This window comes from Kitasatospora sp. NPDC034035 (assembly GCF_055575755.1).
Window position 1 is genome coordinate 1 of sequence record NZ_JBVISA010000037.1, and the last position, 56486, is coordinate 56486.

The following is a 56486-nucleotide window of genomic DNA, read 5'->3' on the forward strand; positions in this document are numbered from 1 at the left end:
GTCCACACGTCGTGGGGGCCGAAGCCGAAGTGGTGGTCGGTGTTGGCGAAGAGGGTGAGGACGTTGTGGTGGGGGATGAGGGTGCCCTTGGGGCGTCCGGTGGAGCCGGAGGTGTAGATGACGTAGGCGGGGTGGGCGGGCAGCACGGCCGTGGCGGGGTTGGTGCGGGGCCGGGCGGAGACGTCCGTCTGGTCGAGGAGGAGGGTGGGGATGGCGGTGTCGGTGCTGCCGGTGGTGAGTAGAAGCGTCGGTTGGGCGTCGTCGAGCATGTAGGCGACGCGGTCGGCGGGGTAGTCGGGGTCGATTGGCAGGTAGGCGCCGCCGGCCTTGAGCACCGCGAGCAGGGCGACGACCAGTTCGGCCGAGCGGTCGAGGCGGACGGCGACCAGGGTTTCGGGGCGGACGCCGTGCTCGGTGAGGAGGTGGGCGAGGCGGTTGGCGCGCTCGTTCAACTGGCGGTAGGTGATCTGCTGGTCGCCGTCGGTGAGGGCGATGGCGTCGGGGGTGCGGGCGGTCTGGGCCTCGAAGTGCTCGCTGAGCGTGCCCTGCGCGGTGGGGGCGAGGGCTGGGCGGGTGGCCCAGGTGTCCAGCAGCAGGTGCCGCTCCTCGGCGTCGAGCAGCTGCACGGCGTGGACGGGCTGTGACGGATCGGTGGCGAGGGCCTCCAGGACCCGCAGCCAGCGTCGTCCCAGGACCTCCACCGACGCCCGGTCGAACAACTCCGCCGCGAACGTGATTCGGACCGCCAGACCGTCCGGTGCGTCCGTGGCCGTGTAACGCTCGCGGACCTCGAAGGCGAGGTCGAAGTTCGCCTTCGGCTCCCCGGCAGTCGACAACTCGACGTCCACGCCCGGGAGTTCGAGGCGCGCTTCAACGGTGTTCTGAACTGCGAGGATGACCTGGAAGAGCGGGTGCCGGGCCATCGAGCGCACGGGTGCCAGCTCTTCGACGAGGCGCTCGAACGGCACGTCCTGGTGGGCGAAGGCACCGAGACCGGTCTCGCGGACCCGGCCCAGCAGCTCGGCGAACGTCGGGGCGCCGCTCAGGTCGGTGCGCAGGACCAGGGTGTTGACGAAGAAGCCGACCAGCTCGTCCAGTGCCTCGTCGGTACGGCCGGCGATCGGCGTGCCGATCGGGACGTCCTCGCCGGCGCCGAGCCGGGAGAGCAGCACCGCCAGCGCGGTCTGCAGCACCATGAAGGACGTGACGCCCTCCGTTCGGGCCAGCTTCAGCAGCCCCGCCTGCAGTTCGGCGGGGACGGTCAGCTCGACCGTCTCCCCCCGGTTCGAGGCGACGGCCGGGCGCGGCCGGTCGAACGGCAGCGCCAGCTCCTCCGGCAGGTCGGCCAGCGTCTCCCGCCAGTACCCCAACTGCCGTGCCAGCAGGCCTTCGGTGTCCTCGTCCGACCCCAGCAGTTCCCGCTGCCAGAGCGTGTAGTCCGCGTACTGCACCGGCAGCGGCGCCCATCCGGGCGCCTGGCCGCCCACCCGCGCCGCGTACGCGGCCGACAGATCCCGCCCCAGCGGACCGAATGACCAGCCGTCACCCGCGATGTGATGGAGCGTCAGCACCAGGACGTGCCGCTCGGGCGCCAGCGCGAAGAGTGCGGCCCGCAGCGGCGGTTCCGTCGCCAGGTCGAAGGGCTGCTCGGCCGAGCGGTGGACCGCGGCGGCCAACTCCTCCTCGTCGCCGACCTGTTCGACGGTCAGCGCGAACGTGACCTCCTCGATCGGCAGTACCCGCTGCACGGGTTCGCCGTCGACCGCGGCGTAGACGGTCCGGAGCACCTCGTGCCGCTCGATCACGTCACGCAGTGCCGCCGCCAGGGACTCCTGCTCCAGCGGGCCGGAAAGCCGCAGGGCCGCAGGGATGTTGTAGTCGGCGGTCGATCCCGCCAGCTGTCCGAGGAACCAGAGCCGTTGCTGGGCGTAGGACAGCGGCACCCGCTCGGGCCGATCGCCGGTGGCCACCACGGGCGTTCGCAGCACCGTGCCGGTGTCCAGCTGCCGCGCCAGCGCGGCGGGGGTCGGCGCCTCGAAGAGGGTGCGGAGCGGGAGTTCGGCCCCCAGGGCGGACCGCACCCGGCTGCCGAGGCGGGTGGCGAGCAGCGAGTGGCCGCCGAGGTCGAAGAAGCTGTCCTCGACCCCGACCGAGGGCAGGCCCAGGACCTCGGCGAAGAGCGCGCAGAGGATCTCCTCCGGCAGGTTCTCCGCCGCGCGCCCGGCGCCGCCGCCCGCGGCCGCGTAGTCCGGGGCGGGCAGGGCCTTGCGGTCGAGCTTGCCGTTGGCCGTCAGCGGGAGTGCCTCCAGCAGCACCACGGCCGACGGCACCATGTACTCCGGCAGCCGCTCGGCGGCCGTCGCCCGGGCCAGGGCGGGCAGCGCGGCCGCGTCCGCGCCGTGCTCCGCCACCAGGTAGCCGACCAGCCGGTGGTCGCCGGGGGCCTCCTCGCGCACGACCACGGCGGCCTGCGCGACACCGGGGCAGGACGCCACGGCGGCCTGCACCTCGCCGAGTTCGATCCGGAAGCCGCGGATCTTCACCTGGTCGTCGGCACGGCCGAGGAACTCCAGCTCCCCGTCGGCGCTCCAGCGGACCACGTCGCCGGTGCGGTACATCCGCTCGCCGGGGGCGCCGTACGGGCAGGCGACGAAGCGTTCGGCGGTCAGGCCGGGGCGGCCGAGGTAGCCGCGCGCCAGGCCGGTGCCCGCGAGGTACAGCTCGCCGGTCACACCGGCCGGAACCGGGCGCAGGGCCTCGTCGAGCACGTAGGCCCGGGTGTTGTCGATGGGCTGCCCGATCGGCAGTACCTCGCCGTGCTTGCCGCCGACCTCGTGGGCGGTGGACCAGATGGTGGTCTCGGTGGGGCCGTAGAGGTTGGTCACGCCCGCGGTGCGGGCCGCCAGGGTCCGGGCCAGTCCGCTGTCCAGCGCCTCACCGCCGACCAGCGCCCGAACACCGGCCAGCTCGCCGCCGACCAGCGCCCGAACACCGGCCGGCTCGCCGCCGGCCGGCTCGACAGCCTCGACGCCCGCGGCCTCGGCGGTCAGCGCGTGCCAGAGGCTCGGCGTGGCCTGCATCGCCGTCACCCCGGCGGCCGTCACCAGCTCCCGCAGCGCGCGCGGGTCCCGTACGGTCGCGCGCGGGGCCAGCACCACCCGGGCGCCGTGGACCAGGGGCAGGTAGAGCTCGAGCGCGGCGATGTCGAAGGCGACCGTGGTCACCGCGAGCAGCCGGTCCGCGGGGTCGAGGGCGAACCGGCGCTGCATCGCGGCCAGGAAGTTGACCAGTGCCCCGCCCGGCACCACCACGCCCTTGGGGCGTCCGGTGGAGCCGGAGGTGTAGATCACGTACGCCGGATGGGCCGGCAGCACGGCCACGGCCGGGTCGGCGTCGTCCGGGGCGGCACCGACCGGGTCGGCGCCCGCAGCGTCCGGCTCGGTGTCGTCCCCGGTGGCCGGCTCGATCCGGTCCAGTGGCACGACGGGGATCCCGCCGGCCGGCACGGTCGCTGCGGTGTTCTCGGAGGCGAGCACGACGACCGGCCGGGCGTCCGCCAGGGTGTAGGCGATGCGGTCGGCGGGGTAGTCGGGGTCGACGGGCAGGTAGGCGCCGCCGGCCTTGAGCACGGCGAGCAGCGCGACGACCAGCTCGGGCGAGCGCTCCAGGCAGACCGCGACCAGCGACTCCGGGCCGACGCCGCGCCGGATCAGCAGGTGTGCCAGCCGGTTGGCCCGGGTGTTGAGCTCCCGGTACGAGAGCTCCCGCTCGCCGCAGACCAGCGCGACCGCTTCCGGGGTGCGGGCGGCCTGGGCCTCGAACAGTGCGGGCAGGGTGGCCGACGGCGGCTCGACGGCCGTGTCGTTCCACTCGGTCAGGACCTGCTGCCGCTCCGTCGCGTCGAGCAGTTCGACCTCGCGCAGCGGCAGGGTGCCGTCGGCGGCCGCCAGGGCGGCGAGGTAGTGCTGGAACCGGCGGCAGTGGGCGGCGATCTCCGCCGGCTGGTAGAGCGCCGGGTTGGCGTCGACGACGAGCCCGGCGCCGTCGCCGGTCTGCCGGTCGTAGATCAGGATGTTGAGGTCCTCGACCGGGCCGCTGCTGAGGTTGTGGGTGGTGCTCGGGTGGCCGCCGAAGTCCAGGTTGTAGTCGAAGGACTGGATGTTGACCGTGGGGCCGAACAGTTGCCCGCTGGAGGCGACCAGCCCGAGGTCGCGACGGATCTCCTCGTAGCGGTAGCGCTGGTGGCGCAGGGCTTCCCGGGCGGCGCGGCTGGTCTGCTTGATCAGGGCGGAGAGCGGTTCCCGCGGGTCGACGGTCAGGCGCAGGGGCACCACGTTGTTGACCACGCCCGGGGTGGTCCGGGCGACCTCCCCGGACCGCGCGCCGACCGGGAAGCCGAGGACCACGTCGCCGCTGCCGGTCACCCGGGCGGTGTAGGCGGCCGCGGCGGCGAGCACCAGGACGGTCCAGCTGACTCCGAGCCGGCGCGCCGAGGTGCGCAGCGTGGCCATGTACTCGGAGTCCAGTCGGCGCGCGTGGCGCAGGTGGGTGTGCGAGGTGGGGGCGAACCGGCCGGCGAAGTTGACGGCGGTCGGCCGGTCGGCGAGCCGGTCCTGCCAGTACTGGCGGTCCGCCGCGAACTGGGCGGAGGCGCGGTACTCGGCCTCGACCTCCACCAGTCGTGCGAACGGCGGGATCCCGCTCTCCTCGGGCAGGGTCCGGCCCTCCGCCCAGGTGCTGTAGACCTCCGCGACCCGGGCGGCGAAGAGCGGGCCGCTGTGGCCGTCGCCCATCGCGTGGTGGGCCCGCAGCGACCAGATGTAGTGGTCGGGCGCCAGCCGGATCAGGGCGAAGGCGCAGGCGGGGCCGGTCTCCAGGTCGTACGGCCGGAGGTACTCGGTGCGCATCCAGCTCAGCGCCGCCTCCCACGGGTCGGCCTCACTGCTGACGTCGACCGGGACGAACCGCCAGGCCGGGTCGGGCTCGACGAACTGGCGCAGCTCCTGACCGCTCGTCACCAGTCGCAGACGCAGCGTCTGGCAGTCGAGGACGGCCCGGTGGAGGGCGCGCTCGAACAGCTGCGGGTCGACCGGCCCGTGGATCTCCACGTACTCGTGGACCTGGTAGGCAGGGCTGGCCGGGTCCAGCTGCTGCGCGAACCACATTCCGGCCTGGCCGGAAAGCAGGGGCAGGTACTCGGGCTGGGAAGGCGACATGTGCTGGAACTCCGGTTCGTCTGGGATCGCCCCGGGCCGTCGGCCCGAAGGTTCCAACGCTGCCCGGCCGGGCGGTCGGGCGGCGCACGTGTGTGACCGCCCTCGCGGCGCCGGGGCGGCGCCTGGGGCGGTGTGAGGCTTGGATGGGGGGTCAGCGCCCGGTCGGGCTCGCCGTCACCGGGCCAGCGAGTCGAGCAGCATGGCTGCCGTGACCGCCGGGTCGTCCTCGGCCCCGACGAGCGAGGCGTTCGGGAGCTGGGCGCTGCCTTCGCGTTCCGCGCGGGCGCGGCGGCGGCCGCCACCGGTGATGTTGAGCAGGATCCGCGCGTCACGCGGGATCCGCCGCTCGGCCACCGCGCGTCGCAGGCAGGCCACCGCCACGGCGGCGGCCGGCTCGATGTCGATGCCCTCGGTCTCCTCGAACAGCGCGGCCGCGGCGAGCGCGGCCGGGGTGTCGGCCAGCAGGACCTCGCCCGAGGTGTCGGCCAGCAGGTCTCGGACGCCGCCGCGGACCCCGAACGGCGGTGTCGCGTTGACGAGTTCGGGGGCGTGGACGTCGACGGTCGACGGCGCGACCGGACGCGAGAGCGGAGTCGGCGCCGAGACCGGCGTGGGAGCCGGATTCGCAGCAACGGGAGGAACCGGAGTGGGAGACGGCAGCGACTCGGCCGCGCCGGCGCGCTCCTGGAGCCAGAGCCGGTGCAGCGGGGCGAAGCCGGTGTTCTGGCAGAGCAGGGTGCGCGGCGGGGTGCCGCCCGTGGTGGCGGCGATCCGCCGGGCCGCCTCGTGCGCGGCGATCGCGCCGGTGCCGCTGCCGACGGCCTGGACGTAGTAGTCGGGCAGTCGGCCCAGTCGCTCGTACGCGGCCAGCATGACCACGCCGAGGCCGTCGCGCCGGGCGACGTTGCGGACTCCACCCTCGGGGAAGAAGGGTGCGCCGGTGGCCAGGATGCCCTGGCTGTAGGTGATGGCGTCGTTGTAGCCGCCGCCCTTGACGGCGACGATCCGCACCTGCGGGCCGGTTCCGGCGAGCGCCAGGCCGGGCAGGGCGCGCTCGGGGACCACCAGCACACAGGGGAAGTCGAACTGTTCGGTGGCCCGGACGAACGCGGCCGCGGTGTTCCCGGCGGACGCCACGACCATGATGCCCGCGTCCTGCGGGACCCGGCCCAGGACGGAGAAGGCCTCCAGTTCCTTGAAGGTTCCGGAGTCCATGCGGCAGTCGCGTTCCGGCCAGTAGCCGCTGAAGGCCATCCAGAGGTCGCTGAGTCCCAGGGCGGCGCCGAGACCGCGACATCGGTGCACCGCCGGCAGGCTCGCCCCGGGCACCTCACGGATCACCGGGAGCCAGTCGCGGTAGCGGAAGAGGCCGGAGGCCGCCGGGGCGGCCGCGACCGCGTCGGCCAGTGAGCCGGCGGTGTACTCGGTCCGCAGCAGTGAATTGTCACGGCACCCGGGGCAGGCCGAGATCAGCCCGTCGTCCCCGAGTCGTAAACCGCATCGAGTGCAGACAACCGTGTAGTGCCCGCCGTGCTCCATGGCTTTCTCCCCGTTGCTACCGGCCGTGGCCGGTACTGCAAGCTGAATTTCGTCGGGCCGGGCTGGAAACTACTGCTCCATGGCCGAGATGAGGCTCTTCGGACGCATATCGGTCCAGGAGTTCTCGATGTAGTCCAGGCACTCCTGGCGTCCGGCCTCGCCGAACACCTGCTGCCACCCGGCCGGAATTTCCGTGAAGACCGGCCAGAGCGAATGCTGGCCCTCGTCGTTCACCAGAACCAGGTAGTTGGCCTCGGGGTCCTCGAAGGGGTTCGTCACCGCGTCACCTTTTCTCGCATAACCGGCAAGCCGGATGGACAATGCGGACATGGCGGAGGTGGATCCCTGATCCGGACGGACCTGCCCCCGCCCGGCCCGTACTCCAGTCTTACTCATCCGGGCCCGAAAGGGGAAGTGCGGATTGCTGTCGGGAGGCGTGAACGGAGCGTGGAGACCCTTCCCGTCGTCAAGTCGTGCGCGAGCCGGTCGCGATGGCCGTGACCTGGTGTGAAATGCTGTGCAATACGGCGGAAATGAGGTCCGCGGGCGGAGCGGACGGGGGATCGGTGCGACCGGCTCGGCGGTGAAGTCCCGTACCACTGCGGGCGTACGGCCGGTGACGAAAACCTGCCGAGTGGATGATCGGACGGTCACGGATCGTCTGGCAGACTTCTTCCCCATGAGGTTACCGACCGACAGCCACGCATCCGGTGCCGAGCACAACTCGCCTTACCCCAGCGGTAGTTCACCACAATTCAAGGGGCAGTCACCCGGCGGGGCGGCGAACGGGACGGACGGGACGGACGGGACGGGCGGCCTCGCCGCCGGCGGTGCCGCGCCGGACGGTCCGCGCACGCTGCGCGGCCGGATCGCCGCCCGCCGGCTCCGTCCGGTCCGGCCGCGCCTCTGGTTCGAGTTGGCGCTCATCGGGATCAGCTACTGGGTCTACAACCTCGTGCGCAACGCGGTGCCGCAGCACGCCGAGACCGCCAAGGCGCACGCGAACCTGGTGTGGGACCTGGAGCGGAGCCTCGGCCTGGCCTTCGAGCGCTCGGTGAACCACGGCATCGACTCGGTGACCTGGGCGATCGTCGGGATGAACTACTACTACGCCACACTGCACTTCATCATCACCATCGCCGTCCTGGTCTGGCTCTACCGCAGCCACCCCGGCCGGTACCCGGCGGTCCGCACCGCGCTGGCCGGAGGCACCGGAATCGCCCTCGTCGGCTACTACGTCTTCCCGATGGCCCCGCCGCGGATGCTGCCCGACTTCATCGACACGGTGACCGCGCACCACACCTGGGGCTCGCTGGCCTCGGGCGCGGGAGCGAGCATCTCCAACCAGTACGCCGCAATGCCGTCGATGCACTTCGGCTGGGCGCTCTGGTGCGGGCTGACGGTGTTCTACCTGGCCAGGCGGGCCTGGCTGCGGGCGTTGGGACTGCTGTACCCGCTGTTCACGCTGACTGTGATCATCGCCACCGCGAACCACCTCTGGTTGGACGCGGTCGGCGGTGGGGTCTGCCTGGGCGTGGGCTTCGTCGCCGCCCGGTTCGTCTTCCACCGCTGGGCCTACCAGTTCCCGCGGATCCCGGACTCCTGGCAGCCCGCCGCCGGCCCGCGCGCGAGCGAGCGGCGGCCCGTGCCGGGCGAGGCCGGCTCTCGCCGGTAGCCCAACTCCCTGACCACAGCCGGCCGGTGGGCCTGGATCGCCGGCCCGCCGGCCCGCCGGCCCGCCAGCCGACCAGCCGACCAGCCGACCAGCTGGCCAGCCGACCGGCCGACCGGCCCGATGGCAGGGTCCGCCGATCCCGTCCGGCCGTTCACGGCCGACGGTACGTCGCGCGGCCGGACCGGCGGAAGATCACGGGCACCAACGGCGTACGCTGGCCCCATGCGTCACGTGATCCTCCCCCCGCCGGCCCGCTAGCGGGCGGCCCACTCCACCCACCCCGGCTCGGCGGGATTCCGCCCGCAGTCGGGGCGATGACTGCCGCCCGCGCACCCAGCGGACCTGAACCGGCCATTCATCGTGGAGTACCGACGCATGACCTCGTACACCGCCGTGCCCTTCCGGCACGGCCTGTTGTCCATTTCCGCCGCCGCCGTCGCCTGGGGCGTGGGCGGGGCCGTGGCCGCGCTGCTGATGCGCACCAGCGGCCTCGGCCCGGTGGCCGTCTCCTGCTGGCGCTTCGGCGTCGCGGCGCTCTGCCTGGCCCTGCTGCCGACCGGCGAACGCCAAGCCGAGCGGGGAGCCGCCCGGCCCGGAGCCGCCCGGCGGGGTGCCGCCCGGCCTGGAGCCGCCGTGCTGACCGGGCTCGGCCTGGCGGTCAGCCAGTGCGCCTACTTCGGTTCCGTGCGCTACGCGGGCCTGGGGCTGGGCACCCTGATCACCATCGGCGCCGGCCCGGTGCTCACCAGCCTCGGCGCACACCTGCTGCTCGGCGAGCGCCTCACCCGCCGTGCGCTCGCCGTCGTCGTCCTGGCCCTCGCCGGGCTCGCCCTGCTGGTCGCCGCCCCGGCCGCCGGGCCGCGCCCGGCGCTGGGCGTCGCGCTGGCCGTCCTGGCGGGCGCCGGGCAGAGCGGCCTCACCCTCTGGGCGCGTGGCGGCGGCTCGGCCCGGGCCAGTACCGGTGCCTTCACCACCGGGTTGCTCTGCCTGCTCCCGCTCGCGGCCACCCGGAGCCTCCTGCCGACGGCCGGGGACCCGGCGGTGACCGGGATCGCGCTGCTCTTCCTCGGCACGGTGCCCACGCTGCTCGCCTACCGCTGGTACTTCACCGGGCTGACCGCCGTCCCCGGGACGACGGCGGCGGTGCTGGTGCTGCTGGAGCCGGCGACGGCGGCGGTGATCGGCGTGCTGTTCCTGGGAGAGCCGGTCACGGCGGGACTGCTGCTGGGCTCGGCGCTGCTGCTCGCGGCGATCGGGGCGCTGGCCCGCGGGTAGCCCGGCGGGGTGGCCGTACCCGGCGGCCACCCCGGCGGCCACGCGGCCGGCCACCCGGGCGGGCTCCTGTGGTCGCCGGGGGCGTGTGGCCGTGCTGTGGTGGTCCGCATGAACCGCTCACGCCTGGCCCGGGTGGCCGTCACGACCGCGTCCGCCGTCCTGCCCACCACCGTCCTGCCCACCACCGTCCTGCTCACCACCGTCCTGCTCACCACCGCCGCCGGTGCCACGGTCGCCGCCGCCGCTGTTCCGGCGTCGGCGACCGGGCTCCGGGACGTCACCGCCGAGCAGTGCCGGGGTGCGGGCGGGCACGTCGAGGGCAGCGGCTACTGCGTCGACGCGCTCGGCGACGACGCCTGGGGCCAGCCCGTCGACGGCCAGGCGATCAACCCGGACCCGCGCCCCGGCGAGGAGTGAGCACGCTGCTCACGGCACCGGCCGCAGGGTCACCGGCGTCGGGGTGAGGGCGCGCAGGACCAGGTCGATGCGGACCCTGGCGGCGCCCGCGCGGTGCAGGGCGGCGGCGATCGTCCGTAACTCCTCCGGGCCGGTGCAGGCGAGCCGGAGCTCCAGGTCGGCTTCGCCGGCGAGGGCGAGGCCGCTCTGGACGGCCGGGAACTCGGCCGCGAGCCGGTCGAAGTCCAGCGGGACCGGGCCGTGGCTGACCCGGGCGATCGCGTGCAGGGACCGGGCCGGCCGCAGGTGGCTGTCGGGGGCCAGGCCGCCCGGGACGAGCTGGAGCGGGGCCGTCACCGGTGCTGGAGCTGAGCGGTCGGGGCCGGGGCGGGCGGTGCGGCGGGGGTGGAGACGGGCGGGGCGACCAGCCTCGGGTCCAGGACCAGGGTGGTCACCCCGAGCGGGGCGGTGAGGTCGCGCAGGGCGGGTTCGCCGAGTTCGGTGTGGGCCTGGTCCGGTCCGAGGAGGGCGGCGAGGGCTTCGGGGCTGGAGAATCCGACCGCGCAGCGGCGGCCGTCGCGCAGGCGGAAGAGGCGGAGTGCGGTGGTGCTGCCGGTGCCGGAGGTGGTGACCGGTACGTGCCAGACGACGCGGGCCATGCGGATGCTCCCGGGTGGGGTGGTGGTTCCTGCCGGAACTGCTTCCTCGACGCTAGGGCGGTTCGCCCCGGGCGTCGCCGGTCCTGACGCAGCGTTGACCGAATGGGGTGGTGCGTTGACGCACTCCTGACGTTCGGCTCACCCGGATGGACGACACCGCCGGCCGAGGGTGCTCCGTTTGCCGTGCGTCCCGGCTCGGACGACCGTGGATTCTGCCCCTGGTCACGGCCGCGGGAGCGCCCTCGGGGAGACCGGCGTGCGCTCCGGGGCGGGGGGCGGTGGAGCGAGGGGCCCGTGACGAGATATCTTGACGTCAAGACGTTGGAGACGTGAAGCGGAGTACCGATGACTGACTCGACCATCATCTATACGCACACCGACGAGGCTCCGGCCCTGGCGACCTACTCGTTCCTGCCGGTGGTCCAGGCGTATGCCTCGACCGCGGGTGTACGGGTGGAGACCCGCGACATTTCCCTGGCCGGGCGGATCATCGCGAGCTTCCCGGAGCGTCTGACCGAGGCGCAGCGGATCGGCGACGCCCTGGCCGAGCTGGGTGAGCTGGCCAAGACCCCGAGCGCCAACATCATCAAGCTGCCGAACATCTCGGCCTCCGTGCCGCAGCTGAAGGCCGCCGTCGCCGAGCTGCAGGCCCAGGGCTACGCCCTGCCGGACTACCCGGACGACCCGCAGACCGACGAGGACAAGGACGTCCGCGCCCGTTACGACAAGATCAAGGGCAGCGCCGTCAACCCGGTCCTGCGCGAGGGCAACTCGGACCGCCGCGCGCCGCTGTCGGTCAAGAACTACGCCAAGACCCACCCGCACCGCATGGGTGCCTGGACGGGCGACTCCAAGACCAACGTCGCCACCATGGGCGAGAACGACTTCCGGTCCACCGAGAAGTCCGCCGTGGTCGCGGCCGACGGTGCCCTGCGCATCGAGCTGGTCGGCGAGGACGGCACCACCACCGTGCTGCGCGAGAAGGTGCCGGTGCTGGCCGGCGAGGTCGTCGACGCCTCCGTGATGCGCGCCGCCGCCCTCAACGAGTTCCTGGCCGCCCAGGTGGCCCGTGCCAAGGCCGAGGGCGTGCTGTTCTCGGTGCACCTCAAGGCCACCATGATGAAGGTCTCCGACCCGATCATCTTCGGCCACGTCGTGCGCGTCTTCTTCCCGAAGACCTTCGCCGCCCACGGCGCTGCGCTGGCCGCCGCCGGCCTGAACCCGAACAACGGCCTCGGCGGCATCCTGGCAGGCCTGGACGCGCTGCCGAACGGCGCGGAGATCAAGGCCTCCTTCGAGACCGAGCTGGCCGAGGGCCCGGCCCTGGCCATGGTCGACTCCGACAAGGGCATCACCAACCTGCACGTGCCGAGCGACGTCATCGTCGACGCCTCGATGCCGGCCATGATCCGCACCTCCGGCCACATGTGGGGCCCGGACGGCCAGGAGGCCGACACCCTCGCCGTGCTGCCGGACAGCAGCTACTCCGGCGTGTACCAGGCCGTCATCGACGACTGCCGCGCCAACGGCGCCCTCGACCCGGCCACCATCGGCTCGGTGCCGAACGTCGGCCTGATGGCGCAGAAGGCCGAGGAGTACGGCTCGCACGACAAGACCTTCGAGATCGAGGCCGCCGGCACTGCCCGCCTGGTCGACGCCGACGGCAACGTGGTGCTGGAGCAGGCCGTCCAGCCGGGCGACATCTTCCGCGCCTGCCAGACCAAGGACCTGCCGATCCAGGACTGGGTCAAGCTGGCCGTCTCCCGCGCCCGCGCCACCGGCGACCCGGCGGTGTTCTGGCTGGACGAGACTCGCGCCCACGACGCGGTGCTGATCGAGAAGGTCAAGACCTACCTGCCGGAGCACGACACCACCGGCCTGCAGATCGAGATCAAGTCCCCGGTCGAGGCCACCAAGTTCTCGCTGGAGCGCATCCGCCGCGGCGAGAACACCATCTCGGTGACCGGCAACGTGCTGCGTGACTACCTGACCGACCTGTTCCCGATCCTGGAGCTGGGCACCAGCGCCAAGATGCTGTCGGTCGTCCCGCTGATGGCGGGCGGTGGCCTGTTCGAGACCGGCGCCGGCGGCTCCGCCCCGAAGCACGTCCAGCAGCTGGTCAAGGAGAACTACCTGCGCTGGGACAGCCTCGGCGAGTTCTTCGCGCTGGCCGCCAGCTTCGAGCACCTGGCCACCACCACCGGCAACGCCCGCGCCCAGGTGCTGGCCGACACCCTGGACCGCGCCACCGGCACCTTCCTCAACGAGGACAAGTCGCCGAGCCGCCGCCTCGGTGGCATCGACAACCGCGGCAGCCACTTCTACCTGGCCACCTACTGGGCTCAGGAGCTGGCCAAGCAGACCGCCGACGCCGAGCTCGCCCAGGCCTTCGAGGGCCTGGCCAAGACGCTGACCGAGCAGGAGCAGACCATCGTGGACGAGCTGATCGCCGTCCAGGGCTCGGCGGTCGACCTCGGCGGCTACTACCAGCCGGACCCGGCCAAGGCCGCGGCCGTGATGCGCCCGTCGAAGACCCTCAACGAGGCGCTCGCCAGCCTCGGCTGAACCCGGTCGGGCTCTGCACTGAGCCGAGCCGAGCCGAGCTGAACCACCGGGAGGCCCCCGGGTCCGTGCGAGCGGACCCGGGGGCCTCCCCGCGTTCCCCCGGCCCCGCGTTCCCCCGGCCCCGCGTTCCACCGGCCTCCGGCCCTCGCCCGGAGGCCGGTGTCCGGCTCAGATGCGGCCGAGCAGGGTCAGCGCGGTACCGACGGCCTCCCGCAGCAGCAGGTACGGGCCGTGCGCCAGCGGTCCGTCCGCGCCGAGCACCTCGGCGGTCGCGCCGGCCCGGCGGGCGGCAAGCGCGGAGCGGACGGCGTGGAAGCCGCTGGTGACCACCGTGCACCGGTAGCCGGGGCGCTCGGCGGCCATCAGGGCCGCGCTGAACCGGAGGTTCTCGGTGGTGTTCACGGCCCGCTCCTCGCGCCGGATCCGCTCGGCCGGGACGCCCCGGGCGATCAGGTAGCGGGCCATCGCGGCGGCCTCGGTGCACTGCTCGTGCGGGCCCTTGCCGCCGGTCACCAGGACCAGCGGGGCGTACCCGGCGGCCTCCTCGGCGGCGAATCGCTCCAGCGTGGCGTCCAGCCGGGCCGCCAGCGTGGGCCCGGGCTCACAGCCGTCCAGTGCCGCGCCCAGGACGACCAGGAAGTCGGAGCCGACCGGCACGGGCCGGCGGCGCCGGTGCAGCAGTGCGAAGCCGAGGAAACCGAGCAGCCAGAGCAGGACGTACCCGCAGAGCAGGACGGCGCCGATCAGCAGGACGTGCATATCCGTTCGAACGCGTACCGCGGAACCACCGTTCCGGCGCCCGGCCCGGGAACGGCGGAACCCCCGTTCCGGAGGTGGAACGGGGGTTCCCGGGAACGGGGGTTCCGGAGCGTGGGTTCCGGAGCGGCGCGGGTGCTCAGCCCGCCTCGGCCGCCGGAGTTGCCGAAGCGGCCGGAGGCGCCGTAGTCGAGGGAGCCGTCGAGGCGCCCGGCGCCCCCGGGGCCGCGCCCGCCCCCGGTCGCCGGTCGCGCTTGTGCAGTGAGGCCAGGTAGGCGTTGTACGCCTCCAGCTCGGCGTCGCCGGACCGGTCCTCGGCGCGGTCGCGGCGGCGGGCCTGCCGCTGCTCGGAGCCCATCCACTGGTAGACCAGGGCGATCAGCACGATCGCGGTCGGGATCTCGCCGAACGCCCAGGTGATGCCGCCCGCCAGCTTCTGGTCCTCCAGCAGCTTCGTCCCGGGCGGCGACCCCTCCGTGGTGAAGGTGGTGACCAGCGGGTGGCTGGCCATCATCACCGCCACGCCGAAGAAGGCGTGGAACGGCATCCCCATGAACAGCTCGATGATCCGCATCACGTGGCCGGGCCGGTGCGGGCCCGGGTCCACGCCCATGATCGGCCAGAAGAAGGCCAGACCGGCGAACAGGAAGTGCACCATCATGAAGATGTGCCCGAGGCGGTACTGCATCAGGAAGTCGAACAGCGGGGTGAAGTAGACCCCGTACAGGCTCGCGATGAACAGCGGGATGGTGAACGCCGGGTGCGAGATGATCCGGACGTACCGGCTGTGCAGCAGCGCCACCAGCAGCTCGCGCGGCCCGCGCGGGCGGCCCTTGCCGGCCGGGCGCAGCGCGCGCAACGCCAGGGTGATCGGGGCGCCCAGCAGCAGCAGGATCGGCGTCAGCATGGAGAGCACCATGTGCTGGATCATGTGCGCGCTGAACAGCACCATGCCGTAGTCGTTCAGCCCGCTGCAGGTGACCAGCAGCAGGGTGCCGACGCCGACCGCCCAGCCGACCATCCGGCTGATCGGCCAGCGGTCGCCGCGCCGGTACAGCCGGACCACGCCCGCCGCGTAGAGCCCCAGGGCGACCAGGCCGCCGAGCAGGAACACCCAGTCCGGGGACCAGGTCCAGACGTTGGAGAAGGTGAACGGTCCTAGCTGGGTCATCCCGCCGTGGTGGTGCATGCCTGACATTCCGTCGCCCATCGGCGGGTCCTGCTTTCCGTCCTCGTGGCCCCCGGTGCGGGTCCGGTTCGCCCCTTTTGCTTGGCCTACAGCCTAGGTGGGCCTTACCTCGGGCCGTGCCCCCACCCCCTCCGTACGGGGTGTCTGCCCACCGGACGGCCCGCTGGCTAGACTGACCGGCCGGTCGGCAGGGAGGCCCAGACATGGCGACGGAGCCACGTACGGCGACGGAAGCAGACACGGCGGCGACGGAACGGGGAGCCGCGGCGGGGACCACCGTCGCGCTGACCGGGGCGACCGGTTTCATCGGCTCCGGGGTCCTGGCGGCCCTCGCGGCGCGCGGCGTGCGGGTGCGCGCGCTGGCCCGCCGGGTGCCGGAGGCCCCCGCCCCCGGCACCACCTGGGTGCCGGGCGACCTCACCGACGGGGCGGCCCTGGCGGAGCTCTGCGAGGGCGCCGGAGTGCTGGTCCACCTGGCCTCCCGGGTCGACGGCTGCGCCGAGGAGTGCGAGGCGGCGAACGTCCGGGGCACGGCCGCGCTGATGGCGGCCGCCACCCGCGCCGGGGTGCGCCGGATCGTCCACCTCTCGACGGCCGCGGTGTACGGCGAGGGCCCGCACGCGGGCATCGCGGTGGACGAGGTGTCGCCCGCCCCGGTGTCCGAGGCCAGCCGTACCCGGCTGCTCGGCGAGCGCCACGCCCTGGACGCCGGCGCGTACGTGCTGCGCCCCGGGCTGGTGACCGGGGCGGGGGACCGCTGGGTGGTGCCGGCCCTGGCCGAGCTGGTCCGCCGGGTGCCGGTGCGCTGGGCGGGCGGCGCGGCCCGGCTCTCGGTGGTGGACCGCACCGACCTGGCCCGGCTGGTCACCGCGCTCGCCCTGGACGACCACGCCGTCCCGCCCGGTGTCCACCACGCCTCCCACCCCGACCCGGTCCGCTCCGGTGACCTGCTCGCGGCCCTGGCCGCCCTCGGCCTGCTGCCCGCCCTGGACGGCCCGGACGTGCCGGACGTCCCGTGGGACGAGTGCCGCCGACTGCTGGCCGCCGTGCCCGGTCGGGTCTCCGAGCGCCAGTTCGGCATGATCGTCCGCGACCACTGGTACCGCAGCGAGGACATCTGGCGCCTGGCCGCCTGCCCGCCCGGCCCCGGCCCGCTCGCCCGCCTCCCGCAGGCCGCCGCGTGGTACCGCGAGGCACTCGGCCAGGACGGCTAGGTCAGTCCCGTACGGCCGGGAGGAGGGTGTCCTCACTGCGCCGCCCGGCGGCGAAGTCGGCGACGTTGCGGGCGGTAGGCCTGGCGGCTGGTGACCAGGTTGTGCTGGGGATCGAGCAACGTCGTGGCCTACCGGTCGGAGGAATCGGCCGGGAACACACCAGCGGCAATCCCGGAAAGCCGTGCGGAGTCTGCATGCTGGCTTCTATGAGGATCGACCGACTGACATTCCGGTCCTGGGGCTCACGGGAACCGGCATGAGGCGACCGTCCGGGCCGGAGGATATGTCCAAGCGCAAGCGCCGCGTTCTCCTCCTGTGGGTACTCATGCGGTCGGTGCTGACCGCGGCCATCCTGGTGGCGGCGTACTTTCTGCTGCCGCTGGACGAGCCCTTCGGGGCGGCCACGGCGGTGGGTCTCATCGCCGGGCTGCTCATGGTGTCCGCGCTCGTCGCCTGGCAGACACGGTCGATCATCCGGTCCCCTTACCCTCGGCTCAAAGCCATCGAGGCGCTGGCCACGAGCGTCCCGCTGTTCATCCTCCTGTTCGCGACGACCTACTACCTCGCGGCGCGGAGCCAATCCGGGTCCTTCACGGACCCCCTGACGCGGATGGACTCCGTGTACTTCACCGTCACCGTGCTCTCCACCGTGGGCTTCGGCGACATCGTCCCCAAGAGCGAGGCGGCCAGAGCGCTGGTCGTCCTGCAGATGCTCGGGGACCTGGTCTTCGTCGGCATCGCCGCGCGCGTCATCCTGGGCGCCGTCAACGTGGGACTCAACCGGGGTAATCGGCCGGTCTTCCCCGACTTCGCCCCGCCTCCCGGCGGCGCGGACACCGACGACGGCACCGGCCGGCCACGGCCGTCGGGATGACGAGGGGTAAGCAGCCCGGGACCGCTTTGTGGGCGTCGTCGTCAACCGACCGCGGATGTGTCAGGGGGCGGGCGTCCCCGGGGGCCCGGGTTTGACGGTGGCACCGGTCGCCCGTCCCGCGAGTCTTTGGGTCCCTACGTAGGAGACCACCACCGCGACGATCACCAGTGGCATCACGGTGAGCCCCTGGGAGCCGAGCAGCAGGGTGGCCAGCAGGACGCAGGTCATCGGGAGTTTGAGCATGGCGACGCTCAGCGCGCCCACCCCGATGGCGAAGCCCGTGGTGGTGTCGAGGCCGGGAAGGTGGGACATGGCCAGGCCGCCCGCGCCGCCCACGAACAGGGACGGGAAGACCGGGCCGCCGCGGAAGGCGCTGAGCGACGCGATGTAGGCGAGCGACTTGAATACGACCAGCAGCAGCAGTGTGCCGACGGAGTAGCCGGCCTGGTCGGCCAGGAGGGGGCCGATGGTGCTCTCGCCCGAGAACAGCACTCCGGAGATCGGTTTGTCGGTGATGCTGGTGTAGAGCAGGGCGAGTACTCCGATGAGGACGCCGATCAGCGCGGTGATCGGCACCCTTCGCGGCTCGACGTGTGTTCTCAGGCGCAGGGCCAAGCGACGGATCACCTCGCCGAGGACCGGGGCGGCGAGGCCTGCGAGGACCGCCCAGCCGAACGCGGCGAGGGTGGGCCGGTCGGCGGGTGGTACGTGAGTCAGCGACAGGGAGTAGGTGCCCAGGCCGGTCCAGGAGTCCAGGCCGGTGAAGATCAGCGAGCCGATGCCGGCGGCGAGCAGGCCGGGCACCAGGACGACGCCGAGCATCGGCCCGGCCAGGCCGGAGGCCTCCATCAGCAGGAACGCGCCGAGGATGGGCGAGCCGAGGAGTTCGCTGATCGCCGCGAAGCTGCCCGCCGCGCCGATGACGGCGAGGGCGTTGGGAGGGGCGTCGCGTTTGAACAGTCGGATCGCGCCGACGGCCAGGCCGCCGCCGAGCGCGATCAGTGGGGCCTCCGGGCCGAGGACGACGCCGAGGCTGAGCGAGGCGATCGCGGCGAGGGCGACCCCGGGCACCGTGGCCACGGATGGGATGCCGCCGGTCTTGAGCCCGTCGGCCGGCTCGTGCCCGCCTCGCCCGGGAAGCTGCCGGATGGTGAGGGCGACCAGGACGCCGGAGACGGCGAGCACGGGCACGGCCCACCAGTTCGGCGTTCCGCTGAAGCCGAGGCCCTTGGGCAGGTCGTCGTAGACCAGGGACTGGAGTTCGGAGACGAGGGCGAGGAAGCCGTACGCAGCGGCCGAGATCGGCACGCCCAGCACGGCCGCCATCACCAGCAGCGCGACGTACTCGCGGCTGCGGACGACCGCGAAGGGGTCCTGCGGGGCAGCGGGCTCGGCGGGCATGGCGTACCGTCTCCTCGGCGTCCGGCCCGCCGGGAGAACCGGTCAGGCGACCCTGGGTCGAGAAGCTCCGACCGTCCTGCCGGTGTCGGCCCTCCGGGCGCGGCAGCGGTTTCTGCGGTCACGCGGCGCCGAGCCCCTGCCGGGTGACGGGACTCGCAGGGCCGCCCCACAGCCGGCGGGGAGGTGTTCCTCCGATCATCGCGGACGCCGGCGGCATCCGGCGCGGTGGAAACGCCACGCGGGTGAGCCGCGTCTGCAGCCGGTGGTAAGCAGTGGTTCTGTGGATCGGCTTCTTGGTGGCGCTCGGCTTCGCCATCCGCGAGTTCCTCGACACCGGCCCGGACGGTGACCGCGCACCGCATCCAACAGCCCCAGGTGCCTCCGCCGGCCACGCGTGACAACCCTCCCAAGATCGGGACAGCACCGCTGCCCGCCGCGTCGGCGTGGCAGCAGCCGGGATCACGCTGCCCGCCGAGTGCCTGCCCCGAACACACGGGACCCCGCCCACCCCGGTGCAGCGGGGTCAGTCCGCCGGCCGGCGCACGTGTCGGTGGCGCAGGTACCAGAGCGCACCGACTACACCGGACAGCGTGACCAGCGCGACCAGGAGCAGCGGGTACCGGCTGCCCGCGAGCTTGGCGTCGGTGGCGACCACGAGCATCACCGCACCGATCGGCAGCAGCAGCGAGAGCACTGTCCTGAGGCCGGAGCCCACGAGCGCGGGCCGGGCCCGGGTGGCGTGGTCCGACTCCGACGGCGCGGTGGTGGCGTCGCCGTGGTAGTACGCCCGGGCTCGCTTGCCGAGTTCCTGGGTCGCACGGTGGTAGGAGTAACCGAGGTAGGGCAACCAGATCAGCGGGGCTACCAGGCCGATGAGGAGGACCACCGCGAGCAGGATCCACTGCCCGACGCGGGCGGCGGTCGACGTCGGCCGTTGCTCGGGGGTAACCACGCCGAGCAGGTAGGCCATCCGTTTCACCACCCTCCACAGGGCTGCGATACGGCCGGGAGGGGTATCGGTTCGCGTCGCCGCGGCGGCCTCGAGCGCGGCCCGGGCCTGCTCCTCGTCCTGGTACACGCCCTGGATCACGAGCAGCTCGGCCGCCCGTGCGCCATCGGTGGGCTCCCGCCCCGCGACCGCCGCCAACTCCAGCATCATCCGGCTCTGCGTGAGCAGCGCGCTGCAGAACGCGAACGGGACGAGCGCCATGAACGGGCCGCCCACGAATGCGCCCTCGCTCTGGCTGACCCGCCGGCCCCGTGTGATCACCATGACGCACAGCTCGGCGTCACCGGCGTCGGGATGCTGGTCGCGCGCGCGGGCGACCGAGGCGCCGGCGCGCCGCCCGAGATGGTGGACGGCGAAATTGGCCAGCAGTTCGGGCAGGTGGCCAGGGTCCGCCAGGGCTGCCCGCAGCACTTGACGGGACAGTGCGGATTCCGGGCCATCGAGGGGAGGTTCCTCCACACGACCAGCCTCTCACCGCGGCGCGCAAACAGGGGTGGCGCCTTCGACGTGTTGGAGGTGACTCGAAGGCCTCGGTCGATCCCGCTGTCCCGCCACCACGGCGTTGCGCTATGGCCCGAGCAGATGCGCGTCTCAGCCGCCGGGGAAGCCGGAACTGAAACTCGGCGATCGTCGCCATCCCGTTCGAGGGCGCGGTGCGGCCGGTCAGCAGCGCGGCCCGGGTCAGCGAACGCAGCGCGGTGGTGTGGAAGTTCGAGCACTTCACCCCCAGGTTCGCGATCCGCGCTTCACTCCGACCCGATCCCTTGCGTGATCGTGGTCGTCCCCCACCCCGGGCGGCGGCCGGCTGACCGGTTCCTCCGCCGTCCGGGATCACCGCCACGGCAAACGGTTTGAAGAACGACATGCACCGCGGTCGCGGCGTGCTACATGCCGCCCTGGTTCTCGATTCCCGCGTCGGCCACCGCGATGGCGACCCCGAGCGCCTCGGTGATGTGGGTCGCGGCCGACATCACCCGGGCGGTGCCGACGATCGGCGCGATCGCGACCAGCACGTCCTGCAGCTGACTGGCGGTCATGTGCTCCTTCATCGCCGGTTCGAGGTGCGCGAGGTAGGAGAGCGCAGGTGCGTCCATCGCCGCCAGCGCCGCGATGCGGGTGAGGATCAGCATGTCGGGGGCCAGTCCGCACCGCTCGATCGAATCGGCGGTCATGGCCATGAGGGTGTCGAGAACGGGCGTCTCAGAGGTGGTGGGCATGTCTGCCATCTCCACGTGTCGCTGGGCTTCAGTCTGCGCTGCCTGCCCAGACCGGGGCGTCCGAAGGCCGCCCGGTCCGACCGTAGGCAACCTCCGGACCGCCCGCACGGACAGTGGGCCGACCGAGTGGATCACCCGGTGCAGTGACTCGATCGGGTGACCCACCATCTCCGGCCCCGCGGAAGGCCAGGAGGATGTGCAGGTTCCGACTCGTGGACCCGGTGATCGTTCTCTCGGCCCGACGAAGGGCTGGGGCAGTGCGCGAGTAGCCGCCGTGTCGCGATCGTGGCAACTTGGTACTGGAGGCCGGATCTCTGACCAGGTCGCACGGAAACGGCGACGGTTTCTCTCCCAAGGAGCCGAACATGGCCAGCAACGTCAGCCGAGCGTCGGAAGGTAATCAAGTCAGCCGGAAGCCCTTCGCGGGCGGCTGGACCCTCTTCGCAGCCTGCATGATGATCTTCGGCGGAACGATGGCGATCCTCGAGGGAATCGGCGCCATCGTCAACGACGAGCGCTATGTGATCACCGGCAACTACGTCTACAAGTTCGACGTCACCGGCTGGGGCTGGCTGCACCTCATCCTCGGCCTCGTGATCGTGGTGGCGGGCTTCCTGCTCTTCACCGGCGCGATGTGGGCACGGATACTCGGCGTGACCGCGGCAGGATTGAACATGATCGCCAACTTCCTGTGGCTGCCCTACTACCCGTTCTGGGCCTTGGTCATGATCGCCATCGACATCTTCGTCATCTGGGCGCTGACAGCCGGAACCCACCGACAGGAGACCCGAGCCTAGGAACGCAGATCCCAGCCGGGCCGGGCCCTCCCGATCCCGGGACGCTTGCCGCGGTTCTGCGCAGCGCGACCCTGAACCCCTGAGATCCGCGGATCGGCGGAGCGCGCAGACCCACCAAAAGCCGGTGCTGGGCCCGAGGGTTTCCCTTGGACGTCCCCGGCACCGGCTTCGGACGCTTTCCGCGGCCTGCTCCCGACGGTGATCGAGCTGCTGGAGCCGGCCGGCAGAAGTGGCCGATGACGTCGCGGTGTGCTGCGCGTCGCCCTGATCGCCCCCGTTCGGGTGGTTCAGGGTTGGGCGGGCGCGGGGCGTGGGACAGGCCGGTAGTGACGAGATCCAGCGCGGGCCGTCGGGCCCGCCGGTCGACCACACCTGCCGCCACGTCCATGACTTCAGTTCATCCCGGCCTCGGGGGCGCGTCCATGACCAGCAGCGTTTCCGTGGGACCCGAGGACGCGGGCAACTGGGTGACGGCACCCGCCGGCCGTCTGCCCGGCGACATTGCCGCTCGGATCCGGGCGGCCCGGGAGGCGGGGGTCGAGGAGCGCCACCTCGCAGCGATCCTCGCCGAGGCCTTCCCCCTGTTCGGCACCGGAGGCAGGGGCCCTGCCCCGCGGGCCGACGCGTGACCACCACCGCCAACCGGAGCGGCTACACGGCAGCAGGGGCACGTGCAGGCTCACCAGGTCGGCGCGGGTGAGGAGTTCGGGCAGCTCGGTGTAGGTCATGCCGAGTTCCAGGCAGGCCGGCTGCGGCCACGCTGGAGGGCGGGGCGCGGGCACGCCCGCCGGGTGCGCGAAGGCCCCCGGACCGTACGCGGCGGCGGGGTCCGGGGGCCTTCGGCGGGCGGGCGAGCGGTCAGAGGACCGTCTCGGCCTCGAGGTAGCGATCCTGCGGGACGGTCTTCAGCTCGGCGACGGCCTCCGCGAGCGGCACCAGGTTGATGTTGGTGCCCTGCAGCGCCGTGATGTGCCCGAAGGCGCCCTTGTGGACGGCTTCGACGGCGTGCCAGCCGAAGCGGGTGGCGAGCACCCGGTCGTAGGCGGTCGGGGTGCCGCCGCGCTGGGTGTGGCCGAGGATGACCGGCCGGGCCTCCTTGCCGAGGCGGTGCTCCAGCTCGCGGGAGAGCTGGGTGGCGATGCCGGTGAAGCGCTCGTGGCCGTAGATGTCCTTGCTGCCCTCCTCCCAGTGCATGGTGCCGGGCTCGGGCTTGGCGCCCTCGGCGCAGACCACGATGGCGAACTTCTTCTGGCGGTCGAAGCGCTCGCGGACGACGGCGGTGAGCTTGTCGATGTGGAACGGGCGTTCCGGGACGACGATGGCGTGCGCGCCGGCCGCCATGCCGGCGTTGAGCGCGATCCAGCCGGTGTGCCGGCCCATGACCTCGACGACCATGACCCGCTGGTGGGACTCGGCGGTGGTCTTCAGCCGGTCCAGGGCCTCGGTGGCGACCGAGACGGCGGTGTCGAAGCCGAAGGTCACGTCGGTGGCGGCGATGTCGTTGTCGATGGTCTTCGGCACGCCGACGATCGGCAGGCCCGCGTCGCTCATCAGCTTGGCGGCCTTCAGGGTGCCCTCGCCGCCGATCGGGATGACCGCGTCCAGGCCGAGGTCCGAGCAGTACTTCTTGGCGCGCTCGACGCCGTCCCGCAGGTGGCTCGGCTGGACCCGGGAGGACCCGAGGATGGTGCCGCCCTGGGCGAGGATGCCGCTCACCGAGTCCAGGGTCAGGGGGCGGTGGTGGCCCTCGAGGAATCCGCGCCACCCGTCCTCGAACCCGATGATCTCGTCGCCGTGGTCGACCACCCCCCGGTGGACCACGGAACGGATCACCGCGTTCAGTCCGGGGCAGTCACCGCCGCTGGTCAGCACTCCGATACGCATTAGCTTTGCAACTCCCGAGCAGAACCGAGGTACGGCCGGACTACAGGCTGGGACGACGAGCCGTCACCGTGACGGGGCGCTCCCGCACCGGGGTGGCGGGGGAGTGGCCGTGGGGTGAAGGACCGGTCGATCCGGACAGAACGTCCGAAACCGACCGTGAAGTCGAGCATACGGCCCCTGGTCCGGCCGGGCAGGAGCCGACGTGGGAGCGGCGCCGTCGGCGCCCCCACGTGGATGTGCAGCCTGCTGCCGAGGAGGGTGTGCAGTAGGCAGCCCCATTGTCGTACGTCCGGGGCCGCCCGCGGGCCGGGTGACCGCATCGCGGGCACCCGGCCGGGGCGTACCGGCGTACTACGCGGGGCGCGTCGCGGCGGCGATGCGCTCGGCGCGCAACGCGTCGTACCAGGTGGTGTCGGCCGGCGGCAGGGCGTTGACGTCCAGCGCCAGCTTGATCAGCATGTCGGCCACGGCGGGGTTGCGCGCCAGCACGGGGCCGTGCAGGTAGGTGCCGAAGACGGTGTCCCGCCAGGCGCCCTCGGTGCCGTCACCGGTGCCGTTGCCCCGGCCGACGGTGACGTTGGCGAACGGCTGGACGCCCTGTCCGAGGTGGGTGACGCCCTGGTGGTTCTCGAAGCCGGTCAGCTGCGGCAGGCCGAGCCGGGGGTCGACGTCGGCGAGCACGTCGCCGACGCAGCGGGCGCCCTCGCCGCGCGCGGTCCAGACGTCGAGCAGGCCCAGGCCGGGCTCGCGCTCGCCGAGGTCGTTGATGAACTCGTGGCCCATGATCTGGAAGCCGGCGCAGACGCCGAAGATGATCGCGCCGTTCTCGGCGGCCCGCACCAGGCCGCTGTCGGCGCGCAGCCGCTCGGCGGCCAGCCGCTGCGGGCGGTCCTCGCCGCCGCCGATCAGGTAGATGTCCCCGCTGGTGGGGATCGCCTGGTCGGAGCGGACGTCGATCCGGGTCACGTTGAGATGGCGCTGGCGGGCCCGGCGCTCCACGACCAGGGCGTTGCCGCGGTCGCCGTAGGTGCTGAGCAGGTCCGGGTAGACCCAGACCACGCGCAGGCTGCTCTCACTCATCCTCGAAGGCCTTCCGTCACGAAAAGACTGGTGTGCGGGCGCGGCATCAGCCGGCCACGACCTTCCGCAGCTGCTGGAAGGCGGTGTAGTTGGCGATGGCCTCGATCCGGCCGGGCGGCGCCATCCGGACGGCCTGCTCCAGGGTGTCCACCACGTGGAACTGCAGCCCGGCGACCTCCAGTCGGACGGCCAGGTCCAGCTTGCGCTGGCCCATCACGAAGACCGGGTGCCCGGCGAGACGCTCGTAGTCGACGTCCCACAGCCAGGAGGTGTCGGTGCCGTCGGCGTCGAGGGCGTTGACGGAGAGGATCACCGGGGCGGGCGGGCCGTCGATCAGCGAGAAGGTCTCCAGCCAGCCGGCCGGGTTCTTGGCCAGCAGCAGGCGGATGTCCCGGCCCTGGTACTGGACGACGTCGTAGCGGCCGGCCACGGCGGTCACCGAGCGCATCCGCTCCAGGGCGACCTGCGGGGAGACGCCGAACACGGCGGCGACGGCGGCCGAGCTGGTGGCGTTGGCCAGGTTGGCCCGGCCGGGCAGCTGCAGCTGGATCGGCCAGGCGCCGCGCTGCGGGTCGATCACGTGGGTGCCCTGGAGCGCCCAGTGCGGGTTGGGGCGACGGAAGCCGCACTCCTGGCAGAACCAGTCGTCGCCGGGGCGCTGCATCACACCGCCGCAGGCGGGGCAGGACCAGGCGTCCTCCTTCCACGCCTGCCCGGCGGCCACCCAGACCACCTTCTTGCAGGAGGAGGCGGCCCAGGTCACCAGCGGGTCGTCGGCGTTGGCGATGACCACGGCCTCGGTGTCCTGCAGGCCCTCGCGCCACTTCTCGGCCATCATCCGGGTCTCGGCGGCGCGGTCGAGTTGGTCGCGGGAGAGGTTGAGCAGGGCGATCGCCTTGGGGCTGGTGTCGCGGGCGACCATCGCCAGGTACTTCTCGTCGACCTCGATCACGCCGAAGCGGGCGTCGCTGCCGCCCGCCAGGGCGGAGGTGATGCCGGCCGGCATGTTCGCGCCGAGGGCGTTGGAGACCACCGGGCCGGCGGCGCGCAGCGCCTCGGCGATCAGGCGGGTGGTAGTGGTCTTGCCGTTGGTCGCGCTGACCAGGACGACATCGAGGTGGTCGGCGAGGGTGGCGAGCAGGTCGGGGTCGAGCTTGAGGGCGACCTTGCCGCCGATCACCGAGCCGCTCCCGCGTCCGGCCTTGCGCGACACGGCGGCGGCGACCTTGCCGGCCGTGACCGCGATCTTGGCGCGGGCCGGCAGCGAGGCGTCGCGTGCGCCTGTGGGCTCCGATTCGGTGCCTGCCATGCTCAGTGGTTCCTCCTTGCTGCGGCACCGCCCGGGACCGGATAACGGGCCGTCGGGCGGCGGGGACGGGAGTCAGCCTACCGACTCCGTCGTCCGGCCGGACGATCCGGACCCCGCGCCGCCTGCTGTGACGGGCCGGCGCAGGGTACTGACGCTCCGTCAAGGAGGGCGGTGTACGGAGGGACTCCTCATCCCTTGGGGACGCTCCACCGGCTCCGCCGGGTTCCCGGGGTGCCCCGGTAAGGATCTGGTGAAGAAATGATCAGCGGCTCGGGTGGTGGGTGCGGGCGGCCGGATCCTCGGCGCCCAGGGTGGCCGTGATCACCAGGGTGCCGTCCTCGGCACGGAAGTCCAGCGGCGCGGCCAGCCGGCGCATCGCGGCGATCAGGCCGCTGTTGGCGGCGTGGGTCACCGCGTACACCGTCCCGATCCCGGTCGCCCGGGCCGTCGCCGACAGCCGCCGCAGCAGGGCCTGGCCCAGCCCCTGGCGCTGCCAGGCGTCCTCGACCAGGACGGCCAGCTCCGCCTCGCCGTCGTCCCACATCAGGTGCCCGAGGGCGAGGATCCGCCCGTCCGGGGCGGCCACGGCGAGGCTGCGGCCGTGCCGGGCGTCCAGCAGGTGGTCGAGGTAGCGGTCGGCGTCGCGGACCGGTCCGTGGTAGCGCAGCCGCAGCGCGGCGGGGGAGCAGCGGCCGTGCATCGCCAGGGCCGCCGCCTTGTCGGCCGGGCCGGCGGGGCGCAGCAGCAGCACGGTCCCGTCCGGCAGGGACAGCCGGGACGGGGCGTCCGGCACCCGGTCGGCCGGGCCGCGCTGCGGGTGCGGCTGCGGGTTGGGGTGGTGCGGGTGTGGGTTGGGGTGCGGGTGCGGCCGGGCGACCCGGGACGGGCCGTCGGCGAGCGCGGGCAGCCGGGCGGCCAGGCTCTCGGACGCCGCGCACCTGGGGTCGGACCTGCGGAAGGGCCGGTGCCAGAGCCGTTCGGGGCGAGTGCGTGATGCCGTCATGCGGCCGACGCTACCTACGGTTCGCTTCCGGTCGGTTACGTGATCGTGAACGGGCGAATGCCCGCCCGGGACACGCCCGGGACACGGCCGGGACCGGCCGGGCCGGAACCGGGACCGGGTGGCCCGGGAGCCGGGACGGAGCCGGAACAGGTCCAGACCGCTGCCTCAGGCAGGTGGGACAGCGGGCGGCCGACGGTGGATTCCATGACCGGCGCTCCTGGTGAGCAGGACGCCGGGACCCCTTTCCGCCAGGCACCCCGCCGGGCACCCAGCCAAGCACCGAAGGCAGCTCTCATGCGCATCACCCCGTCCGTCGCCGTCTCCGCCGCCACCCCCGCCCTCCCGCACGCCCGCCGCGCCCCGGTCGGCACCTCGCTCACCGCCCTGCTCGACCGGCAGGTGCGCACCCGGCCGGATTCCACGGCCGTCGTCGGCGAGAGCGAGGCCGGCGGCCTCACCTTCCTGGAGCTGTCCGAGTCCGCCCGCCGGCTGGCCGCCGAGCTGCGCCGCCTGGGCGCCGGCGCCGACACCTGCGTCGGCCTGTACGTCGAGCCGTCGGTGGAGCTGGTCGCCGGGGTCTGGGGCGTCCTGCACGCCGGGGCCGGCTACCTGCCGCTGTCGCCCGAGTACCCCGAGGACCGGCTCCGCTACATGATCGAGGACAGCGGCACCCGGATCGTGCTCACCCAGGAACACCTGCGCGAGCAGTTGGCCGCGCTGGCCCCGGCCGGGACGGCGATCGTCACCTTCGAGGACGCCCCGGCGAACCGCGCCGCGGCGGAGGGGAGCGGCGCCGAGGGGAGCGGCGCCGAGAAGGCCGGCGCCGAGGAGGTCCGGCCGGAGTCGCTGGCCTACGTGATCTACACCTCCGGCTCCACCGGCCGCCCCAAGGGCGTGATGATCGAGCACCGCGCGGTGGTCTCGCAGCTGCGCTGGATGCTCGACGCCGGGCACCTCGACCCCGGGGTCACCGTGCTGCAGAAGACCCCGATGAGCTTCGACGCCGCCCAGTGGGAGATCCTCGCCCCGGCCGTCGGCGCCCGCGTGGTGGCCGGTACGCCCGGCCTCTACCGCGACCCGGAGGCGCTGGTCGCCGCCGTCCGGCGGCACGGCGTGACCGCGCTGCAGTGCGTGCCCACCCTGTTCCAGGCACTGCTGGACACCGAGGGCTTCACCGACTGCGCCGGCCTGGCCCGGCTGTTCTCCGGCGGCGAGGCGCTGTCCCGGCGGCTCGCCCGCAATCTGGGCCACGCCCTGCCGGGGGCGAAGCTGGTCAACCTGTACGGCCCGACCGAGTGCACCATCAACGCCACCGCGCACGTGGTCGACCCGGCCGAGCTGGGCGACGGCGCCGGCTCGGTGCCGATCGGCCGCCCGGTCGACAACACCCGGTGCTACATCCTGGACGAGCAGCTGGTGCCGGTCGACGCCGACGGCGTCGGCGAGCTGTACATCGGCGGCGTGCAGCTGGCCCGCGGCTACCTGCACCGGCCGGAGCTGACCGAGGAGCGGTTCGTCCCGTCCCCGTTCACGCCCGGCGAGCGGCTGTACCGCACCGGCGACCTCGCGCAGTGGAACGCGGACGGCACCCTCCAGTTCGCCGGCCGGGTCGACAACCAGGTCAAGCTGCGCGGCTACCGGGTCGAGCTGGACGAGATCGCCCGCGCGATCGAGGAACACACCTGGGTGCGCCGCTCGGCCGCGATCGTCGCCGGCGACGAGCGCACCGGCCACCGGAACCTGGTCGCCTGCGTCGAGCTCAACCCGCGCGAGGCCGCCCTGATGGACCAGGGCAACCACGGCGGCCACCACCAGTCCAAGGCCAGCAAGCTGCAGGTCAAGGCACAGCTGTCCGACCCCGGCGTGCGCGACCCGGCCCGGCTGGCCGGCCGCGAGCGGGTCGAGCTGCCCGGGCGGCGCGAGAGCGAGGCCCAGCGCCGGGAGACCTTCGCCCGCAAGACCTACCGCTTCTACGACGGCGGCCCGGTCACCCGCGAGGACCTCGCCGCGCTGCTCGCCCCGCGTCCGGCCGGCGCCTTCGGCCGGGACCTGGAGCTGCTGAGCTTCCCCGAACTCGGCCGCATCCTGCGCTGGTTCGGCCAGTTCCACAGCGAGGAGCGGCTGCTGCCGAAGTACGCGTACGCCTCGCCGGGCGCGCTGTACGCGACCCAGCTGTACCTGGAGACCGGCGGTCTGGACGGGCTCGCGGCCGGGCTGTACTACTACCACCCGGTCGAGCACAGCCTGATCCGGACCGGGCCCGCCGAGACCCGCGAGGAGGCCTACCTGACGCTGCACTTCTCCGGCAAACACGGCGCCATCGAGCCGGTGTACAAGAACAACATCCGCGAGGTGCTGGAGTTCGAGACCGGCCACATGCTGGGCGTCCTCGAGGAGGTGCTGCCCGAGTACGGGCTGGACGTGCGCCCGCTCGGCCTCGACCCGGCGGTCAAGGAGCGGCTGGACGTCGCCGAGGAGGACCACTACCTGGGCGGCTTCACGGTCGCCCGGGGCGGCGGAGCGGCCCGCGCCGAGTGCACCGAGCTGTACCTCCAGGTCCACGAGGACCGGGTGGAAGGCCTGCCGGCCGGCCTCTACCGGTACACCGACGGCGACCTGGAGCGGGTCTCGGACGCGGTGGTGGAGTCCCGGCACGTGATCGCGATCAACCAGTCCGTCTACGCCCGGGCCGCGTTCGGCATCACCGCCGTCAGCCGCGCCGAGCAGGAGTGGCTGGAGTACATCGCGCTCGGCACCAAGCTGCACCACCTGCAGCGCAACGGCCGGGGCCTGGGCTTCATGTCCTCCGGCTACAGCTCCAAGTCCGGCCACCCGCTGCCCGCTTCGCGCCGCATCGACGAGATCCTCGCCGGCCGCGGCATCGCCCCCGGCCCGTCGTACTTCTTCCTCGGCGGCAAGGTGAGCGAGGAGCAGATCCGCAGCGAGGGCATGCACGAGGACACCGTCCACATGAAGGGCCCGGCCGAGATCATCAAGGACGAACTGGCCAACCTGCTGCCCGACTACATGCTCCCCAACCGGGTGCTGGTCGTGGACGCCCTGCCGCTCACCGCGAACGGCAAGGTCGACCTCAAGGCCCTCGCCGCCTCCGACGCCGTCCGCACGGCCGACGCCCGCAGCGAGTACGTCGCCCCGGGCACCGGGCACGAGCGGTGGCTGGCCGAGGCCTGGGGGCAGGCGCTGAAGTACGAGGACGTCTCGGTGGCGGACGAGTTCTTCGCCGTCGGCGGCAACTCGCTGACAGCCGTGGCCCTGGTCCACCGGATCAACCGCGAGTTCGGCATCACGCTGCCGCTGCAGGTGCTGTTCGAGTGCCCCAGGCTGGTCGACCTGGCCGCCCGCATCGAGCGCGCCTGCGGCGAGGGCGAGGGCGGGGGCGGGGCCGGGGGCGGGGCCGGGGCCGGGGCCGGGGCCTCCAGCTCCCGGCTGATCCCGCTGCACCCCGGCGAGTGCGGCCGGCCGGTGTTCTGCTGGCCCGGGCTGGGCGGCTACCCGATGAACCTGCGCCTGCTCGGCCGGGAGGCGAGCGACGGCCGCGCCTTCTACGGCATCCAGGCGCACGGCATCAACGAGGGCGAGACGCCGTACCCGACCATCCGGGAGATGGCCGCCGCCGACGTCGCCGAACTGCGCCGGGTGCAGCCCGAGGGCCCGTACACGCTGTGGGGCTTCTCCTTCGGCGCCCGGGTCGCCTTCGAGGCGGCCTGGCAGCTGGAACAGGCCGGCCAGCGGGTGGAGAACCTGCTGCTGATCTGCCCCGGCAACCCGGAGGTGCGCCGGGACGACGGCCACCAGTGGGGCCGCGAGGCCTCGTACGCCAACCCCGCGTACGTGACCATCCTGTTCGGGGTGTTCACCGGCCGGATCAGCGGCCCCGAACTGGAGCGCTGCCTGACCGCGACGGCGGACGAGGACGGCTTCGTCGCCTCCGTGCACCGGATGCTGCCGGAGCTGGACGAGGAGCTGATCCGCCGGATCACCGGAATCGTCGGTGAGACCTACGAGTTCGAGTACAGCTTCCGCGAGCTGGCCGAGCGGCGGCTGGACGCCCCGGTGACCATCTTCAAGGCCGCCGGCGACGACTACTCCTTCATCGAGGGCAGCAGCGGCTACTCCGCCGCCCCGCCCGCCGTGGTCGACCTGGCCGGCGACCACTACGGGGTGCTGAAGGAGCACGGCGTGGCCGAACTCGTCGCCGCGATCCGGGCGCTGGAGCGGACCACGGACCGGGAGACCGCCCCGGAGCACTGACGCGGACACGCTCACGGATGGCCCAGAATCCGTGAGCGGGGGAACCCCTTCGGATAGGGATGGCTCGGCTTACCGCCGATCCCGTCCCGATCCGAAGGGGTTCCCTGTGTTCCAGAAGTCCGTACGGGCCGTCGCGTGTTGCGCGCTGCTCCTCGTAGCCCCGCTCGCCCTCGCCCAGCCCGCCGCCGCCATCGCCTCCTCGACGGTCACCTCGAACTCCGAGAACAACGGCCCCAAGACCCCGGAGGAGGCCGCCGCCTGCAAGTCCGTCACCAGCGCCCTGCTCGGCGGCTTCGGCTCCATGCTCGGCAACGCCGTGTGCGTGGTGAAGCCCGCCGTCAAGGGCTGATCAGCGCACGACCCGTCAGCGCACGGACTCTGCCCGCAGGGGCGTCCGTGCGCTGACGTAGTATCCGGCGCCATGACGATCGAGGACGCGAGCACTGCCGACACGGTCGAGGTGAAGGCCGAGGACTGACGGCCGCGCCGGGTGCCGGTCAGGCGATCCGGGTCGGGGGGCCTTCCACGGTGTGGCCGGTGGTGGTGAGGAGGGCCGCGAGGTCGGCCGGGGTGACGGACCGGGGGGTGCGGAGGAAGAGCTCCTCGGGGTGGAGCGAGAGCAGGGTGATCCGGTGGTCGTTGAGCGTGGTGGGGGTGTGGGCGAGCGCCGTGGTGCGCACCCGCCACAGCGTGGTCGGTGGCGGGGCGTGCGGAGACCACCAGCTGTGAAGCACCGCGGTGGCGAGCAGGGCGAGCGCGGAGGTGCCCAGGACGACCGGGCCGTCCGGGCCGTGGACGACGACCTTGGCGATGAGGTCGGCGGCGGTGACGGAGAGGAAGACCGCGGCGAGCTCGACGGTGTCGCGGCGCCAGCGGCGGTCGCGTCGGGCACCGGGGACGCGGCGGAGGGAAGGCTTCGAGTGCTCCATGACCTCCACCGTGCCCGACCGGTGTTTCCCGGCCGCGTACCTGCCGTGACCTGGTGGTTACGGTCCGCGTGAGGCTGTTACGGGAGCAGTTCCGCGGCTGCGGCCTTCACCTCGGCGAGGAGGAGGCGGAGGTCGTCCTCCGTCGTCGTGGCGTTGAGGAGGCAGGCGCGGAGCATCTCGTGCTCGCCGAGGCGGGCGCCGGTGACGAAGACCCGGCCGCGCTGCTGGACGGCGGCGGGGAGGTCGCGGTTGAGGGTGTCGCGGGCGGCGGGGTCCAGGCCGGGGGCGCGGTGGCGGAACGCCACGATGGAGGTCTGGACCTCGGCGAGCAGCTCCAACTCCTCGTCGGCGCTGACGAGTTCGCCGAGGCGGCGGGCCAGCGCGGTGCACCGGGCGATGTCCCGGGAGAGGCCGGCACGGCCCTTGTGGGCGACGGTGGCCCAGACCTTGAGGGCGCGGAACGGGCGGGTCTGCTCGGTGCCGTACTCGGAGAACCAGCCGAGCGCGCCGGCCGCCTCGTCGCGCAGGTAGGACGGGACGAGGCTGAAGGTGCCGCGCAGCTCCTCGGTGTCGCGGACCAGGGCACAGCCGCAGTCGACCGGGACGCCGAGCCACTTGTGCGGGTCGAGGGCGAGCGAGTCGGCGCGCTCCAGGCCGGCGTAGCGGTGGGCGATGGCGGGGTCGAGCCGGCCGAAGGCGCCGTACGCGCCGTCCACGTGCAGCCAGAGGCGCTGCTCCTCGCAGAGGTCGGCGATCGGGCCGAACTCGTCGACCGCGCCGGTGCCGACGGTGCCGGCCGAGGCGACGACCAGGAAGGGCAGCAGGCCGGCCGCCCGGTCGCGCTCGACGGCGGAGCGCAGCTCGGCGGTGTCGAGGAGGCCGTCGGGGCCGGTGGCGACGGTGCGCAGGTGCTTGCTGCCGAGGCCGAGGAGTTCGGCGGCCTTGCGGACGCAGGAGTGGGTCTCGCCGGTGACGTAGCCGGCCAGCGGGGGCAGGCCGGCCAGGCCGTCCTCGCGGACGTCCCGGCCGGCCCGGCGGGCGGCGCGGTTGCGGGCGGCGGCGAGGCAGACGATGGTCGCCATCGAGGTGCCGGAGGTGAGCAGCCCGCCGCCGGCCGGGTGCGGGAAGCCGACGAGTTCGGCGATCCAGCGGACGACGGCGCGTTCCAGGTGGACGTCGGCGTGGTCGCCGCCGGCCGAGCTGGGGTTCATCGCGGACGCGGCGAGGGTGGCGAGCACCCCGGCGGGAGCGGGGGCCGAGTTGACCCAGCCGAAGAAGCGCGGGTTGCCGTTGCCCATGGGGTACGGCATGACCTCGCGCCCGATGGTGTCGACCAGTTCGGCGAGCGGGCGGCCGTCGGCGGGCAGCGGGGCGTCGAGCAGGGCCTGGCGCGCGGTGTCGTCCATGGGCTGCCAGATCGGGCGGTCGGGGAGTTCGGCGAGGTAGTCGGAGACCAGTTCGGCGGTGGCGTGGGCGGCGGCGCGGAAGTCGTCGGTGGCCATGCGGGGCGCTCCAGGGGGCCGGGGGAGGGGAGGCGCGGCATCCTCGGCGCACCCTGATCAGGCGATGGTCGGGTGATCTTACGCAAAGGGCCCGCGCCGTGCGGCGCGGGCCCAGCAGACGGAACGGGGGCGATCAGTCCAGCGAGCGGGACGGGGGCGATCAGTCCAGCGAGGCGGACAGGCCGCTCGCCGAGCGGCAGTAGCCCTGCATCTCCTTGTTGGTGATCTTGGCGCAGAGCCGGCCGGCCGCGCCGGCGTCCGTGTAGTTGACCGTGTAGTAGCTGACCAGGCCCTCCGCGCAGGCCTTGCGCTGCCAGCCGTCGGCGGCGGTGGCGCACTGCTGGGCGGCCCAGTCCTCGCGGTCGAGGTTGTACTTCATGGTCCGCGAGCCGACGCCGCGGCTGCAGTCCACCGCCCCGCCGCCGGCCTTGCCGTTGAGGCACCACTTGAGGGCGTCGGCGTAGACCTCGGGGTGGTTCGGGTAGTCGTGCGAGGAGAGGTAGAAGGTCGGGGCGTAGAAGAAGCAGGCGGACTGGAACAGGGCCGGCTGGTCCTTGCACGGGTAGAGCGGGTCCTGGGCGAGCTTGTCGGCGGGCAGGTTGGCCTTGGCCTGCTCGTCCTCCTCGTCCGGGCCGAAGAGCTGCATGAACAGGCCCTCGGAGCAGCGGATCTTGTTCTGGTCGGTGGGGAACTTGTTGCACAGGTCGCGGGCCTTGGCGACGTCCTGCTTGACGACGAACATCGTGCCGTGGCCGACGCCGTGGATGCAGGGGCCGCTGTTCTTGGGCGCGCAGAGCTTGAGCAGGTCCACCTCGGGCTGGGCGGAGGCGTTGAGCATCTCCTCGACGGCGCCGTGCAGGTAGCCGGCCGCGCAGGTCTCGTGCGGGAAGGAGATGACCTTCTGGAAGTCCGCGTTGAAGCGCTTGACCGCCGCGTGGCCGAGCTCGTGCGCGATCGGGTGGCAGAAGCGCACGGTGTACGGCTTCTCCTTGGTGATCTTGTCGAGGTCGGCGAGGGCGACGCCGGGGTCGGTGGCGTCCATCTCGGCCATCAGCTTGTTGCGCAGCGTCGAGCGGGTCCACACCGCCGGGTCGCCGGTCGGAGTGGCGCTCGCGGGGCCCGCCGAGGTCGGCTGGGCGCCGCCGGCGGCAGGAGCCCCGGGGGCCGCGGCGGCGGGCGTCCCGGTGGCCGCCGCGGGCGACCAGTCGGTGACGGCCACCGACCCGAGGCCCAGGACGCCCAGGAGGAGGGCGGTGAGAATCGCGAAGACTCGCGGCTGCATGACGGGATCCCCCGGCGGATCGAGGTGAAAGGGTTCGCTCCCATCCTGACGGCAGGGGGGCGGGAATCCACGATTTCGCCCGCCATTCGGGAGATGTCGGCGACGCTACCGCACCGTGCGACGCTCGGGAGCGGCGGGATGGTTCCCGGTGATCACCCGGACGGCGCAACGGCCCGTGTGGCCGGGCCGCTGCGCCGTCCGGGCGCCGGTGCGTCGCCGCGCCGCTGCGCCGACCGGGTGCCGGTGCGCCGTGCGGGTGCGGGGAGTCATAGCTCCAGCGTGACCTGGTACTCCGTCAGCCAGGCGTCCAGGTCGAGCGCGAGGTCCACGCCCAGCCGGACGGACTGCGGGTCGGTGTCCGGGGCGAGCGCGTCGGCGAGGCGCCGCCGGTCGAGCAGGTCGAGTGCCGGGGACTTCCGCTCGGCGGCGAGCCGGGTGAGTTCGGCGCGCAGCCGGGCCGGGTAGTGCGGGTCGGTGGTCACCGGGTAGGGGCTCTTCGCCCGGTCGGCGATCGCGGCCGGCAGCACGTCCCGGACGGCGGCGCGCAGCAGGCTCTTCTCCCGTCCGTCGAAGCTCTTCATCGCCCACGGTGTGTTGAACACGTACTGGACCAGCCGGTGGTCGCAGAACGGCACCCGCACCTCCAGCCCGTTGGCCATGCTCATCCGGTCCTTGCGGTCGAGCAGGATGCGGACGAAGCGGGTCAGGTTGAGGTAGGAGATCTCACGCATCCGCCGCTCCAGCGGGTCGGCCGCCGCCAGGTGCGGGACCTCGGCGATCGCCTCGCGGTAGCGGGACCGGCGGTAGCCCTCCAGGTCGAGCTTGCGCAGCAGTTCGGCGTCGAGCAGCTGTTCGCGCGGGCCGGAGCCGCTGCCGGCGATGGCGCTGAGGCCCGCGGCCCAGGGGAAGTCCTCGGTGGCGACGCTCCTCGGGTCGTGGAACCAGCTGTAGCCGCCGAACAGCTCGTCCGCGGACTCGCCGGACAGGGCGACGGTGGAGTGACGGCGCACGCCCCGGAAGAGCAGCAGCAGGGACACGTCCATGTCGCCGACCCCGCCCGGCAGGTCGCGGGCGCGCAGCGCGGCGGAGCGCCGGGAGGGGTCGGTGAGGTCGGCGGCGTCCAGCTCGATCACGCTGTGGTCGGCGCCGATGTGGTCGGCGAGCAGCCGGGCGTACGGGCCGTCCTCGGTCTGCCGGACCTCGTCGGCGTGGAAGTGCCCGCTCCGGCCGGTGAACCCGACGGAGAAGGAGCGCACCGGGCCGGCCCCGGCGGCGCGCAGCGCCCGGGCGGCGAGGGCGGTGACGGCGCTGGAGTCCAGGCCGCCGGAGAGCAGCGAGCAGAGCGGGACGTCCGCGTCGAGCTGGCGGTGCACGATGTCCTCCAGCAGGGCCCGGACGGTGGCGACGGTGTTCGCCAGGCCGTCGCGGTGCTCGCGTGCCTCCAGCGCCCAGTAGCGGCGGACCGAGACGCCCGCGCGGCGCACCCGCACCACGTGCCCGGGCCGGACCTCCTGGATGCCCCGGTACGGCGTCAGGCCGGGGGTGCGGGTGTAGCCGAGCAGTTCGCGCAGCCCGTCCAGGTCGACCACCGGACGGACGGCGGGGTGGGCGAGCAGGGCCTTGGGTTCGGAGCCGAAGACCACGCCGTCCGGGGTGGGGTGGTAGTGCAGCGGTTTGACGCCCATCCGGTCGCGGACCAGCAGCAGTTCCTCGCGCCGGGCGTCCCAGACGGCGAAGGCGAACATGCCGTTGAGCCGCTCGGCGAGGCCCTCGCCCCACTCCAGGTAGGCGTGCAGCACGACCTCGGTGTCGCTGCGGGTGCGGAAGCGGTGGCCGGCCGCCTCCAGTTCGGCGCGCAGCTCGCGGTGGTTGTAGACCTCGCCGCTGTAGGTGAGCGCGGCCAGCAGCCGGCCGTTCCGCTCGACCGTCATCGGCTGGGTGCCGCCCTCGGGGTCGATCACCGCGAGGCGGCGGTGGCCGATCGCGGCGTGCGGCTCGAGCAGGACGCCGCCGGCGTCCGGGCCGCGGCAGAGCTGGGTGGCCGTCATCGCGTCGAGGACGCTCCGGTCCCTCGGTTCGGCGGTGAGGTCGCGGTCGAAGGCGACCCATCCGGTGATCCCGCACATCAGCCAGCCTCCGGTCTTCCGCTTCGTGTTCAGGGGATCACGCTACGTGTGGAGTCGGTGACGCTTCAAGGGTTGGGCGGAAGACGAGCGAACGCGGGGCCGGGTGGGCGTCGAGGGCGGGTACGGGGTGCGCCCGGGCCGTGCGACTGGGCCATAAGCCGTCATGTCTGCCCGATATCGGGCAGGAACTTTGGCTTCGCGCTTCGATCGACCTAGGCTGCTCACTCGTGCCGAGCTCACCCCACCCTCACGAAGACCTCCTCGCCCACCTGACCCGGACCAGCCCGCTCGGGCCCCGGGAGGCGGCGCGGGTCGTGGCGGAGGTGCTGGCGTACTTCTCCGAGAGCACCGAGGAGTACGTGCGCCGCCGCCACGCCGAGCTGCAGGCACGAGGTCTGACCAACGAGCGGATCTTCGCCCGGCTCGCCGAGGAGCTCCCGCAGAGGCGCGTCGCGGCGCCGGAACTCTCGGCCCGCCAGCTGCGGCGGATCGTCTACGGCTGAGCGCCGTCTGAGCGCCGTCGCCCAGGCGGCCCCGGAACGACCTGCGCCACCACGTCTACGCCACCCGTCTACGCCACTACGAACGAGGAGTCCACCCATGTGCGGAATCGTGGCCTACATCGGCCCCAAGGACGCGACCCCCTTCCTGCTGGAGGGACTGGCCCGGCTGGAGTACCGCGGCTACGACTCGGCGGGCGTCGCCGTCACCGGGCGCAGCGGCGGCATCAAGCTCCGCAAGGTGAAGGGCCGCGTCGCCGACCTCGCCGCCGCCGTGCCCGCCCGGTTCAAGGGCACCACCGGCATCGGCCACACCCGCTGGGCCACCCACGGCGTCCCCAGCGACGCCAACGCGCACCCGCACCTGGACAACGCCGAACGGATCGCCGTCGTCCACAACGGCATCATCGAGAACGCCGACGAACTGCGCGTCAAGCTGGCCGCCGACGGCGCCGTCTTCCGCTCCGAGACCGACACCGAGGTGCTCGCCCACCTGATCGCCGCGCACATCACCGAAGGCGTCGAGCTGGAGGACGCGGTGCGCGCCGCGCTCGGCCGGGTGGTCGGCACGTACGGCATCGCGGTGCTCGACGCCGAGCAGCCGGACCGGATCGTGGTCGCCCGCAACGGCAGCCCGATCGTGCTCGGCATCGGCGAGAAGGAGATGTTCGCCGCCTCGGACGTCTCCGCGCTGGTCCGCTACACCCGCCAGGTCGTCCACCTGGAGGACGGCGAACTCGCCACCGTCCGGGCCGACGGCTTCCGCACCTTCACCGCGGACGCCCGCACCACCCACCGCCAGCCGTCCACCGTGGACTGGGAGGTCGACTCCTTCGACACCGCCGGCTACGAGCACTACCTGCTCAAGGAGATCCACGAGCAGCCCGGCTCGGTCGAGCGCACGCTCAGCGGCCGGCTCGACGAGCGCTTCGCCACCGCGCACCTCGGCGGCCTCAACCTGGACGCCCGGGAACTGCGCGAGATCCGCCGGGTCAAGATCCTCGGCTGCGGATCCGCCTACTACGCGGGCGAGATGGGCGCGCAGCTCATCGAGGAGCTGTCCCGGATCCCCGCGCACAGCGAGCCGGCCTCGGAGTTCCGCTACCGCAACCCGGTGATCGAGGCGGACACCCTGTACGTCGCGGTCAGCCAGTCCGGCGAGACCTACGACACGCTGGCCGCCGTCCAGGAGATCAAGCGCAAGGGCGGCCGGGTGCTCGGTGTCGTCAACACCGTGGGCAGCGCGATCGCCCGCGAGTGCGACGGCGGCATCTACCTGCACGCCGGGCCGGAGGTCTCGGTGGCCTCCACCAAGGCGTTCACCTCGACCGTCGTCGCCTTCGCGCTGCTGGCCCTGCACTTCGGCCGCATCCACGACCTGTCGCCCGCCGACGGGCGCCGGATCGTCTCGGCGCTGCAGGCGCTGCCGGACCAGATCCGCGAGGTGCTGGACCAGAGCGAGGCGATCGCCGAACTCGCCGCCGAGTACGCCGAGTCGACGGGCATGATGTTCATCGGCCGGGTGCGCGGCTACCCGGTCGCCCGGGAGGGCGCGCAGAAGCTCAAGGAGATCTCCTACGTCCACGCCGAGGCCTACCCGGCGAGCGAGCTCAAGCACGGCCCGCTGGCCCTGATCAGCCCCGAACTGCCCACCGTCGCCCTCGTCCCGGACGACGAGCTGCTGGACAAGAACCTCACCACGCTGGGCGAGATCAAGGCCCGCTCGGGGCGCGTCATCGCCGTCGCCCACCGCCGCCCGGAGGAGAAGCTCGCGGACCACTGCATCCTGGTGCCCAAGAGCGAGCCCGAGCTGGACCCGCTGCTGCTCAACATCCCGCTGCAGCTGCTCGCCTACCACGCCGCCGTCGCCCTCGGCCGCGACGTGGACAAGCCGCGCAACCTGGCGAAGAGCGTGACGGTGGAGTAGCCCGCACGGAGAGACGTCGGGCCCCGGTCGCTGTGCGGACGACCGGGGCCCGGCCGATTTCGGGGCCCGGCCTCGCCACCTCACCGGCACCTCGTCGGAGGCTCAGAAGACCGAGCAGCCGGAGAGGGTGGTCAGGGTGTCCAGGGCGGTGACCGCGGCGACGGAGTTGCCGGCCTGGTCGAGGCGCGGACCCCAGGCGCAGACGGCGGCGCGGCCGGGGAGTATGGCGAGGATGCCGCCGCCGACGCCGCTCTTGCCCGGAAGGCCGACGCGGAACGCGAACTCGCCGGCGGCGTCGTAGGTGCCGCAGGTGAGCAGGACCGCGTTGATGCGCTTGGCCTCGCTGCGGGACATCAGGTGCGTGCCGTCGGCGCGCACGCCGTAGCGGGCGAGGAAGGAGCCGGCCAGGACCAGGTCGCGGCAGCTCGTGGCCAGGGCGCAGTGGGCGTAGTAGTGCTCCAGGACGGTCTCGACCGGGTTCTCCAGATTGCCGTGGCTGGCGATGAAGTGCGCCAGGGCGGCGTTGCGGTGGCCGTGCTCGGCCTCGGAGGCGGCGACCACCGGGTCGGTGTCGAGCCCGGGATTGCCGGACTCGCGGCGCAGGAACTCCCGTACCGCGCTGGAGGCGTCGCCGGTCATGGTCTGCAGGCGGTCGGTCACCACGAGGGCGCCCGCGTTGATGAACGGGTTGCGCGGGATGCCGTGCTCGGTCTCCAGCTGCACCAGGGAGTTGAAGGGGTTGCCGGACGGCTCGCGGCCGACGCCCCGCCAGAGCGTGTCACCGCCGTAGGCGACCGCGAGCGCCAGGGAGAACAGCTTGGACACGCTCTGGACGGAGAACGGCTGCTCCCAGTCCCCGACGCCGTACAGCTCCCCGTCGACGGTGGCGACGGCCATGCCGAAGGCCTCCGGGTCGGCGGTGGCGAGGGCCGGAATGTAGTCCGCGACCCGGCCCTGCCCCCGGGTCGCCCGGGCGGCCGCCTCCGCGGCCGCCAACAGCACCGGCCAGTCCAGGATCTCCCCGCCGGGCACACCGTTCAACGCACTTCCTCCACCGGCACCGACTACGGACACGATCGGGACCGGGCGCGCGGTGCGGGCGGCGTCCGGTCCGACCAGGATTATCCGTGTTTCGGGGCGGTGCTTCGGTACGGGGTGGGTGGTTGCGGCGGCACAGCGGCGGAACCGGCGGTGGAACCGCGACGGCTACGGCGGTTTACGGGGCGTTGGTGGGGGCCTGGACGGGCGGGCCGGTCAGCAGGGTGCCGGCGTCGGAGTAGGGCCAGCCGTTGGGGACGCAGTCGTGCAGCCCCTTGATCTGCTGCATCATCACCGGCGCAGGAGCGCCCGGGCCCGGGCAGTCGACGTGCCCGTTGCCGAGGATGTGGCCGACCTCGTGGTTGACCGCGAGCGCGTGGTACAGCTCGGGCTTGCCCTGGTAGAACTCGGACAGCTCGGTCCACCGCTTGAGGTTGATCACCACCTGGTGGGTCACGCCGCAGTTCACCCAGCCGCCGGTGTCCAGCCCGTACTGGCCGCAGATCCGGTCGGTGGACTGTGGAGTGGCCAGGTAGACGGTGAAGTCCACCGGGTCGGCGGGCATCCGCTGGAAGGAGGCCGTACCGCCGGCGGCCCAGCCGTGCCGGACATCGCCCAGGACCGCGTCCACCTCGGCGGCGAACTGCTCCGGACTCTCCGCGATCCCGTTCTCCACCCGCACCTTGTACCGGTACAGGTGCTCGCCGGTGCCGAAACGGGCGGAGCCGCCGGGCGCCGTGGTGAACACGAGCGCGGCCGGGCCGTGCTCGCGTTCGCTCCACGGCTGCCACCACAGCAGGCCGGCCGTCACGGCGGCGGCCACCGCGAGGGCGAGCGCGCCGTGCCAGAGCTTCCGGGGGCGCAGCCGCCGGGCGCGGAGCCGGGTGAGCGTCTTCACCGGCTGCCCCCGAGGGGGCCGTTCGGTCGGGCGGGTATCGGGGCCAGTGTGGACATGGCGGTACGGCTCCAATGCGGGGCCCGGGCGGGCTTCGGGGTTCTACCGGGAGGAACGGGTGGGGACGGGGCAGGGGTTCAGGGGGTTCGCGAGGCCGGGGTGAGGTCTCCTGTCGGATGCGGGGCCCGGGTGGTTCCCGGAACCGCTCGATGGTGTCACCCGTGCGGCGTGTCCCTGGGATCGGGGGCCGGATTCGGGTGTTGTGGTGCGGGTCGACCCACTCCCCGTGCACGTCATCGGAGGCACCGTCATGTCCACCACCGCCGTTTTCGCCGTCGACGGGATGAGCTGCGGCCACTGCGAGAGGACGGTCAGCGCCGGGCTGTCCGCCCTGCCGGGCGTCACCGACGTCGTCGCCGACGCGCCGAGCGGGCGGGTCACCGTGGCCTCCGCGCAGCCGCTGGACGAGGCCGTGGTCCGCGGCGCGGTCGACGGGGCCGGGTTCACGCTGGTCGGGCCGGCCTGAGTGCGGGCCAGAGTGCGGGCCTGAGTGCGGGTCTGAGGCCGGGTTCGCGCCCGGTTTCGGGAGCGATGCGTGGGGTCCGTCGGTGGGGTGACCGACGGACCCTGCCGCCGTCCGGGGTTCAGCCCATCGACTTCGCGCCGTCCAGGGACTCGCGGATGATGTCGGCGTGGCCCGCGTGCTGGGCGGTCTCGGCGACGATGTGCAGCAGCACCCGGCGGGCCGACCACGTGGTGTCCGCCTGGAACCACGGGGCCTTCGGCAGCGGGTGGGCGGCGTCCAGGTCGGGGAGCGTGGCCACCAGCTCGTCCGTACGGCGCGACACCTCCTCGTACGCGGCCAGGACGCCGGCCAGCGTCTCGCCGGGCAGCATCCGGAACTCGTCGGCTCGGCGGGCGAAGTCGGCCTCGGTCCACGTGGTGAAGTCGGGCATCGCGGACGGGCCATCCACGATGAACTCCGCCCAGAGCCGCTCGACCGTGGTCACGTGCTTGATCAGGCCGCCCAGACAGAGCGCGCTCGCGGTGGTCCGCAGGCCCGCCTGCTCGTCGGTGAGGTCGCGGGTGGTGAAGCGCAGGAAGTGCCGCTGCTTCTCCAGCGCGACCAGGAGGTCGGCGCGCTCGCCGGTGACGGTGCTGGGGGTCGCGGCGGGGGTGCTGGTCGTGGTCGGGGTCGTCGTGGTCATGGCTTAGGGCCTTTCGTTCGGTTCCTGCTCCCTCGGACAAGAACCACGCTACGGACCATTGCGGCCACTTCCTGTCCTGAATTCCGGGAAGAATCGGATCCATGGCGAACACCAGCACCAGGACGCTGCGACTGCTCTCCCTGCTCCAGACCCACCGGTACTGGCCCGGCGAGGAACTGGCCGACCGGCTCGGGGTCTCCGTCCGCACCCTGCGCCGCGACGTCGACCGGCTGCGCGAACTCGGCTACCCCGTCGACGCGCAGCGCGGCGTCGACGGCGGCTACCAGCTGGCGGCGGGCGCGGCACTGCCGCCGCTGGTCATCGACGACGAGGAGGCGGTGGCCCTGGCGGTGGGCCTGCAGGCGGCGGCGGAGAGCCCGGTGGAGGGCGTCGCCGAAGCCTCGGTGCGCGTACTGGCGAAGGTGGTCCAGGTGATGCCGGCCCGGCTGCGCCGCCGGGTGGAGGCGCTGCGCACGATGACCGTCCCGGTCGACTGGGGCACCCAGGCGGGCGCGGGCGTCGACCCGGACATCCTCACGGTGGTGGCCCTCGCCTGCCGGGACGGCGAACGGATGCGATTCGCGTACACCGCCGCCGACGGGCGCGGCACCGAACGGCACGTCGAACCGCACCGGCTGGTCTGCCTCAACCGCCGTTGGTACCTCGTCGCGTACGACCTCGACCGCGCCGACTGGCGCAGCTTCCGCCTCGACCGGCTGACCGCCCCGCAGGGCAGCGACGCCCGCTTCGCCCCGCGTGTCCTCCCGGCCGCCGACGCGGCGGAGTTCGTCCGCGCGGGCCTCAACGGGATGCCCCGCCCGCAGCGGGTGGAGGTGCTGATCGACGCGCCCGCCGACCACGTCCGGGCGCGGGTCGGCCGCTGGGGCACGGTCGAGCCCGTCGCCACCGGCCGCTGCCGGCTCCTGATGACCGCCGACTCCCTCGACTGGCCCGCCATGGCGCTGGGGTCGCTGGGCGCCGACTTCGAGGTGATCGGCCCTCCCGGGCTGCGGACGCTGCTCGCGGACTGGAGCACCCGCTTCGGACGGGCTGTGGAGCGGGGGGAGGAGGCCGCCGACTAGGAAGTCGGGCCGGCCGACTTCCGGTGCCGGGGGCTGCGGGGCTCGCGGCTTCTCGGCTTCTCGGCCTACTCGGCTATGGGGCGAGCGCGTCGAGAGTGGACCGGAGGCGGGTGAGGGCGGCGGGCAGCTCGGTGAGCGGGGGTGTGGCGAGGGCGAGGCGGACGGCGTTGGGATGGTGGGGGGTGGTGGCGAAGGCGTCGGCGGTGGAGATCAGGATGCCCTCGGCGGCGAGGGAGGCGGCCACCTGATCGGGGCGCTGGTGGGGTTCGAGGGTGAGCCAGAGGATGTAGGAGCCGGGGTGGGCGGTGATGCCCAGGCCGGCGAGGGCGGTGCGGGCGACGGCCTGCCGCGCGGCGGCGTCCGTACGGCGCTCCCGTTCCAGGCGGGCGACCGTGCCGTCCGCGAGCCAGCCGGTGGCGAGGGCGGTGATCAGGCCGGGCGCACCCCAGGCAGCCGTGCGCAGTCGGGTGGTCGCGGCCCGCAGCAGGTGGTCCGGCAGGACGGCGAAGCCGAACCGCAGACCCGGCGCCACGTTCTTCGACAGGCCGGCCACGTAGCAGGTGCGTTCGGGCGCGAGGGCGTGCAGGGGCGGGGGCGGTACGGCCTCCAGGAAGGCGTACGTGCCGTCCTCGATCAGCGTGCAGCCGTGCTCGGCGGCCAGGCCGGCCAGGCGCTCGCGCCGCGCCCGGTCGAGCACCCAGCCGAGCGGGTTGTGGACGGTCGGCATGGTGTACACCGCGCGCACCGGGCGGGCGCGGCAGAGCCGGTCGAGTGCGTCGAGGTCCGGGCCCGCGTCGAGGTCCGGGCCCGCGGGGGTGATCGGGACGGGCGCCAGGTCCAGCCCGTGCGCGGCGGCGAGCAGCTTGATACCGGGATAGCTGAGCGCGTCCACGGCCAGGACGTCCCCGGGGCGGGTGAGGGTGCGCAGGACGCAGTCCAGCGCCTGCTGCGCCCCGCTGGTGAGCAGCACGTTCTCCGGCGCCGTGTCGACGCCGCGGTCCAGCAGGTACCTGGCCACCGCCGCCCGGTCGTGCCGGTGGCCGCCCGGCGGGTGCTGGCGCAGCAGCGCCTCCGCGTCGCCCGAGGAGGCGAGGGCGCGCAGGGCCTGCCGCAGCAGGTCGCCCTGACCGGGGGCGAGCGGCTGGTTGAAGGAGAGGTCCGCCACCCGGGGTACCGGGAGCGCGCGGGAGGGCTCGAGGCCGTCGTAGCCGGAGCGCACCCGGACGAAGGTGCCCCGGCCCTGCTCGCCCACCACCAGTCCGGCGGCGGCCAGTTCGGCGTAGACCCGGGTGGCGGTGGCCAGGGCGACCCGCCGTTCGCGGGCCAGGGCGCGGTGGGTCGGCAGCCGGGTGCCGGCCGGGAGCGCGCCGGAGCGGATGGCCGTCGCGTACTCGTCGACGATCGCCTTGTAGGAGGGCGGTCGCACCGGTCACCTGCCGTTCCTGGGGTGGCGTGTACGGGAGCGCGGACCGGGAGTGTATCCAGGACAATAACTGGATTGTCATGGATGGGAGTTCCTAGCCTCGACACATCCAGCAGCGAGGCCGGCCGGGCCAGCAGCGAAGCCGGGAACGGAGCACGCGCCCATGACCATCCGCAGCGAGCGGGACCAGCACGTCGTCACCCTCACCATCGACCGGGAGAGGAAGCTCAACGCCCTCGACTACCCGACGATCGACGCACTGCTCGCCGAGCTCGACCGCATCGACGCCGACGAGACCGTCCGCGCCGTCATCCTCACCGGCGCCGGGCAGCGGGCCTTCAGCGCGGGCGCCGACATCCCGTCCCTGGCCGCCAGCATCGCCGGTGGGCCCGAACGGGCGCTGCGCGAGTTCGTCCGGCGCGGCCACACCCTCACCAGGCGGATCGAGGAGTTCCCCAAGCCCGTCATCGTGGCCGTCAACGGACTTGCGTACGGCGGTGGTTGCGAGATCACCGAGGCCGCGCCACTCGCCGTCGCCGCCGAGCACGCGACCTTCGCCAAGCCGGAGATCTCGCTCGGCTTCCCGCCGCCCTTCGGCGGCTCTCAGCGGCTGCCGCGCCACGTCGGCCGCAAGCGCGGCCTGGAGATGATCCTCACCGGCGACCCGGTCCCGGCCGCCCGCGCCGCCGGGATCGGCCTGGTCAATGCGGTCGTTCCGGCAGGTGAGCTGCTGCACACCGCACGGGACTTGGCCGACCGCATCACCCGGCACGCCCCCACGGCGGTGGCCGCCTGCCTGCGGGCCGTGACCCGGGGCGTCAACCTCCCGATCGACGAGGGACTCGCGGCTGAGGCAGCGGCCTTCGCGGCGACCGTAACGACCGAGGGCGTACGGGACGGGGTGCGGCGCTTCCTGGACCGCACGTCCGCCTCCCGCTGAGGGAGCCACGGCCGGCGGGACCGGTGACGCTGCCCGAGCCGACCCCCGTGTTTCGGACGGCGTCACGGTCCTGCATCAGCACGCCGGTCCGTGCGCCGGGCGAACGGACCGGTCGTGGGGGCCCAGGAGGTCAGCGGGCTCCCGGGTGCGCCGCCGGGAGGGCGGCGTCGTCTCCGCAGTGGGCGGCGACGGTGTCGGCGAAGGCGCGGGCGAGGGGGCAGAGGTTGTCCCAGTCGCGGATGGCCCAGCCGGCGGTGAGGGCCGGGAGATCGGGGAGCGGGAGCAGCCGCAGGCCGGGGTGGCCGGGGCCCTGCCACTGGGGGAGCGCGGGGACGACGGCGTGGCCGAGGCCGAGCTCGGCGAGCAGGATCGCGGTGTCCCAGTCCGCGACGCTGGTGTCGAAGACCGGCCGGATGCCCGACTTCCCCAGCCAGGAGTCGAGTTGGGAGCGGGCGACGGAGTTCTGCGGCAGCCCGATCAGCCGGGCGTCCTGCAGGTCGGCGGGTTCGATGCGGGCCCTGGCGGAGAGCGGGTCGCCCGCCGCGACGGCCAGGACCCACGGCAGGTCGACGACCGGCCGCTGGTCGATGCCGCGGGCCTGCGTGCCGAGGGTGATCCAGGCGAGGTCGACCCGACCGGCGGTGAGCGCCTCCAGACAGCTGCGGCTGGAGACCTCGGTCTGGAACTCCAGGCTGACGTGCGGGAAGCGCCGGCGGAAGGCCACCACGGCCGCGGACATGAAGTGCCGGATACTGGTGGCGCCGGTGGTGATCCGGACGGATCCTCCTTCGCCGCGCGCGAGTTCGGCGATCCGGTGCAGCGCGTGGTCGATGCCGCCGAGGCCGGTGGCGACGGCGGCCTGGAGCAGGCGGCCCGCCTTGGTGGGCACCACCCCGCGCGGGTGCCGCTCGATCAGGGAGAGGCCGAGCTCGCGTTCGAGGCGCTTCACGTGCTGGCTGACCGCGGACTGGGTGCAGTGGAGGTCACGGGCGACGGCGCTGAGCGAGCCGGCCCGGCAGACCGCGGCGAAGACGCGGAGGTCGTCAATGGTCACGGAGATCCAAGGTATCGCTTGGAGGTGTCCCAGCAAACCGGTGGATTGACTTGGGTGTTCGGCGGGTCGATCATCGTTTCCGGGCCCAGGGCGGCAACCCGCCCGCTGCCTTCGCGGCGTTCCGGACGCAAGAGGCGGGGGCGCGGGCGGGTGTCGACCCGCATGGATGCACATTGATGCAACAAGACACGTGACGTGCAACAGAAGGGGGAACGGTCATGCGGTACGCCGACGGTCCGGGTGCGCACTGTGAGGTGTTCGTCGAGGCACCGGTCGAACGGGTGTGGGAGCTGGTGACCGACATCGCCCTGCCCACCCGGCTCAGCCCGGAGCTCCACCGCGTCGCCTGGCTGGACGGCGCGGACCGCCCCGCGCCGGGCGCCCGCTTCGAGGGCCACAACCACCGCGCGAACATGCCCGACTGGCGGACGGTCTCCGAGGTGATCGAGCTGACCGACCCGGTCGCGACCGCGGACGCGACGGACCCGGCCGACGCCCGCACCTTCGCCTGGGCCGTGATGGACGCGGACGGCCGCTACGGCGAGCCGGTGTCCGAGGTGACCGGCTCGCTGGCGCGGTGGCGTTTCGACCTCACCCCCGAGAACGGCGGCACCCGGCTGCGCCAGTCGGTGGAGATCGGCCCGGGCCGCAGCGGCCTCAGCTCCTACATCGAGGCCAAGCCGGAGGCCGAGGAGAAGATCGTCGAGTTCCGACTCGGCGAACTGCGCAAGGGCATGACGGCCACCATCGAAGGCCTCAAGTCGCTGGCCGAGCAGGGGGATTAGGTCGGTCGGACCAGCGGGGGCCGGCGCGAGCCGTCGGCCCTCAGTCGGCCACCCGACCACCGGCCACCCGGGCGCCCGGCCACCCGGCCACCCGGCCACCCGGGCGCCCGTGCGGCGCCGCGGGTTCGTGCGCGGTCACCAGGACAGCGGGTACCGGACCGGGTGCCCGCCGATCCGGCCGGGCAGCAGGCCGATGAGGACCAGGAGCCCGGCGGCCAGCGCGAGCAGCGGAAGGAACGGCACGGGATGCGGCGCCTGGAGGACCACGATCACGGCGGTGGCAACCGCCGGAGAGTGCGAGAGGTGGGTGAGCATCATCGCGCCCAGCGAGAGTCCGGCGGCGATGGCCGCGCCCCAGGCGGTGCTGCCGGTGACGGCGAGGGTGGCGAAGCCGATCAGAGCCGACATCAGCTGACCGCCGACCAGGTTGCGCGGCTGCGAGATCGGCAGGCCGGGCGCGCCGTGCACCAGCGCCGCGCTGGCCGCCAACGGGGGGATCAGTAGCGGTTGGTGGAGCAGGACGCCGACCGCGACGAGCAGGAGCAGGGCGCCGATGGCGAAGACGGTGGCCCGCAGGGCGTGCAGCGGGTGCGGTCTGGGCGTGGCGACGGGCGGTGGCATGGACATGTGTGAGTGCTCCGGATGGGGGCAGGGACCCGGAGATGATAAACAGACTGTTGAGGTAAAGGTGGGATGTTTTGCCTGTCGGGCAACGCCGTCCACGTCCTGATGCGCCGACGATGCGCCGACCGAGCCCCGACCGAGCCCCGATCGGGCCCCGAGCGGAGGAGAGCGAGCACCCCCATGACCACCCTGTCCGGCACCGTGCCCGCCGGGGGGCTGGTTCAGCCCGCGTTGATCAGCGTGGCCGGGAGGTAGCCGGAGGTTATGCCGAGCTCCCATCCGTGGACCTGGACGGCGAGCGCGGCGAGGGCGATCGGGACGACCGGGAGCAGGGTGCGGGGCCAGGCCGTCGCGGGCGTGCTGTTGCGGTGTTGGGCGAGGCGGGCGGTGAGCGCCTCCTCGAAGGCCGACCGGTCGTCGTCCAGCAGGACCCGCAGCAGCTGCTGGTCGGGGCTCAACCCGGTCGCCCAGGACTCGCCCGCGGCCTCCAGGGCCCGGGCGGCCGCCGCGCGCTCCGCGGTGTCCGGCTTGCGCAGCGGGGCGGGGGCGACCCGCTGCGAGTGTCGCGTCTCCACGACACCGAGGTAGGCGCAGAGCGCGTCCATCTCGGCGAGGCTCGCCGGGTCGGAGACGGAGGTGCGGTCCGAGAACGGCAGCCGGTCGTGGATCGAGGGCGCGTAGTCCTCCGTCAGCAGCGGCCCGAACATCCGGTCCTCGTCCCGGATCAGGCCGCTGATCACGCACATCGCGAAGGCTTCCACCCAGGTGCCCGCCTTGGGCGCGAAGTCCACGGTGGCACCGAAGCTGATGTCGTCGCTGTCCAGCGTCTCCCCGATGTACGGGAAGGGGACCTGGAAGTCGCCCCGGGGGAAGCAGCCGAGCTGGAGCACGCCGAGGGCGCACTCGGCCGCCGTCCGCAGGGCCGCGCGGGCGTCGGCGCCGGCCAGCGCCGGATCCTCCAGGGTGAGGGCGCCGAGGTGGTCGAGCAGCTCGTCGCCCATCGCGCGGACGGACTTGATGGTCAGTTCGTCCTCGATGTCGTACCAGTGGCCGAGGACCCGGCCACGGACGTCCCCCAGAGCGTCCCGGATCCGCTGGTGGACCACCGTGTGGCGCGTCACTTCCACCATGTGCTGCTGTCTCCTCGTCGGTGGTGCGGTCATTCGTCCGCGATCTTGTGCTGACGGAGGGGTACGCTAGCAGTGGCCTCTGACAGGTGAGCGTGGGCGCGGGCCCGGCCCTCCAGGGCCGGGACGGCCCGTACGGTCCGTCGGTGTGGAGCGTTACGTGGGTCGCTGCTGCTGTTCGATGTACTGCTTGTCGAAGGCGCCGGGAGGACACGCCACTTCAAGCTGAACACTCCTCGCCGGTACCTGGTCACGAGGACCGAGTCGACGTGCAAGGCCGTGACGACTGTCCTGCCGCGCCCGGGGTGTGGGGCGTTGTCAGCGCCTGCGGGTAGGTTCTCGTCCCAGGTCTGCTCGGCCTGCGGGCTCAAGGACGGCCCCGAGTCCCTGATTCCCGCGATTCCCGGAGCTCAGAGGCTGCGGGCCTGCGTGGTCGGGCGGGCCTCCGTGGTCGCGTGGAGGTGGATCAGCGCGTCGTAGGTCGGGCCGATCGCGAGGCGGGGGAGCGGGTCGTCGCGGAACTCCGTACCGGCGTCATAGGTCGGACGGGCGGTGCCCAGCCAGGCGCGGGTGGCCGGCGGGGCGGAGCGCAGGTCGACGTAGTAGTCGCGGTGGCGCACCCGGTCGAGGGTGTACTCGTTCATGTCGGCGGTGGCCGGCGGAACGGTCACCTTCTTCCACGCGGGCGCGAAGGGAGCGTCCTTGGTGAGGAAGGAGCCGCGGTCGAAGGTGAAGCCGATGGAGAGGTAGCCCGCTCCCAGGGCGTCGCGCAGGTAGGAGCCCTGGGTCCTGGGGTACAGCACGGGGTCGCTGGACCGGTACCCGACGTGGCCGTTGTGCGCCGAGAGCAGCATCCTGCTGCCGGTGCGGCGCTGCCACCACAGGGCGTTGTCGGTCATGGCCCGGTCGCGGAAGTGCTCCTTCTCGGCCAGGTCGGCCGGGTCGTCGAGGTCCACGGCGGTGAAGGCGAAGGTCTGAGCGATGCTGCGGGCGTTCTGCAGCGCCCACTCGTACGCCTCGCCGCCCCCGCCCTCGGCCGCGGTGACCAGCTCCAGCGTCCGCTGCGCCACTGCGGCATTGGTCCGCCGCTCGGCGAGCGGCGTCGTGGTCAGGTACGTGACGGCGTCGTCGAACGGGCGCAGGCCGGCGTACAGCTGCTCCAGGCGGGGCAGCGACTCGGGCGCCGCGTCCCGGACGTAGCCGGTCACCCGGTCGAAGAGCTGGTCGCCGATCGAGGGGAAGTCCAGGTCGTCGCCGACGAAGTGGACCGGGCGCCCGGGGTGTTCGCGGTTGTGGGAGCGCATCCAGTCGATCAGGTCGGCGAACTCCTGCCGATCCCACGGGGATCCGCCCATCGTCTCCTGGACGAGTCGCCGGGCGTCGCCGCCGGTGCGGCCCTGGACGTAGTCGTCGACGCGCAGGCCCGAGGACCAGCTGGTCTCCAACGCGAAGGCGGTGAAGCCCTTCTCCTCGACGAGGTAGCGCAGGACGCGCTGCTTCATGGTGAAGAACTCGTGGGTGCCGTGCGTGGCCTCGCCGAGCCCCACCACCGTGGCGTCGCCGATCACGGCGCCCAGCGCCCGCAGGTCGGTGTCCCGGCCGCCGGCCTCGGTGCTTCGCAGCGGGTGGGCGATGGCGTCCAACTCCCTCACCACGGCAGAGGATTGACGCTGCGCTGCGTCCGCCGCCCGGTCCGCCGACCGGTCCGGCGGCTGGTCCGCAGCCGCCACGGTGGCCGGGGCGAACAGGGCGGTGGTCGCCATGGCTGCCGTGGCGGCCAACAGGGACCGTCGGCCGATGTGCGTGCCGCGTGCGGTCATTCTCGGCTGCTCCTCGAGATCGGTGGAGTCGTTCGCCGGCGAACGCCGGTAGACGAATCGTCGATCATCGAGGAGCGTTGGCGCGCTGAGGGATTCCGCCGAGTCGAGCCGGGGGGTAACCCCCGGGTGCCCGCGCGCCGTCCTCGGCTGGACGGCCCTCGGCGGCTTCCTGCCCAGCGTCGCGGTCGGCGGGCTCGGGGTGCTCGGCGCCACCGCCGTCGACATGACCGACCCGCAGGCCGCCCTGCAGAAGATCCTGCCCGGCTGGTTCAACCCGGTCTTCCTGCTCGCCCTGGTCGTCGGCACCATCGCGGTCAACGCCCTCACCGCCTACAGCGCCGGCCTCGCCCTCCAAGCCGTCGGCATCCGCATCCGCCGCACCCTCAGCGTGCTGGTGGACGGCGCGGTCGCGGTCGCGCTGACCCTCTACGCGCTGCTGGTCTCCAACTTCCTCGACACCGTCAGCAACGTCCTCCAACTGACCGTCGTCCTGCTCGGTCCCAGCACCGCGATCTACGCCGCCGACATCCTGCTGCGCCGCAACCGCTACGACGGCCACGCCCTGGGCGACGAGACGCCCGGCAGCCGCTTCTGGTACCGGGCGGGCTTCAACCCCGCCGGCGCCCTCGCCCTCGCCGGCGGCGTGGCGAGCGCGGCCCTCTGCGTCGACACCCTCTACACCGGCCCGGTGGCCGCCCTGACCGGCGTCGACCTGGCCCTGCCGGTGGGCATGGTGGTGGCGGCTGCCGCGTACGCCCTGCTGATGCGCCGTCGCGTGTGACGAGGGGCGGGGCCGGCCGAAAAGGAAACGGCAGGGAGATCGCACTCCCTGCCACTACCAAGCTATAGCGCACGCGGGGGCTTGCGGCAAGGCCCCGGTCACCCCGCAGAATCGATGGTCGAAAGGCCATGACCTGCGAAAACGGGAGTCGTGAAATGCGCGTGTTGTTGACGACATGGGGATCGCGCGGAGATGTCGAACCGCTGGCGGCCCTGGCGGCGGCGCTGCAGGGGCTCGGTGCGGACGTGCGGGTGTGCGCGCCGCCGGACGAGGAGTTCGTGGACCTGCTGGCACGGATCGGAGTGCCGCTGGTGCCACTCGGCCCGACGGTGCGCTCGGTGGTCGCCGGTCCGAAGCCGCCGACGGCGCAGGACGCCTTCCGGCTCGCCCCCGAGCTGGTCGCCGCGCGGTTCGACACACTCACCGCGACGGCCGAGGGATGCGACGTGCTCCTGGCGACCGGCCTGATGCCGGCCGGTGCGCGGGACGTGGCCGAGTACCTCGGCATTCGCTACGTGCTCGCGTGCTTCCACACCCTCGGACTGCCGTCGCGGCACTTCCGGCCAGGGGCACGGCCGGGCACACCCTCCCCGCAGGACGAGACCGACCACCGGGTGCTGTGGGAACAGGACGCCCAGCGGGTGAACGCGCTGTACGGCGGGGCCCTCAACCGCCACCGTGCGTCGCTCGGCCTTCCACCGGTCGACAACGTCCGCGACCACGTCGTCACCGACCGGCCGTGGCTGGCGGCGGACCCCGGGCTCTGCCCGTCGCAGGGCATGACGGAGCTCGACCCGGTGCAGACCGGCGCGTGGATCCTGCCCGACGACCGTCCGCTGCCGGCCGACCTGGAGACCTTCCTGGCAGCCGGTGAACCACCCGTGTACGTGGGCTTCGGCAGCATGGCCGCGCACGCCCCGGAAGGCATCGCTCGGGTCGCGATCGAAGCGGCCCGCACCCACGGCCGTCGGGTGGTCCTCGCCCGCGGCTGGGCAGGGCTGGCCCCGGTCGACGACCGGGACGACTGCCTGGTCGTCGGCGAGGTCAACCAGCAGGCGCTGTTCCGCCGCGTGGCCGCCGTCGTCCACCACGGTGGGGCGGGCACCACCACGGCGGCGGCCCGGGCCGGCGCGCCCCAGGTGGTCGTCCCCCGGATCGCGGACCAGCCGTACTGGGCAACCCGCGTGGCCGAGTTGGGCATCGGCGCGGCCCACCTCGACCCCGCGCCGACTGTCGACTCCCTGTCCGCCGTGCTCGCCACGGCCCTGGCGCCCGAGACCCGCGCACACGCGGAGACCGTGGCCGGCACCATCCGCACCGACGGGGCGACGGTGGCCGCGAAACTGCTGTTCGAGGCCGTGGCCGGCCAGGAACGGCCCCACGGATCCGAGTGAAACGCCGGCGGAACCGGTCGGCGGGTGGACCCGTCGGCGGGTGAACCAGTCGGCGCCGACGAGGCGGGGGAGCGGCCGCCTGAGCCGGGCGAGTTCCGCTCCGGACCATCCTCCGGCCGGTGTCCGTCCGGTGTCCGTCCGGCCTCCGTCCGGCCTCCGTCCGGCCTCCGTCCGGCCTCCATTCGGTGTCCGTCCGGCCTCCGTGTGGTGTCCGTCCGGCTTTCGTTCGGCCTTCGTTCGTTCGGTCGGGGGCGCGTGACAGCCCGGACAGGGCCGGTTCCGGCACCGATCCGACGACCGGGCTCCGGCCGTCGGCGGCGTCGGTTAGGGTGCCCACCGGCGCGCCCGGCCACCGCAGGCCGGCGCGAGGGGAGGGCGGTATGACCGACGGAACGCGCGAGGGAGCCGGGAAGGACGGCGACGGCATCCAGTGGCTCGCGGAATTCGGTCGGCCGGGCACCGGCCTGCCCGGAACAGGAAGGCCCGACGCGGACGGTGAGGTCGGCGGTGTGGTGTTCGCCCGGGGGATCCCGCCGGAGGAACTCGCCCGCCGGATGGGCGCCGACCCTACTGCCGGGACCGCGCCGATCAGCGGCACCGAGATCCGGGCCCTGGACATCGACGTCTACCGCCCCGGCGACGACAGCGACGGTGTGATCCGGGTCGGCGAGTGCGGCGGCTGGTCGTTCGCGATCGAGTACGGCGACTCCACCGGCGGCGAACTGCTCACCGAGATAGCGCGCGACGGTGTCGAGGTCGTCCACTTCCGCCCGATGCCGGAGCAGCCGCCGGCACTGCTCGACTACGCCCGGGACGGCGCCGTGCTGTGCGGCTTCGGCCTCGGCGAGGAACGCTGGCGCTGGGGCCAGGAGCCCGACCTGCTGGTGCCGGACCTGGTTGCCGCGAGGGTCCTGGAAGCGGACGGTGTCACCCCCGCCGGTGTCGACAGGGCAGGCGGCGCCGGCGCCGAGGCCGCCCGCCGCCGCACCCTCGGCGCCGTCGAGCGGCGCTTCGGGTTGAGCCTGCCCCGGGCCGCCTTCGACGGGCTGCGCCTGCGGGCGTACGCCGTCCGGGGCACCCCGGGGATGGAGCCGGGGTGAGGCGCGGGCGCTCGCGGCGACGGAGGCGGTGAACCCGGCGGACAGTGCGATCACCGCGATCACCGCGATCACTGTGATTACCGCGAACAGGATGGACATCACCGTCATGGCCGGGCTCCTTCCCGGGCCCCACGGCGGGGCTCCGATGACCGTCATCCTTGCGCCCTGCCCGTCTTCGCACATGTGCCGATCGGGAGGTTCCCGGGCCGGAATTCTCGGTGAGACCCTGCCGATTGGCAGGGTCAGTTACCTCTCTGCTGAACTGTGAGGAGGCTCCGCGCAGAAGGAATCCGCCATGCACGTGGTGTTGTCCACCATCGATCCCTCCCTGGAGAACGCGCTCGTGGACCGGGGCCAGCGGGTGCTGGCCGTCATTCCGGCCGCCGAGCTGGCGAACCGCTCCGACTCCGCCCGGTACGGGCTGTGCGCCGTCGAGGACTGGGACGACTACACCCGACTGGCCCTGCTCGCGCGGGAATTGGAACCACAAGGAATCGCGTCGGTGTCCACCGGGGACGAGTGCTGCCTCCGCGCGGCCGCCGTCCTCAAAGGGCGTTCCTGGGCCTGCCCGGGCAGTCGCTCGCCTCGGCGGTAGCGGCGACCGACAAGGCGGTCATGAAGCGGGCACTCGCGGCGGCCGGCGTTCCGGTGGCGGACAACCTGCGGGCGGGCACCCCGGAGGACATCGCCGCGGCCGGTGACGCACTCGGCTGGCCCGTCGTGGCCAAACACCGGTACGGCTTCGCCACCCTGCACACCCACCTCGTACGCAGCCGCGAGCACCTCGCCGAACTCCACGCCCGCCGGGCCTTCGGACCGCTCGCCGGGCTCCCGGCGGGCTTCGCGGCCTCCGCCGTCGGCCGGGGGCTGGACCGGGCCCCCGGTGGGATCCTGGTCGAACGGGCCGTCCCGGTCGCGGCCGAGTACCACTGCGAGCTGCTCCGGCACGAGAGCCGCGAACTGTACTGCCTGCCCGGCCGGTACCCGGCCCCGCTGCTGGGAACCGGTGACGGCGACGGCGCGGCACCCGCGATCGGCTCGGTGCTGATGGACGACTCCGACGGTGAGGAGGCCGCGCGCGTCCGGGAGTTGGCGCGGGCCGCCGCCGACGCCCTGGGCCTCGTCACCGGGTTCGCGCACGTGGAGGTCCTGCGGGACACCACCGGAGCCTGGTACCTCGGCGAGATCGGCCTGCGCCCGGGCGGCAACATGATCCCCCACCTGCTGCGCCTGCAGCACGGCATCGACGTCGCCGCCCTCCTGGCCGACCTGGCCCAGGGCCGACCGCCGTCGATCCCCTGGCGCACCGGCCGCCCGGTGGCCTGGGCGGCGGTCCCGGCCGCACCGGGGAGACGGATCACCGGCATGCCCGACGCGGAGGAGATCCGCGCCCTGCCCCACGTGACGGACGCGATCGCCCTGGTCCGGCCCGGCACGGTGGTCGACGGCCCGCTGAGCAGCCTGACGGCGGCCGGGCACGTCTTCTGCACCGGCACCACCCCCGCCCGGGCCGCCGCCCACGCGGCCGAGACGGCGGCGACCTGGGCGCGCGCGATCACGACCGAGCCGACCACTGCAGGGTGAGCCGCGGTGTGCGGGTCGACATGTCGCCCCGGGCC

The 56486-nt window shown here is 73.3% G+C and carries 46 protein-coding genes and 2 pseudogenes; 21 read left to right on the plus strand and 27 right to left on the minus strand.

Features of this window, described 5'->3' with window-relative positions; genetic code table 11:
- The 3 genes from ACZ52J_RS35620 to ACZ52J_RS35630 form a co-directional block, all read right to left on the minus strand.
- A partial coding sequence (locus ACZ52J_RS35620; protein WP_465624739.1) for an amino acid adenylation domain-containing protein occupies positions 1–5216 on the minus strand: 5216 nt, incomplete at its 3' end.
- A 174-nt stretch (positions 5217–5390) separates the two neighbouring features.
- Positions 5391–6755 (minus strand): pyridoxal-phosphate dependent enzyme, encoded by a 1365-nt coding sequence (locus ACZ52J_RS35625; protein WP_465624741.1) that lies wholly within the window; start codon positions 6753–6755, stop codon positions 5391–5393.
- Between the two features lie 69 nt (positions 6756–6824).
- Positions 6825–7034: an MbtH family protein gene (locus tag ACZ52J_RS35630; protein WP_360268339.1), complete on the minus strand. Its 210-nt coding sequence runs from the start codon at positions 7032–7034 to the stop codon at positions 6825–6827.
- A gap of 400 nt (positions 7035–7434) precedes the next feature.
- On the opposite strand from ACZ52J_RS35630, the gene ACZ52J_RS35635 reads away from it, so the two are divergent.
- From ACZ52J_RS35635 to ACZ52J_RS35645, 3 genes are all read left to right on the plus strand, one after another.
- Positions 7435–8430 (plus strand): phosphatase PAP2 family protein, encoded by a 996-nt coding sequence (locus tag ACZ52J_RS35635; RefSeq protein WP_465624743.1) that lies wholly within the window; start codon positions 7435–7437, stop codon positions 8428–8430.
- A 375-nt stretch (positions 8431–8805) separates the two neighbouring features.
- Complete coding sequence (locus ACZ52J_RS35640) at positions 8806–9705, plus strand: DMT family transporter (RefSeq protein ID WP_465624745.1); 900 nt, start codon at positions 8806–8808, stop codon at positions 9703–9705.
- A gap of 108 nt (positions 9706–9813) precedes the next feature.
- On the plus strand, positions 9814–10122 hold the full coding sequence (locus ACZ52J_RS35645; protein WP_465624747.1) for a hypothetical protein: 309 nt from the start codon (positions 9814–9816) through the stop codon (positions 10120–10122).
- Between the two features lie 9 nt (positions 10123–10131).
- Here ACZ52J_RS35645 and ACZ52J_RS35650 read toward each other — a convergent pair whose 3' ends face one another.
- Positions 10132–10458, minus strand: coding sequence for a hypothetical protein (locus ACZ52J_RS35650; RefSeq protein ID WP_465624749.1), 327 nt, complete (start codon positions 10456–10458; stop codon positions 10132–10134).
- A complete protein-coding gene (locus tag ACZ52J_RS35655; protein ID WP_465624751.1) occupies positions 10455–10760 on the minus strand; it encodes an SAV_915 family protein in 306 nt (101 codons plus the stop codon). Before ACZ52J_RS35655 ends, ACZ52J_RS35650 begins: the two co-directional genes overlap by 4 nt.
- A 345-nt stretch (positions 10761–11105) precedes the next feature.
- Between ACZ52J_RS35655 and ACZ52J_RS35660 the strand changes: the two genes are divergently transcribed.
- The gene (locus ACZ52J_RS35660; RefSeq protein WP_465624753.1) at positions 11106–13325 is read left to right on the plus strand and encodes an NADP-dependent isocitrate dehydrogenase; all 2220 of its coding nucleotides are present in this window, start codon (positions 11106–11108) and stop codon (positions 13323–13325) included.
- 168 nt (positions 13326–13493) lie between these two features.
- Here ACZ52J_RS35660 and ACZ52J_RS35665 read toward each other — a convergent pair whose 3' ends face one another.
- Both ACZ52J_RS35665 and ACZ52J_RS35670 read right to left on the minus strand, forming a co-directional pair.
- Entirely contained in the window at positions 13494–14084 is a 591-nt protein-coding gene (locus ACZ52J_RS35665) for a YdcF family protein (RefSeq protein ID WP_360502270.1), read from the minus strand.
- Positions 14085–14220: 136 nt separating this feature from the next.
- Positions 14221–15270 carry a cytochrome c oxidase assembly protein gene (locus tag ACZ52J_RS35670; protein WP_465624830.1) on the minus strand — a complete coding sequence of 350 codons (1050 nt, stop codon included), beginning with the start codon at positions 15268–15270 and terminating at the stop codon, positions 14221–14223.
- A gap of 203 nt (positions 15271–15473) precedes the next feature.
- Between ACZ52J_RS35670 and ACZ52J_RS35675 the strand changes: the two genes are divergently transcribed.
- Both ACZ52J_RS35675 and ACZ52J_RS35680 read left to right on the plus strand, forming a co-directional pair.
- Positions 15474–16484 carry an NAD-dependent epimerase/dehydratase family protein gene (locus ACZ52J_RS35675; protein ID WP_465624755.1) on the plus strand — a complete coding sequence of 337 codons (1011 nt, stop codon included), beginning with the start codon at positions 15474–15476 and terminating at the stop codon, positions 16482–16484.
- A gap of 283 nt (positions 16485–16767) precedes the next feature.
- A complete protein-coding gene (locus ACZ52J_RS35680) occupies positions 16768–17358 on the plus strand; it encodes a potassium channel family protein (RefSeq protein WP_360502264.1) in 591 nt (196 codons plus the stop codon).
- Positions 17359–17418: 60 nt separating this feature from the next.
- On the opposite strand, the gene ACZ52J_RS35685 is transcribed toward ACZ52J_RS35680, so the two are convergent.
- From ACZ52J_RS35685 to ACZ52J_RS35695, 3 genes are all read right to left on the minus strand, one after another.
- Positions 17419–18759, minus strand: coding sequence for a chloride channel protein (locus ACZ52J_RS35685; RefSeq protein WP_465624758.1), 1341 nt, complete (start codon positions 18757–18759; stop codon positions 17419–17421).
- 523 nt (positions 18760–19282) lie between these two features.
- Positions 19283–20179, minus strand: a complete 897-nt coding sequence (locus ACZ52J_RS35690) for a hypothetical protein (RefSeq protein ID WP_465624760.1) — start codon at positions 20177–20179, stop codon at positions 19283–19285.
- A 473-nt stretch (positions 20180–20652) separates the two neighbouring features.
- Entirely contained in the window at positions 20653–20985 is a 333-nt protein-coding gene (locus ACZ52J_RS35695; RefSeq protein ID WP_360502256.1) for a carboxymuconolactone decarboxylase family protein, read from the minus strand.
- 365 nt (positions 20986–21350) lie between these two features.
- Between ACZ52J_RS35695 and ACZ52J_RS35700 the strand changes: the two genes are divergently transcribed.
- A complete protein-coding gene (locus tag ACZ52J_RS35700) occupies positions 21351–21782 on the plus strand; it encodes a DUF7144 family membrane protein (protein ID WP_360502254.1) in 432 nt (143 codons plus the stop codon).
- Between the two features lie 422 nt (positions 21783–22204).
- Positions 22205–22411 (plus strand): hypothetical protein, encoded by a 207-nt coding sequence (locus tag ACZ52J_RS35705; RefSeq protein ID WP_465624835.1) that lies wholly within the window; start codon positions 22205–22207, stop codon positions 22409–22411.
- 18 nt (positions 22412–22429) lie between these two features.
- Here the strand turns inward: ACZ52J_RS35705 and ACZ52J_RS35710 are convergent.
- The 5 genes and pseudogenes from ACZ52J_RS35710 to ACZ52J_RS35730 form a co-directional block, all read right to left on the minus strand.
- Positions 22430–22531: pseudogene (locus ACZ52J_RS35710) on the minus strand (2-hydroxyacid dehydrogenase); the annotation flags it as partial.
- A gap of 109 nt (positions 22532–22640) precedes the next feature.
- Positions 22641–23666, minus strand: coding sequence for a 6-phosphofructokinase (locus tag ACZ52J_RS35715; RefSeq protein WP_360502250.1), 1026 nt, complete (start codon positions 23664–23666; stop codon positions 22641–22643).
- 351 nt (positions 23667–24017) lie between these two features.
- Entirely contained in the window at positions 24018–24746 is a 729-nt protein-coding gene (locus ACZ52J_RS35720) for a type 1 glutamine amidotransferase (RefSeq protein ID WP_360502247.1), read from the minus strand.
- A 46-nt stretch (positions 24747–24792) separates the two neighbouring features.
- Positions 24793–26055 (minus strand): MurT ligase domain-containing protein, encoded by a 1263-nt coding sequence (locus tag ACZ52J_RS35725; protein ID WP_360502244.1) that lies wholly within the window; start codon positions 26053–26055, stop codon positions 24793–24795.
- A gap of 262 nt (positions 26056–26317) precedes the next feature.
- Positions 26318–27058 (minus strand): GNAT family N-acetyltransferase, encoded by a 741-nt coding sequence (locus ACZ52J_RS35730; protein ID WP_465624764.1) that lies wholly within the window; start codon positions 27056–27058, stop codon positions 26318–26320.
- Between the two features lie 294 nt (positions 27059–27352).
- On the opposite strand from ACZ52J_RS35730, the gene ACZ52J_RS35735 reads away from it, so the two are divergent.
- Positions 27353–31330, plus strand: coding sequence for a non-ribosomal peptide synthetase family protein (locus ACZ52J_RS35735; RefSeq protein ID WP_465624766.1), 3978 nt, complete (start codon positions 27353–27355; stop codon positions 31328–31330).
- A gap of 106 nt (positions 31331–31436) precedes the next feature.
- Positions 31437–31679 (plus strand): hypothetical protein, encoded by a 243-nt coding sequence (locus tag ACZ52J_RS35740; protein WP_360502236.1) that lies wholly within the window; start codon positions 31437–31439, stop codon positions 31677–31679.
- A 148-nt stretch (positions 31680–31827) separates the two neighbouring features.
- On the opposite strand, the gene ACZ52J_RS35745 is transcribed toward ACZ52J_RS35740, so the two are convergent.
- From ACZ52J_RS35745 to asnB, 4 genes are all read right to left on the minus strand, one after another.
- Positions 31828–32259, minus strand: a complete 432-nt coding sequence (locus tag ACZ52J_RS35745) for a hypothetical protein (protein ID WP_360502233.1) — start codon at positions 32257–32259, stop codon at positions 31828–31830.
- Between the two features lie 77 nt (positions 32260–32336).
- On the minus strand, positions 32337–33761 hold the full coding sequence (locus tag ACZ52J_RS35750) for a pyridoxal phosphate-dependent decarboxylase family protein (RefSeq protein ID WP_465624769.1): 1425 nt from the start codon (positions 33759–33761) through the stop codon (positions 32337–32339).
- Between the two features lie 160 nt (positions 33762–33921).
- On the minus strand, positions 33922–35043 hold the full coding sequence (locus ACZ52J_RS35755; RefSeq protein ID WP_360502228.1) for a hypothetical protein: 1122 nt from the start codon (positions 35041–35043) through the stop codon (positions 33922–33924).
- 266 nt (positions 35044–35309) lie between these two features.
- Entirely contained in the window at positions 35310–37169 is a 1860-nt protein-coding gene (asnB, locus tag ACZ52J_RS35760; protein WP_465624771.1) for an asparagine synthase (glutamine-hydrolyzing), read from the minus strand.
- A 227-nt stretch (positions 37170–37396) separates the two neighbouring features.
- On the opposite strand from asnB, the gene ACZ52J_RS35765 reads away from it, so the two are divergent.
- Positions 37397–37672, plus strand: coding sequence for a hypothetical protein (locus ACZ52J_RS35765; protein ID WP_465624773.1), 276 nt, complete (start codon positions 37397–37399; stop codon positions 37670–37672).
- A gap of 97 nt (positions 37673–37769) precedes the next feature.
- The gene (gene glmS / locus ACZ52J_RS35770; protein WP_360502220.1) at positions 37770–39596 is read left to right on the plus strand and encodes a glutamine--fructose-6-phosphate transaminase (isomerizing); all 1827 of its coding nucleotides are present in this window, start codon (positions 37770–37772) and stop codon (positions 39594–39596) included.
- Between the two features lie 102 nt (positions 39597–39698).
- Here the strand turns inward: glmS and ACZ52J_RS35775 are convergent, their stop codons facing one another.
- Positions 39699–40610 (minus strand): glutaminase, encoded by a 912-nt coding sequence (locus ACZ52J_RS35775; protein ID WP_396289337.1) that lies wholly within the window; start codon positions 40608–40610, stop codon positions 39699–39701.
- Positions 40611–40812: 202 nt separating this feature from the next.
- Positions 40813–41532 (minus strand): DUF3152 domain-containing protein, encoded by a 720-nt coding sequence (locus ACZ52J_RS35780; RefSeq protein WP_465624775.1) that lies wholly within the window; start codon positions 41530–41532, stop codon positions 40813–40815.
- Positions 41533–41815: 283 nt separating this feature from the next.
- Here ACZ52J_RS35780 and ACZ52J_RS35785 point away from each other — a divergent pair, with 283 nt between their 5' ends.
- The gene (locus tag ACZ52J_RS35785) at positions 41816–42055 is read left to right on the plus strand and encodes a heavy-metal-associated domain-containing protein (RefSeq protein WP_465624777.1); all 240 of its coding nucleotides are present in this window, start codon (positions 41816–41818) and stop codon (positions 42053–42055) included.
- Between the two features lie 118 nt (positions 42056–42173).
- On the opposite strand, the gene ACZ52J_RS35790 is transcribed toward ACZ52J_RS35785, so the two are convergent.
- A complete protein-coding gene (locus ACZ52J_RS35790; RefSeq protein ID WP_360502211.1) occupies positions 42174–42737 on the minus strand; it encodes a DinB family protein in 564 nt (187 codons plus the stop codon).
- 101 nt (positions 42738–42838) lie between these two features.
- Between ACZ52J_RS35790 and ACZ52J_RS35795 the strand changes: the two genes are divergently transcribed.
- On the plus strand, positions 42839–43819 hold the full coding sequence (locus ACZ52J_RS35795) for a helix-turn-helix transcriptional regulator (RefSeq protein ID WP_465624780.1): 981 nt from the start codon (positions 42839–42841) through the stop codon (positions 43817–43819).
- 73 nt (positions 43820–43892) lie between these two features.
- Here the strand turns inward: ACZ52J_RS35795 and ACZ52J_RS35800 are convergent, their stop codons facing one another.
- Positions 43893–45245, minus strand: coding sequence for an aminotransferase-like domain-containing protein (locus ACZ52J_RS35800; RefSeq protein WP_465624782.1), 1353 nt, complete (start codon positions 45243–45245; stop codon positions 43893–43895).
- Positions 45246–45405: 160 nt separating this feature from the next.
- On the opposite strand from ACZ52J_RS35800, the gene ACZ52J_RS35805 reads away from it, so the two are divergent.
- Entirely contained in the window at positions 45406–46182 is a 777-nt protein-coding gene (locus ACZ52J_RS35805) for an enoyl-CoA hydratase-related protein (protein WP_465624784.1), read from the plus strand.
- A 130-nt stretch (positions 46183–46312) separates the two neighbouring features.
- Here the strand turns inward: ACZ52J_RS35805 and ACZ52J_RS35810 are convergent, their stop codons facing one another.
- Positions 46313–47236 (minus strand): LysR family transcriptional regulator, encoded by a 924-nt coding sequence (locus ACZ52J_RS35810; RefSeq protein ID WP_465624786.1) that lies wholly within the window; start codon positions 47234–47236, stop codon positions 46313–46315.
- A gap of 218 nt (positions 47237–47454) precedes the next feature.
- On the opposite strand from ACZ52J_RS35810, the gene ACZ52J_RS35815 reads away from it, so the two are divergent.
- Positions 47455–48021, plus strand: coding sequence for an SRPBCC family protein (locus tag ACZ52J_RS35815; RefSeq protein WP_465624788.1), 567 nt, complete (start codon positions 47455–47457; stop codon positions 48019–48021).
- A 135-nt stretch (positions 48022–48156) separates the two neighbouring features.
- Here the strand turns inward: ACZ52J_RS35815 and ACZ52J_RS35820 are convergent, their stop codons facing one another.
- The 3 genes from ACZ52J_RS35820 to ACZ52J_RS35830 all read right to left on the minus strand — a co-directional run bounded on the left by ACZ52J_RS35820 (position 48157) and on the right by ACZ52J_RS35830 (position 51592).
- Positions 48157–48648: an HPP family protein gene (locus tag ACZ52J_RS35820; RefSeq protein WP_465624790.1), complete on the minus strand. Its 492-nt coding sequence runs from the start codon at positions 48646–48648 to the stop codon at positions 48157–48159.
- Between the two features lie 218 nt (positions 48649–48866).
- Entirely contained in the window at positions 48867–49775 is a 909-nt protein-coding gene (locus ACZ52J_RS35825) for an immunity 49 family protein (protein WP_465624792.1), read from the minus strand.
- 407 nt (positions 49776–50182) lie between these two features.
- Positions 50183–51592, minus strand: a complete 1410-nt coding sequence (locus ACZ52J_RS35830) for an erythromycin esterase family protein (RefSeq protein WP_465624794.1) — start codon at positions 51590–51592, stop codon at positions 50183–50185.
- A gap of 133 nt (positions 51593–51725) precedes the next feature.
- Between ACZ52J_RS35830 and ACZ52J_RS35835 the strand changes: the two are divergent.
- The 5 genes and pseudogenes from ACZ52J_RS35835 to ACZ52J_RS35855 all read left to right on the plus strand — a co-directional run.
- Positions 51726–52373: pseudogene (locus ACZ52J_RS35835) on the plus strand (cytosine permease); the annotation flags it as partial.
- 155 nt (positions 52374–52528) lie between these two features.
- Positions 52529–53767: a glycosyltransferase gene (locus ACZ52J_RS35840; RefSeq protein ID WP_465624796.1), complete on the plus strand. Its 1239-nt coding sequence runs from the start codon at positions 52529–52531 to the stop codon at positions 53765–53767.
- A 380-nt stretch (positions 53768–54147) separates the two neighbouring features.
- Positions 54148–54867 (plus strand): DUF6461 domain-containing protein, encoded by a 720-nt coding sequence (locus ACZ52J_RS35845; protein WP_465624797.1) that lies wholly within the window; start codon positions 54148–54150, stop codon positions 54865–54867.
- Positions 54868–55162: 295 nt separating this feature from the next.
- Positions 55163–55462, plus strand: a complete 300-nt coding sequence (locus ACZ52J_RS35850; RefSeq protein WP_465624799.1) for a hypothetical protein — start codon at positions 55163–55165, stop codon at positions 55460–55462.
- Between the two features lie 20 nt (positions 55463–55482).
- Positions 55483–56451 carry a hypothetical protein gene (locus tag ACZ52J_RS35855; protein ID WP_465624801.1) on the plus strand — a complete coding sequence of 323 codons (969 nt, stop codon included), beginning with the start codon at positions 55483–55485 and terminating at the stop codon, positions 56449–56451.
- Positions 56452–56486: the final 35 nt, after the last annotated feature.

Excerpts from the sequence above, each read along its gene's own strand:
- ACZ52J_RS35625 (WP_465624741.1), bottom strand. The coding sequence starts at position 6,755 with ATGGAGCACGGCGGGCACTACACGGTTGTCTGCACTCGATGCGGTTTA.
- ACZ52J_RS35635 (WP_465624743.1), top strand. The coding sequence starts at position 7,435 with ATGAGGTTACCGACCGACAGCCACGCATCCGGTGCCGAGCACAACTCG.
- ACZ52J_RS35640 (WP_465624745.1), top strand. The coding sequence starts at position 8,806 with ATGACCTCGTACACCGCCGTGCCCTTCCGGCACGGCCTGTTGTCCATT.
- ACZ52J_RS35645 (WP_465624747.1), top strand. The coding sequence starts at position 9,814 with ATGAACCGCTCACGCCTGGCCCGGGTGGCCGTCACGACCGCGTCCGCC.
- ACZ52J_RS35655 (WP_465624751.1), bottom strand. The coding sequence starts at position 10,760 with ATGGCCCGCGTCGTCTGGCACGTACCGGTCACCACCTCCGGCACCGGC.
- ACZ52J_RS35660 (WP_465624753.1), top strand. The coding sequence starts at position 11,106 with ATGACTGACTCGACCATCATCTATACGCACACCGACGAGGCTCCGGCC.
- ACZ52J_RS35665 (WP_360502270.1), bottom strand. The coding sequence starts at position 14,084 with ATGCACGTCCTGCTGATCGGCGCCGTCCTGCTCTGCGGGTACGTCCTG.
- ACZ52J_RS35670 (WP_465624830.1), bottom strand. The coding sequence starts at position 15,270 with ATGCACCACCACGGCGGGATGACCCAGCTAGGACCGTTCACCTTCTCC.
- ACZ52J_RS35675 (WP_465624755.1), top strand. The coding sequence starts at position 15,474 with ATGGCGACGGAGCCACGTACGGCGACGGAAGCAGACACGGCGGCGACG.
- ACZ52J_RS35680 (WP_360502264.1), top strand. The coding sequence starts at position 16,768 with ATGTCCAAGCGCAAGCGCCGCGTTCTCCTCCTGTGGGTACTCATGCGG.
- ACZ52J_RS35685 (WP_465624758.1), bottom strand. The coding sequence starts at position 18,759 with ATGCCCGCCGAGCCCGCTGCCCCGCAGGACCCCTTCGCGGTCGTCCGC.
- ACZ52J_RS35695 (WP_360502256.1), bottom strand. The coding sequence starts at position 20,985 with ATGCCCACCACCTCTGAGACGCCCGTTCTCGACACCCTCATGGCCATG.
- ACZ52J_RS35700 (WP_360502254.1), top strand. The coding sequence starts at position 21,351 with ATGGCCAGCAACGTCAGCCGAGCGTCGGAAGGTAATCAAGTCAGCCGG.
- ACZ52J_RS35705 (WP_465624835.1), top strand. The coding sequence starts at position 22,205 with ATGACCAGCAGCGTTTCCGTGGGACCCGAGGACGCGGGCAACTGGGTG.
- ACZ52J_RS35715 (WP_360502250.1), bottom strand. The coding sequence starts at position 23,666 with ATGCGTATCGGAGTGCTGACCAGCGGCGGTGACTGCCCCGGACTGAAC.
- ACZ52J_RS35720 (WP_360502247.1), bottom strand. The coding sequence starts at position 24,746 with ATGAGTGAGAGCAGCCTGCGCGTGGTCTGGGTCTACCCGGACCTGCTC.
- ACZ52J_RS35725 (WP_360502244.1), bottom strand. The coding sequence starts at position 26,055 with ATGGCAGGCACCGAATCGGAGCCCACAGGCGCACGCGACGCCTCGCTG.
- ACZ52J_RS35730 (WP_465624764.1), bottom strand. The coding sequence starts at position 27,058 with ATGACGGCATCACGCACTCGCCCCGAACGGCTCTGGCACCGGCCCTTC.
- ACZ52J_RS35735 (WP_465624766.1), top strand. The coding sequence starts at position 27,353 with ATGCGCATCACCCCGTCCGTCGCCGTCTCCGCCGCCACCCCCGCCCTC.
- ACZ52J_RS35745 (WP_360502233.1), bottom strand. The coding sequence starts at position 32,259 with ATGGAGCACTCGAAGCCTTCCCTCCGCCGCGTCCCCGGTGCCCGACGC.
- ACZ52J_RS35750 (WP_465624769.1), bottom strand. The coding sequence starts at position 33,761 with ATGGCCACCGACGACTTCCGCGCCGCCGCCCACGCCACCGCCGAACTG.
- ACZ52J_RS35755 (WP_360502228.1), bottom strand. The coding sequence starts at position 35,043 with ATGCAGCCGCGAGTCTTCGCGATTCTCACCGCCCTCCTCCTGGGCGTC.
- asnB (WP_465624771.1), bottom strand. The coding sequence starts at position 37,169 with ATGTGCGGGATCACCGGATGGGTCGCCTTCGACCGCGACCTCACCGCC.
- glmS (WP_360502220.1), top strand. The coding sequence starts at position 37,770 with ATGTGCGGAATCGTGGCCTACATCGGCCCCAAGGACGCGACCCCCTTC.
- ACZ52J_RS35790 (WP_360502211.1), bottom strand. The coding sequence starts at position 42,737 with ATGACCACGACGACCCCGACCACGACCAGCACCCCCGCCGCGACCCCC.
- ACZ52J_RS35795 (WP_465624780.1), top strand. The coding sequence starts at position 42,839 with ATGGCGAACACCAGCACCAGGACGCTGCGACTGCTCTCCCTGCTCCAG.
- ACZ52J_RS35805 (WP_465624784.1), top strand. The coding sequence starts at position 45,406 with ATGACCATCCGCAGCGAGCGGGACCAGCACGTCGTCACCCTCACCATC.
- ACZ52J_RS35815 (WP_465624788.1), top strand. The coding sequence starts at position 47,455 with ATGCGGTACGCCGACGGTCCGGGTGCGCACTGTGAGGTGTTCGTCGAG.
- ACZ52J_RS35820 (WP_465624790.1), bottom strand. The coding sequence starts at position 48,648 with ATGTCCATGCCACCGCCCGTCGCCACGCCCAGACCGCACCCGCTGCAC.
- ACZ52J_RS35825 (WP_465624792.1), bottom strand. The coding sequence starts at position 49,775 with ATGGTGGAAGTGACGCGCCACACGGTGGTCCACCAGCGGATCCGGGAC.
- ACZ52J_RS35830 (WP_465624794.1), bottom strand. The coding sequence starts at position 51,592 with ATGACCGCACGCGGCACGCACATCGGCCGACGGTCCCTGTTGGCCGCC.
- ACZ52J_RS35840 (WP_465624796.1), top strand. The coding sequence starts at position 52,529 with ATGCGCGTGTTGTTGACGACATGGGGATCGCGCGGAGATGTCGAACCG.
- ACZ52J_RS35845 (WP_465624797.1), top strand. The coding sequence starts at position 54,148 with ATGACCGACGGAACGCGCGAGGGAGCCGGGAAGGACGGCGACGGCATC.
- ACZ52J_RS35850 (WP_465624799.1), top strand. The coding sequence starts at position 55,163 with ATGCACGTGGTGTTGTCCACCATCGATCCCTCCCTGGAGAACGCGCTC.
- ACZ52J_RS35855 (WP_465624801.1), top strand. The coding sequence starts at position 55,483 with ATGAAGCGGGCACTCGCGGCGGCCGGCGTTCCGGTGGCGGACAACCTG.